Origin of the sequence: Ruegeria sp. EL01 (assembly GCF_900313035.1) — a bacterium.
Classification (GTDB): domain Bacteria; phylum Pseudomonadota; class Alphaproteobacteria; order Rhodobacterales; family Rhodobacteraceae; genus Ruegeria.
Genome location: NZ_OMPS01000026.1, coordinates 1 through 56,265, shown reverse-complemented (window position 1 = coordinate 56,265; position 56,265 = coordinate 1). Strand labels below are relative to the sequence as shown.

The 56,265-nt window shown below is 55.6% G+C and carries 57 protein-coding genes and 1 tRNA gene (1 of these 58 only partly in view); 35 read left to right on the top strand and 23 right to left on the bottom strand.

Features of this window, described 5'->3' with window-relative positions; genetic code table 11:
* The 3 genes from D9K61_RS11485 to D9K61_RS11475 form a co-directional block, all read left to right on the top strand.
* On the top strand, positions 1-163 hold the 3' end of the coding sequence (locus D9K61_RS11485; protein WP_120633389.1) for a pirin family protein. 800 nt of this gene lie to the left of the window's left edge; the window shows 163 of its 963 coding nt (coding positions 801-963); its start codon lies off the left edge, out of view; it ends in the stop codon at positions 161-163.
* Positions 164-314: 151 nt separating this feature from the next.
* Positions 315-1,169: an MBL fold metallo-hydrolase gene (locus D9K61_RS11480; RefSeq protein ID WP_254055747.1), complete on the top strand. Its 855-nt coding sequence runs from the start codon at positions 315-317 to the stop codon at positions 1,167-1,169.
* Positions 1,170-1,283: 114 nt separating this feature from the next.
* Positions 1,284-2,258, top strand: coding sequence for a 2-dehydropantoate 2-reductase (locus tag D9K61_RS11475; protein WP_120633454.1), 975 nt, complete (start codon positions 1,284-1,286; stop codon positions 2,256-2,258).
* A 31-nt stretch (positions 2,259-2,289) separates the two neighbouring features.
* Here D9K61_RS11475 and D9K61_RS11470 read toward each other — a convergent pair whose 3' ends face one another.
* From D9K61_RS11470 to hrpB, 3 genes are all read right to left on the bottom strand, one after another.
* Positions 2,290-3,747, bottom strand: a complete 1,458-nt coding sequence (locus D9K61_RS11470) for an inorganic phosphate transporter (protein ID WP_120633388.1) — start codon at positions 3,745-3,747, stop codon at positions 2,290-2,292.
* A 92-nt stretch (positions 3,748-3,839) separates the two neighbouring features.
* On the bottom strand, positions 3,840-4,298 hold the full coding sequence (locus tag D9K61_RS11465) for an NUDIX hydrolase (RefSeq protein ID WP_120633387.1): 459 nt from the start codon (positions 4,296-4,298) through the stop codon (positions 3,840-3,842).
* 152 nt (positions 4,299-4,450) lie between these two features.
* Complete coding sequence (hrpB, locus tag D9K61_RS11460) at positions 4,451-6,898, bottom strand: ATP-dependent helicase HrpB (RefSeq protein ID WP_120633453.1); 2,448 nt, start codon at positions 6,896-6,898, stop codon at positions 4,451-4,453.
* A 204-nt stretch (positions 6,899-7,102) separates the two neighbouring features.
* Here hrpB and meaB point away from each other — a divergent pair, with 204 nt between their 5' ends.
* Positions 7,103-8,086, top strand: a complete 984-nt coding sequence (gene meaB, locus D9K61_RS11455) for a methylmalonyl Co-A mutase-associated GTPase MeaB (protein WP_120633386.1) — start codon at positions 7,103-7,105, stop codon at positions 8,084-8,086.
* Between the two features lie 12 nt (positions 8,087-8,098).
* Here the strand turns inward: meaB and D9K61_RS11450 are convergent, their stop codons facing one another.
* Positions 8,099-8,632: an AAA family ATPase gene (locus tag D9K61_RS11450; RefSeq protein ID WP_120633452.1), complete on the bottom strand. Its 534-nt coding sequence runs from the start codon at positions 8,630-8,632 to the stop codon at positions 8,099-8,101.
* A gap of 653 nt (positions 8,633-9,285) precedes the next feature.
* Between D9K61_RS11450 and D9K61_RS11445 the strand changes: the two genes are divergently transcribed.
* Positions 9,286-10,431 (top strand): Hint domain-containing protein, encoded by a 1,146-nt coding sequence (locus D9K61_RS11445; protein WP_120633385.1) that lies wholly within the window; start codon positions 9,286-9,288, stop codon positions 10,429-10,431.
* A gap of 170 nt (positions 10,432-10,601) precedes the next feature.
* Positions 10,602-10,889 (top strand): 50S ribosomal protein L28, encoded by a 288-nt coding sequence (rpmB, locus tag D9K61_RS11440; protein ID WP_120633384.1) that lies wholly within the window; start codon positions 10,602-10,604, stop codon positions 10,887-10,889.
* Positions 10,890-11,070: 181 nt separating this feature from the next.
* On the opposite strand, the gene D9K61_RS11435 is transcribed toward rpmB (D9K61_RS11440), so the two are convergent.
* Positions 11,071-12,063 carry a class I SAM-dependent methyltransferase gene (locus D9K61_RS11435; RefSeq protein WP_120633383.1) on the bottom strand — a complete coding sequence of 331 codons (993 nt, stop codon included), beginning with the start codon at positions 12,061-12,063 and terminating at the stop codon, positions 11,071-11,073.
* A 292-nt stretch (positions 12,064-12,355) separates the two neighbouring features.
* Here D9K61_RS11435 and rpmB (D9K61_RS11430) point away from each other — a divergent pair, with 292 nt between their 5' ends.
* The 3 genes from rpmB (D9K61_RS11430) to D9K61_RS11420 all read left to right on the top strand — a co-directional run bounded on the left by rpmB (D9K61_RS11430) (position 12,356) and on the right by D9K61_RS11420 (position 13,914).
* Entirely contained in the window at positions 12,356-12,643 is a 288-nt protein-coding gene (rpmB, locus tag D9K61_RS11430; protein ID WP_120633384.1) for a 50S ribosomal protein L28, read from the top strand.
* A 364-nt stretch (positions 12,644-13,007) separates the two neighbouring features.
* Complete coding sequence (locus tag D9K61_RS11425) at positions 13,008-13,397, top strand: hypothetical protein (RefSeq protein ID WP_254055746.1); 390 nt, start codon at positions 13,008-13,010, stop codon at positions 13,395-13,397.
* 43 nt (positions 13,398-13,440) lie between these two features.
* Complete coding sequence (locus tag D9K61_RS11420) at positions 13,441-13,914, top strand: copper chaperone PCu(A)C (protein ID WP_120633381.1); 474 nt, start codon at positions 13,441-13,443, stop codon at positions 13,912-13,914.
* 101 nt (positions 13,915-14,015) lie between these two features.
* Here D9K61_RS11420 and D9K61_RS11415 read toward each other — a convergent pair whose 3' ends face one another.
* Together D9K61_RS11415 and D9K61_RS11410 are read right to left on the bottom strand one after the other, a co-directional pair.
* The gene (locus D9K61_RS11415) at positions 14,016-14,624 is read right to left on the bottom strand and encodes an HdeD family acid-resistance protein (protein ID WP_120633380.1); all 609 of its coding nucleotides are present in this window, start codon (positions 14,622-14,624) and stop codon (positions 14,016-14,018) included.
* A gap of 75 nt (positions 14,625-14,699) precedes the next feature.
* Positions 14,700-15,398, bottom strand: a complete 699-nt coding sequence (locus D9K61_RS11410) for an NAD-dependent deacylase (protein ID WP_120633379.1) — start codon at positions 15,396-15,398, stop codon at positions 14,700-14,702.
* 28 nt (positions 15,399-15,426) lie between these two features.
* Between D9K61_RS11410 and D9K61_RS11405 the strand changes: the two genes are divergently transcribed.
* Positions 15,427-15,870: a low molecular weight protein-tyrosine-phosphatase gene (locus D9K61_RS11405; protein WP_120633378.1), complete on the top strand. Its 444-nt coding sequence runs from the start codon at positions 15,427-15,429 to the stop codon at positions 15,868-15,870.
* Here the strand turns inward: D9K61_RS11405 and D9K61_RS11400 are convergent.
* From D9K61_RS11400 to D9K61_RS11390, 3 genes are all read right to left on the bottom strand, one after another.
* On the bottom strand, positions 15,867-16,817 hold the full coding sequence (locus D9K61_RS11400; RefSeq protein WP_120633377.1) for a LysR family transcriptional regulator: 951 nt from the start codon (positions 16,815-16,817) through the stop codon (positions 15,867-15,869). The genes D9K61_RS11405 and D9K61_RS11400 overlap by 4 nt on opposite strands.
* Before the next feature lie 68 nt (positions 16,818-16,885).
* Positions 16,886-17,197 (bottom strand): hypothetical protein, encoded by a 312-nt coding sequence (locus D9K61_RS11395; RefSeq protein WP_120633376.1) that lies wholly within the window; start codon positions 17,195-17,197, stop codon positions 16,886-16,888.
* A 161-nt stretch (positions 17,198-17,358) separates the two neighbouring features.
* Complete coding sequence (locus D9K61_RS11390) at positions 17,359-18,549, bottom strand: hypothetical protein (protein ID WP_120633375.1); 1,191 nt, start codon at positions 18,547-18,549, stop codon at positions 17,359-17,361.
* 90 nt (positions 18,550-18,639) lie between these two features.
* Between D9K61_RS11390 and lepA the strand changes: the two genes are divergently transcribed.
* The 4 genes from lepA (at position 18,640) to D9K61_RS11370 (ending at position 23,071) form a co-directional block, all read left to right on the top strand.
* Positions 18,640-20,439, top strand: coding sequence for a translation elongation factor 4 (gene lepA, locus D9K61_RS11385; RefSeq protein WP_120633374.1), 1,800 nt, complete (start codon positions 18,640-18,642; stop codon positions 20,437-20,439).
* A 3-nt stretch (positions 20,440-20,442) separates the two neighbouring features.
* Positions 20,443-21,804 carry an SIR2 family protein gene (locus D9K61_RS11380; protein WP_162946842.1) on the top strand — a complete coding sequence of 454 codons (1,362 nt, stop codon included), beginning with the start codon at positions 20,443-20,445 and terminating at the stop codon, positions 21,802-21,804.
* A gap of 381 nt (positions 21,805-22,185) precedes the next feature.
* Complete coding sequence (locus tag D9K61_RS11375; protein WP_120633372.1) at positions 22,186-22,506, top strand: hypothetical protein; 321 nt, start codon at positions 22,186-22,188, stop codon at positions 22,504-22,506.
* Positions 22,507-22,618: 112 nt separating this feature from the next.
* On the top strand, positions 22,619-23,071 hold the full coding sequence (locus tag D9K61_RS11370) for a hypothetical protein (protein WP_254055745.1): 453 nt from the start codon (positions 22,619-22,621) through the stop codon (positions 23,069-23,071).
* A gap of 601 nt (positions 23,072-23,672) precedes the next feature.
* Here D9K61_RS11370 and D9K61_RS11365 read toward each other — a convergent pair.
* Positions 23,673-23,810, bottom strand: a complete 138-nt coding sequence (locus D9K61_RS11365) for an entericidin A/B family lipoprotein (RefSeq protein WP_120633371.1) — start codon at positions 23,808-23,810, stop codon at positions 23,673-23,675.
* A 177-nt stretch (positions 23,811-23,987) separates the two neighbouring features.
* Entirely contained in the window at positions 23,988-24,329 is a 342-nt protein-coding gene (locus tag D9K61_RS11360; RefSeq protein ID WP_120633370.1) for a helix-turn-helix transcriptional regulator, read from the bottom strand.
* A 366-nt stretch (positions 24,330-24,695) separates the two neighbouring features.
* Here D9K61_RS11360 and D9K61_RS11355 point away from each other — a divergent pair, with 366 nt between their 5' ends.
* From D9K61_RS11355 to D9K61_RS11330, 6 genes are all read left to right on the top strand, one after another.
* A complete protein-coding gene (locus tag D9K61_RS11355; protein ID WP_120633369.1) occupies positions 24,696-25,328 on the top strand; it encodes an ATP-dependent Clp protease proteolytic subunit in 633 nt (210 codons plus the stop codon).
* A 132-nt stretch (positions 25,329-25,460) separates the two neighbouring features.
* Positions 25,461-26,729 (top strand): ATP-dependent Clp protease ATP-binding subunit ClpX, encoded by a 1,269-nt coding sequence (gene clpX, locus D9K61_RS11350; RefSeq protein ID WP_120633368.1) that lies wholly within the window; start codon positions 25,461-25,463, stop codon positions 26,727-26,729.
* A 68-nt stretch (positions 26,730-26,797) separates the two neighbouring features.
* Positions 26,798-27,157, top strand: coding sequence for a RidA family protein (locus D9K61_RS11345; RefSeq protein WP_120633367.1), 360 nt, complete (start codon positions 26,798-26,800; stop codon positions 27,155-27,157).
* Positions 27,158-27,235: 78 nt separating this feature from the next.
* On the top strand, positions 27,236-27,619 hold the full coding sequence (locus tag D9K61_RS11340; RefSeq protein WP_120633366.1) for an NADH:ubiquinone oxidoreductase subunit NDUFA12: 384 nt from the start codon (positions 27,236-27,238) through the stop codon (positions 27,617-27,619).
* A gap of 12 nt (positions 27,620-27,631) precedes the next feature.
* A complete protein-coding gene (mlaD, locus tag D9K61_RS11335) occupies positions 27,632-28,081 on the top strand; it encodes an outer membrane lipid asymmetry maintenance protein MlaD (protein ID WP_120633365.1) in 450 nt (149 codons plus the stop codon).
* Positions 28,078-28,446 (top strand): DUF2155 domain-containing protein, encoded by a 369-nt coding sequence (locus D9K61_RS11330; protein ID WP_120633364.1) that lies wholly within the window; start codon positions 28,078-28,080, stop codon positions 28,444-28,446. The genes mlaD and D9K61_RS11330 overlap by 4 nt, the downstream gene beginning before the upstream one ends.
* Here D9K61_RS11330 and aat read toward each other — a convergent pair.
* The 4 genes from aat to D9K61_RS11310 form a co-directional block, all read right to left on the bottom strand.
* The gene (aat, locus tag D9K61_RS11325) at positions 28,401-29,033 is read right to left on the bottom strand and encodes a leucyl/phenylalanyl-tRNA--protein transferase (protein ID WP_120633363.1); all 633 of its coding nucleotides are present in this window, start codon (positions 29,031-29,033) and stop codon (positions 28,401-28,403) included. The two genes, D9K61_RS11330 and aat, sit on opposite strands and share 46 nt — an antisense overlap.
* Before the next feature lie 45 nt (positions 29,034-29,078).
* Entirely contained in the window at positions 29,079-30,428 is a 1,350-nt protein-coding gene (gene accC, locus D9K61_RS11320; protein ID WP_120633362.1) for an acetyl-CoA carboxylase biotin carboxylase subunit, read from the bottom strand.
* Positions 30,429-30,437: 9 nt separating this feature from the next.
* Complete coding sequence (gene accB / locus D9K61_RS11315; protein ID WP_120633361.1) at positions 30,438-30,929, bottom strand: acetyl-CoA carboxylase biotin carboxyl carrier protein; 492 nt, start codon at positions 30,927-30,929, stop codon at positions 30,438-30,440.
* A 151-nt stretch (positions 30,930-31,080) separates the two neighbouring features.
* The gene (locus tag D9K61_RS11310) at positions 31,081-31,617 is read right to left on the bottom strand and encodes a LuxR C-terminal-related transcriptional regulator (protein ID WP_120633360.1); all 537 of its coding nucleotides are present in this window, start codon (positions 31,615-31,617) and stop codon (positions 31,081-31,083) included.
* 214 nt (positions 31,618-31,831) lie between these two features.
* Here D9K61_RS11310 and D9K61_RS11305 point away from each other — a divergent pair, with 214 nt between their 5' ends.
* From D9K61_RS11305 to D9K61_RS11285, 5 genes are all read left to right on the top strand, one after another.
* The gene (locus tag D9K61_RS11305; RefSeq protein ID WP_120633359.1) at positions 31,832-33,124 is read left to right on the top strand and encodes a helix-turn-helix transcriptional regulator; all 1,293 of its coding nucleotides are present in this window, start codon (positions 31,832-31,834) and stop codon (positions 33,122-33,124) included.
* A gap of 78 nt (positions 33,125-33,202) precedes the next feature.
* On the top strand, positions 33,203-33,583 hold the full coding sequence (locus D9K61_RS11300; protein WP_120633358.1) for a response regulator transcription factor: 381 nt from the start codon (positions 33,203-33,205) through the stop codon (positions 33,581-33,583).
* Positions 33,580-33,900: a hypothetical protein gene (locus D9K61_RS11295; RefSeq protein WP_120633357.1), complete on the top strand. Its 321-nt coding sequence runs from the start codon at positions 33,580-33,582 to the stop codon at positions 33,898-33,900. The genes D9K61_RS11300 and D9K61_RS11295 overlap by 4 nt, the downstream gene beginning before the upstream one ends.
* Positions 33,888-36,566, top strand: coding sequence for an ATP-binding protein (locus D9K61_RS11290; RefSeq protein ID WP_120633356.1), 2,679 nt, complete (start codon positions 33,888-33,890; stop codon positions 36,564-36,566). Before D9K61_RS11295 ends, D9K61_RS11290 begins: the two co-directional genes overlap by 13 nt.
* A gap of 78 nt (positions 36,567-36,644) precedes the next feature.
* Complete coding sequence (locus D9K61_RS11285) at positions 36,645-37,757, top strand: FliM/FliN family flagellar motor C-terminal domain-containing protein (protein ID WP_120633355.1); 1,113 nt, start codon at positions 36,645-36,647, stop codon at positions 37,755-37,757.
* 13 nt (positions 37,758-37,770) lie between these two features.
* On the opposite strand, the gene D9K61_RS11280 is transcribed toward D9K61_RS11285, so the two are convergent.
* Complete coding sequence (locus D9K61_RS11280; RefSeq protein WP_120633354.1) at positions 37,771-38,202, bottom strand: TIGR01244 family sulfur transferase; 432 nt, start codon at positions 38,200-38,202, stop codon at positions 37,771-37,773.
* 195 nt (positions 38,203-38,397) lie between these two features.
* Positions 38,398-39,261: an MBL fold metallo-hydrolase gene (locus tag D9K61_RS11275; RefSeq protein WP_120633353.1), complete on the bottom strand. Its 864-nt coding sequence runs from the start codon at positions 39,259-39,261 to the stop codon at positions 38,398-38,400.
* Positions 39,262-39,506: 245 nt separating this feature from the next.
* Between D9K61_RS11275 and D9K61_RS11270 the strand changes: the two genes are divergently transcribed.
* Complete coding sequence (locus D9K61_RS11270) at positions 39,507-39,722, top strand: hypothetical protein (RefSeq protein WP_120633450.1); 216 nt, start codon at positions 39,507-39,509, stop codon at positions 39,720-39,722.
* 9 nt (positions 39,723-39,731) lie between these two features.
* Here the strand turns inward: D9K61_RS11270 and D9K61_RS11265 are convergent, their stop codons facing one another.
* Positions 39,732-39,950, bottom strand: coding sequence for a hypothetical protein (locus tag D9K61_RS11265; RefSeq protein ID WP_120633352.1), 219 nt, complete (start codon positions 39,948-39,950; stop codon positions 39,732-39,734).
* A gap of 163 nt (positions 39,951-40,113) precedes the next feature.
* Here D9K61_RS11265 and D9K61_RS11260 point away from each other — a divergent pair, with 163 nt between their 5' ends.
* The gene (locus D9K61_RS11260) at positions 40,114-40,380 is read left to right on the top strand and encodes a DUF2312 domain-containing protein (RefSeq protein ID WP_120633351.1); all 267 of its coding nucleotides are present in this window, start codon (positions 40,114-40,116) and stop codon (positions 40,378-40,380) included.
* Between the two features lie 17 nt (positions 40,381-40,397).
* Here D9K61_RS11260 and D9K61_RS11255 read toward each other — a convergent pair whose 3' ends face one another.
* On the bottom strand, positions 40,398-41,273 hold the full coding sequence (locus D9K61_RS11255) for a hypothetical protein (protein WP_120633350.1): 876 nt from the start codon (positions 41,271-41,273) through the stop codon (positions 40,398-40,400).
* Between the two features lie 175 nt (positions 41,274-41,448).
* Here D9K61_RS11255 and D9K61_RS11250 point away from each other — a divergent pair.
* Positions 41,449-41,524 (top strand) — tRNA-Thr (locus tag D9K61_RS11250).
* A gap of 475 nt (positions 41,525-41,999) precedes the next feature.
* The gene (locus D9K61_RS11245) at positions 42,000-43,988 is read left to right on the top strand and encodes a hypothetical protein (RefSeq protein ID WP_120633349.1); all 1,989 of its coding nucleotides are present in this window, start codon (positions 42,000-42,002) and stop codon (positions 43,986-43,988) included.
* A gap of 12 nt (positions 43,989-44,000) precedes the next feature.
* Here D9K61_RS11245 and D9K61_RS11240 read toward each other — a convergent pair whose 3' ends face one another.
* Positions 44,001-44,762, bottom strand: a complete 762-nt coding sequence (locus D9K61_RS11240) for a hypothetical protein (RefSeq protein WP_120633348.1) — start codon at positions 44,760-44,762, stop codon at positions 44,001-44,003.
* Positions 44,763-44,775: 13 nt separating this feature from the next.
* On the bottom strand, positions 44,776-46,596 hold the full coding sequence (locus D9K61_RS11235) for a hypothetical protein (protein ID WP_120633347.1): 1,821 nt from the start codon (positions 46,594-46,596) through the stop codon (positions 44,776-44,778).
* A gap of 374 nt (positions 46,597-46,970) precedes the next feature.
* Between D9K61_RS11235 and rfbC the strand changes: the two genes are divergently transcribed.
* From rfbC to rfbA, 4 genes are read left to right on the top strand one after another with little or no spacing between them, the layout of a single operon-like run.
* Complete coding sequence (rfbC, locus tag D9K61_RS11230; protein WP_120633346.1) at positions 46,971-47,540, top strand: dTDP-4-dehydrorhamnose 3,5-epimerase; 570 nt, start codon at positions 46,971-46,973, stop codon at positions 47,538-47,540.
* The gene (gene rfbB, locus D9K61_RS11225; protein WP_120633345.1) at positions 47,537-48,577 is read left to right on the top strand and encodes a dTDP-glucose 4,6-dehydratase; all 1,041 of its coding nucleotides are present in this window, start codon (positions 47,537-47,539) and stop codon (positions 48,575-48,577) included. The genes rfbC and rfbB overlap by 4 nt, the downstream gene beginning before the upstream one ends.
* Positions 48,574-49,452 (top strand): dTDP-4-dehydrorhamnose reductase, encoded by an 879-nt coding sequence (gene rfbD / locus D9K61_RS11220; RefSeq protein ID WP_120633344.1) that lies wholly within the window; start codon positions 48,574-48,576, stop codon positions 49,450-49,452. The genes rfbB and rfbD overlap by 4 nt, the downstream gene beginning before the upstream one ends.
* Before the next feature lie 3 nt (positions 49,453-49,455).
* Complete coding sequence (gene rfbA, locus D9K61_RS11215; RefSeq protein WP_120633343.1) at positions 49,456-50,325, top strand: glucose-1-phosphate thymidylyltransferase RfbA; 870 nt, start codon at positions 49,456-49,458, stop codon at positions 50,323-50,325.
* A gap of 393 nt (positions 50,326-50,718) precedes the next feature.
* Here the strand turns inward: rfbA and D9K61_RS11205 are convergent, their stop codons facing one another.
* Positions 50,719-54,006 (bottom strand): glycosyltransferase, encoded by a 3,288-nt coding sequence (locus tag D9K61_RS11205; RefSeq protein WP_256386746.1) that lies wholly within the window; start codon positions 54,004-54,006, stop codon positions 50,719-50,721.
* Between the two features lie 734 nt (positions 54,007-54,740).
* Between D9K61_RS11205 and D9K61_RS11200 the strand changes: the two genes are divergently transcribed.
* Entirely contained in the window at positions 54,741-55,916 is a 1,176-nt protein-coding gene (locus tag D9K61_RS11200; protein ID WP_120633340.1) for a tyrosine-type recombinase/integrase, read from the top strand.
* 128 nt (positions 55,917-56,044) lie between these two features.
* The coding region (locus D9K61_RS11195; protein WP_174235095.1) for a transposase at positions 56,045-56,265 on the top strand (221 nt) is incomplete at its 3' end.

Below are 56,265 nucleotides of genomic sequence, written 5' to 3'. Positions count from 1 at the left end.
GAACTTCGTCTCATCCTCGAAGGAAAAGATCGAAACCGCCACTCGCGAATGGAAAACCGCCGATTGGGCTAACGGCGCGTTCCACCTACCGCCTGGCGACGATCAAGACTTCATCCCGATCTCGCCAGAGCTTGAACGCACTAAACCAAGACGGGCGCGCTAAACGCCGAACCGTCAATTCCAATGACGATCTCGGATAAAGGATCGAAGGTTTCGACTGTTAAGCGAACATCCGACCGGAAATCCGCGTTGCAAGATACGTCGGGGCTGATAGCTTTGGTTCGGTTGTTTTCTGGTCACAAGGACGAAACGCTGTGCTGTGTAAGATTGGTGATGTCGAGGTCTGGAGAATCCTGGAAATCAACGGCCCGTTTTTGTCGCCAGAGGAACTGTACCCCAATGCCGGACCCGACGTTGCGGCGACAATTGAAAAGCACGTTCCAGGCGGTGTGTGCCCCCAATCGGGACGGCTTATTTTGCCCGTCCAAGGTTTTCTGCTGAAGACTCCAGACCACAACATCCTTGCTGATAGCTGTGTGGGAAATGACAAAACCATCCCGAAATACGCGGATTGGCACAAAAGATCCGGTACACGGTTCGTGGCTGCGCTCACCGCGGCGGGTGTGACGTTTGAGGATATCGACTACGTGCTCTGTACGCATCTTCACGCCGACCATGTAGGTTGGAATACCAAACTTGAAGATGGTCGATGGGTTCCGACATTCCCAAACGCGCGCTACATCCTACCCGCCGCTGATGAAGAGATGCAGCGGCAGAGCAACGGTGATCTCTATTTGGAAAGCGTACTGCCCGTTGTCGAAGCGGGGCAGGCCGACATCGTCCAGCCAGGTTACAAGCTGGGCGACTATGTATCGTTGATACCCACGCCGGGTCACACACCTGGCCACGTTTCCGTTCAGATCAAAAGCAAAGGCCAGGAAGCCATAGTGACCGGCGATGCACTGCATTCAACGGCCCAATGCTGGCACCCCGAGCGGCACTTTATCTACGACGCCGACAAGGAACTGGCAAAATCGTCACGTAGACACCTGCTAGAAAGCGCGTCCGAGGCAAATTGCATCGTCTTGGGAAGCCATTTCATGCTGCCCTCTCTGGGGCGTGTTAAGGCAGACCAGGATGCATTCCGATGGGAAGACCTTGAGTCTTAGTCGCAATAGCCAACGTCGCGGGCTATTGGGGCCTGTTTGCGAGGCGTTAACGGTGTTGTTTGAAGACCCACGTTTATGGCAGCAACCCAGACCTCAACAGCAAGGAAAACTTCCATGAAGCTTGTCATCGCAGGGGCGGGCAGTATCGGGTGCTATTGCGGGGCCCTGCTGGCCGATGCCGGGCACGAGGTGACCCTATTGGGGCGTGCCCGTGTGCTGGGTCCGATCCGGCAGCAGGGGCTGACCGTCACCGACTATTCGGGACTACATCGCACGGTTCTTGCCAACTCTATCATCCTTTCGGAAGATCCTGCCTGTCTCAGGTCTGCAGATCTGGTCATTGTGACCGTGAAATCTGGGGCAACTGCTGAGATGGCCGAGTTGATCAAAGTGCACACGCCTGCACATGCGTCGGTCCTGTCCTGGCAAAATGGGATGGAGAACGCCCGGACTCTGCGCACGATCCTGACCGATCGCGACGTGCGCGCCGGTATGGTGCCGTTCAACGTGGTGCCAACAGACCCGGGGACTTACCACCGGGCCACATCAGGCGAGATTGTGATTCAAGCTGGTTCCGGTGATCTGGCCGGGCAACTCAGCAGCCCGGATCTGCCGATCACCGCCAGTGATCAGATCGAAGCTGTGCAATGGGGCAAACTGGTGATCAATCTGAACAATGCGCTTAACGCGCTGTCCGGCCTGACGCTGCTCAACCAGCTGATGGATCGCACCTGGCGTCGTTTGATGGCCGATCAAATGTCTGAGGCTCTGACCGTTTTGAAGGCGGCGGGCCATCCGGTTGCCTCAACCACCCCGCTGCCAGCCTGGATAACCCCTCATATCCTGCGCCTGCCGACACCGCTGTTCAGCCGCATTGCCGCGCGCATGCTGACCATCGATCCCAGCGCGCGAACGTCGATGGCTTATGATCTGATGGCGGGTCGCCCCACGGAAATAGACAGTCTTCAGGGGGAAATCAGGCGTCTGGGCCAGCAAGTGGGCCTGCCGACGCCGATATGCTCTCGGGTTGCGGAATTGATCCGCCAAGCGTCTGAAACGCCGATGTTCCCGGATCAGATCAGACCCTGATTGCAATACTCGTCGAGGCGATACGCGATCTCTACGCGAATGCCGTCAGGACCAGGTAGATGATCGCCGATATCGATGCAGCGGCCGGAACGGTCACGATCCAGGCGGCAATAATGGTCATGAAATGCGACCGCCGCACCAGTTTTCGCCGCTGATACTCTTCACGCGCCAAACGGAGCCCGGGCTGATTACGACGGTTCGATTGCCATTCTCGGTAGAACCCAACGCCAAAAACGGCACCCACCGCGATATGGGTAGAGCTGACCGGCAACCCAAGCCAACTGGCCAAAATCACAGTGATCGCTGCCGACAGGGCGACGCAAAACGCGCGTATCGGGTTCAGCTTGGTGATTTGGCGGCCAACCATCCGGATCAGCTTGGGTCCGAACAGGAACAGACCAAACGAAATCCCAAACGCCCCGATGATCATCACCCATGTGGGAATCGGAACCTGCGCAGTGACATCACCGAACTCGGCCGCGTGCACAATGGCTGCCAGAGGGCCCACGGCATTGGCCACGTCATTTGCGCCATGAGCAAAGCTCAGAAACGTGGCCGAGATTACCAGTGGCAGGCCAAACAGTGCTTTCAGCGAGCGGGTTCTGTTCTCCATGCCTTCGGATTTTCGCCGCACCCAGGGGACGGTGACTGTCCAGACCAGGAGCCCTGTGGCCATCCCGATCAGTAACGCGATTTCAAGCTTGATGGTCACAACGCGCTGCAAGCCCTTGACGGCCAGATAGGTCACAAAAGCCGCGGCCATCAGCGCCACCAGAATCGGAACCCAACGCCGGGCGGCGGCGATCTTGTCGTCCTGAGACTGAATTTTGGCCCTGATCAACGCCAGAAATGCGGCTGCAATAACACCGCCCAGAACCGGTGAGATCACCCAACTGGCGGCAATCGCGCTCATTGTGGCCCAATTGACAGCGCCCAATCCCATCGCCGCAATCCCGGCCCCCATCACGCCGCCAACGACAGAATGTGTGGTCGAAACTGGCGCCCCGATCCAGGTCGCCAGATTGACCCACATGGCTGAAGAAATCAGCGCTGCCATCATTGCCCAGATCAGCACATGGCTGTTTTGAACCGACATCGGGTCGATTATGCCGCTTGAGATGGTGGATACAACTTCACCCCCGGCCAGCAACGCACCCGCGCTTTCGGCCACAGCAGCGATCGCGATGGCGCCGCCCATGCTCAGCGCGTTGGCACCCACCGCAGGGCCCATGTTGTTGGCCACGTCATTGGCACCGATATTGATCGCCATGTAGGCACCAAACGCCGCTGCGGCGATGATAATGAAGCCGCCATTGGCCTGTCCAAAAAGCACCGCCGCGACCAGCCCTGCCACGGCCATGAACGCCAGTGCAATTCCGGGCGCCAGCAAAGGACGCGCCACATAGGAATTGGCGACCTCGACGCGCGAGATCCTGTGCAGGTCCGTGTCCAGCGTCTGCCAGCGTGGTTTTGCGTTCGAATTCGGCATCTGTTCAATCAAGGCATTTGGGTAAACGCAGGCAGCTATTAGTTTATCACAGATGGGGCAACCTGCCTGCCATCAAGAAAATCAACGGTGGGTTACATTTGCAGCAGCAGCGACTGCAGTTCCGGCTCGCGCACGCGCTTGGCGGCGACCGAGGGGGACACCCAGCAGCGTTTGCGCTGATCAACCTCAGGGTAGTCATCTGACAATTCACTGACCCTGATACGATAAACATTGGTCAAAACCGGCTGGGCCGACCCGTTGTTCAAGATCTTGTCGTAAGTATATTGCCCTACGGGCTCTTTTTCGACGGTTTCGGCACGCACACCGGCCTCTTCCCACGCCTCCTGCGCGGCGGTTTCAGCCCCGTCCAGCCCGTCAATCGGCCATCCTTTGGGTATGATCCAGCGCCCAGTATCGCGGCTGGTGATCAAAAGCACATCTTCACTTGCACCCTGTTTACGGGTGCACAACGCCGCAAACTGCACCCGTCGAGGGCGCAGGAACAGAGGTCGTCCGACCTCTTCCCAGATGTTTCGTAGCCATGATCTCATGTGTCGCGCGTCATGTTATTCGAACTATGTGAAGCCGGTGAGACATAGCAAGAGAAGGGTAAAATTTCAACGTTACCGCATGAACTTGCCTGTTTTTGGCTGGTTTTCGGTTAATTTGCCCGGGCCATGTGGCAGTTCGGACTCAGTCCGCCTTATCTGCGTTTGGCTCTCAGGGTTGGATCCGCCTGTGTGGGGTCTTCGGGCCAGGGATGTTTGGGGTATTGTGCCCGCATATCCTTGCGCACATCCGCATAGGACCCGGCCCAGAACCCGGGCAGGTCACGGGTGATCTGTATGGGCCTTTGCGCCGGGGACAGCAGGGTGATCTTTAGCGGGGTACCACCAACAACCGGATGTTGCGTGACCCCGAACAATTCCTGCAGCCGGACCGAGATTTCCGGTGCCGCGCCGCCGTAGTCAATCGGAACCTTCCGTCCCAGTGGCGTTTCAAACGATCCCGGCGCGCGCCGGTCGACCTCTTGCGTTTGCGGCCAGTCCAGCCGCGCCCGCAAAGCAGGCAGCAGATTGAACCGTTTCCACTCATCGGCATTGCGCACCCCACCCAGCATCGGCAACAGCCAGTCTACCAGGCTGGCCATCAGGCCTTGGGGCGAGAAATCCGGTAACTCCACGCCATCGGCGCGCACCAGTTCGATCCGGGTCGCCAGTCGCGCCGCCGGGCCGTCCAGACGCAGCCCCAAATCCCGCACGCCGTCCAGCATTGCACGGGCAACGGCGTCCTGCGGTACGTCCTTCCAGGTACCGTCCCCCAGCGTGATCGCCCCGAACCTCTCCTGCCGCCGTGCGACGACGCGCCTGTCCCGTTTCGACCACTCACAGCTGTCGACCCAGCCAATCTGGTCTGCAAACAAATCCCGGATATCGCGTTCCGCAATCTGCAGGGCCATCCGAACACGTGCTTCTCGTGGATTTCCATCGGTGTCGGTGACCACCAGATAAGGGGCCGCCGCCAGCGTGTCACCGGAGTCGAGGACCGCACCTTTGCCGCCGGACAAGACATATCGCGGCTCATCCCCTTTGCGCCGTTGCCCAATTCGGTCGGGATAGGCGAGTGCTGCCATGGCAGCGGTGCTTCTGTCTTCGGACTCTTTCGAGGCTTGTGCCTTCAGGCGCTTGATCTCTGCCTTGATCCGGTCGGTAACATTTGTGTTCACCTGCCAGACCCGGTTGCGTTGAAAGGCCCGCACATCCCGCATCGCTTCGAGCCGCAGCGCTATGTCGGCAGGTGCTCCTCTCAGCGGGTCCCGCTCGGCCATCAACGCCGCCAAAGGGGCTGCCTGCGCGCCTGCAACCACCAGCATGTGCCCCAGCCGGGGGTGCAATGGCAACGCGGCCAAGGCGCGTCCGTGATCCGTGATCCGTCCGTTTCCGTCCAATGCGCCCAACATGGTCAGCAAAGCTCGCGCTTCGGCCAGCGAGCCTTCGGGCGGCGGCGTCAGAAACGCCAGAGCCGTCGCGTCCGCGCCCCATAGTGCCAGTTCCAGCGCCAAGCCGGTCAGATCTGCGGCTTCAATCTCGGCGGGGGGAAAGGCAGCCAAAGCGCCGTCCTCGCCCTTAGACCACAACCGATAGCACTGACCTTCGGCAACACGTCCCGCGCGCCCCCCGCGCTGGGTGGCTTCGGCCCGAGTGACCCGTTCCGTCACCAGTCGCGACATACCCGAGCCCGGATCAAACCGCGCCCGTCGTGCCTGACCCATATCGACCACGACCCGGATATCCGGAATGGTCAGCGAGGTTTCTGCGATTGATGTCGCCAGCACCAGTTTGCGCCCTTGTTTCACCGGCGCAATTGCGGCGCGCTGGGCGGCAAAAGGCATCGCCCCGAATAACGGACGTATTGTGCAATCTCCCGGAAGGCGTCCGGACAGCGCTGCTTCGGCGCGTCGGATCTCACCCTCGCCGGGTAGAAACACCAACATCCCGCCGCCTTCTGCCTGTGTGTCGCGTTCCGCCTGAACAACCAGATCGACCAGCGCATCCAGCCGTCGGACGCGCGCAGCTAACGGTCGGTCGAGCCACCGCGTTTCCACCGGATAGCTGCGTCCGGCCGAGGTCACCAGCGGCGCCTCCATCAACTGACCCACCGGTTCCGCATCTAGTGTCGCTGACATCGCCATCAGGATCAGGTCATCCCGCAGCGCGCCCGTCACCTCCAGACACAGCGCTAACCCCAGATCCGCGTTCAGCGAGCGCTCATGAAATTCGTCAAAAATCACTGCGCTGATGCCGGGCAGGTCAGGGGCGGATTGCAGCATACGGGTCAGAATGCCTTCGGTCACCACTTCGATCCGGGTCGCCCGAGAGGTTTTTGTATCACCGCGCACACGGTATCCGACCGTCTGGCCCACACGCTCACCCAATGTTTCCGCCATACGCTCGGCAGCCGCCCGAGCTGCCAGTCGACGGGGCTCCAGCATAACGATCTTACCCGCGCACAATCCCGCCTGGAGCATAGCCAGAGGAACCCGCGTGGTTTTGCCCGCCCCAGGGGGGGCTTGTAGCACAGCACGACCGTGCTTGCGCAAGGCATCCAGCAGTTCGGGAAGGGCGTCATCAATGGGCAGTCGCGTTGTCATCCGATCCTTATCCGCCATCCCAAAGGTGCCGTCCAGTTCTCGCGAGGGCGCGTAGGCTCCACGCCCTTGCCTGCTTTGATTTGCTCCGGCTCGGGCTGTGCGAAATGACGCACGCGCGGCATCGCGAAAATTCGTAGCTCCTGCGGGCTGGACAAACCGCCCCGGAAAACGGCAACTACTCGTGCCGCAATGATCGGGGTCAGAATGCAGACGGACAGCCTTGGTGACAGGATTTTGAATGGGGAACGTCGGGCGCTGGCCCGGGCGATTACTCTGGTTGAAAGCAACCGCGCGGATCACCGGGCGCAGGCCGCTGAATTGCTGGCACAACTGGCAGGCGCTGGGCGTCAGTCGCTGCGGATCGGGCTTTCAGGAACGCCCGGTGTGGGCAAGTCCACCTTCATCGAAAGCTTCGGTATGATGCTGACGGGGCAGGGGCTGCGCGTTGCCGTTCTGGCAGTGGACCCAAGTTCGGCCCGGTCGGGTGGTTCGATTCTGGGTGACAAAACCCGAATGGAACGTCTGAGCCGCGACCCAAACGCCTTTATCCGCCCATCCCCCAGTCAAACCCATCTGGGCGGTGTCGCCCGCCGCACGCGTGAAGCTATTGCCCTGTGCGAAGCCGCCGGGTTTGATGTCGTGCTGATCGAAACTGTCGGAGTAGGGCAATCCGAAACCGTTGTGTCCGAGATGTCTGATCTCTTTTTGCTGCTGCTCGCCCCGGCCGGTGGCGATGAATTGCAGGGCGTCAAGCGCGGCATCATGGAAATGGCCGACGTCATTCTGATCAACAAGGCGGACGGGGATCTCAAAGCCACGGCCACCCGTACCTGCGCAGACTATTCCGGCGCGTTGCGGCTGCTGCGCAAACGCCCGCAGGACCCCGAGGAATTTCCCAAAGCCATGACCGTCTCAGCGGTCGAGGAACAAGGGCTTGCGCAGGCATGGGACGAGATGCAGACCCTGACGCAATGGCGACGCGACAACGGGCATTGGGGCGCCAACCGTGCCGCGCAGGCGCGGTTCTGGTTCGATCAGGAGGTCCGGCATGCATTGCTGGCACGTCTTGACACCCCGCACGCACGCGCGTTGATGGATCAGCTTGGCACCGAGGTCGGTACCGGTCAGACCAGCCCGACCGCCGCCGCGGAACGCATGCTGGCCGAGCTGACCGGGGGCACCCGTTGAGTACTATTTGCGCTACTGGCCCTCGAGCCTCTCGAGCACAAAATCGGCGCGTTTTTTGATCGACATTTTTGGAAGCAGCGTGATCGAGTACCCCAACTCCTGAAGGGCGATTGCCAGCCGCTCATATTCGGCGACGGCGTCATCGAACCCATGGCGACGATCTTCATCCTGTGCGAAAATCTCCGGCCATGGCGGGGCCAGAAAGACATTCGTGGCGTAGTGTTTCTCAGGGCCAAGGGTATCATGAATGTCTGCGCCTGTTGCCACCTGCAATGCCACAGCTGCATCGATCAACCCTCGATCAAAGAACACAAAACCGTCCTTTTGTGTGGCCTGCTGAAGATCTTCATCCGCCATCATTATTGCGCGGCGCGCAAAGGCTTCCAGGTCGACCCAGGGAAGGGCAGTGCCTCTGCCAACCTTCTCTTCTGCGACGATCCGGCGACCGGGCTCGGCCACTGTCGATTGCCCTCTGCGCCCGAGTTCGTCAATCAAAGCCGACTTGCCGCCGCCAGAGCAGCCAGAAATCAAGATACGTTGGTTCATACTCATTGCCACACCACCCGCTGGTTGCCCTATCGCCTTTCAAAACCGCTGTCAGCACTTTGCCGGGCTGCGCGAAATGCAGGTGGTCAGTTTCAGAAGCCATGTCGTTGCGTTCCCCGGCACGCATGACAAAATGCAATGGACGCGCGCCTTGAATGGCCGCTTATGAAACGTGGGAATACCAAATCCCATTGAAGTGAGGCGCGACAATACCCTGTTTCAATCTACAAGAGTCAACTCAGCCATGCATTTGGAGGGCGGGGCCTTGGAATACCACGCCAGAACCACATGGACGCAACAGTGGCCTGTGATTGAGTGTAGGTTTGCGCAGGCTTCGCGGCCAAAGGGTGATTTACAGAGCCAAACCGACCCGTGCTGATCGAACCAGATTTCGCATCGTGATCTTAATGCGCAATCGATGGACTCATCGGAGCTCTCGATGAGTTTAACAAATGTCACACCAATCGACGATCCGCTGCGTCTTGCTGTTCCAATGCAAACATCAAAAAAGAACGCGGAGGTAGCAAATTCGCCTTTAGTCTCGTAAGCTGGTTTTGATTGCAACTCTGCGTTGTCTCTCGACAAAGCGGTAAAAGTGTTTTGGGAATTGTGCAAGCGCGCTTGCTAGATCGGACGAACGGGACTCGACGACCATGCCCAATATTGTAGGGACAAATGGCGCCGACAATATAGATGTCACCAATGACAACGGCACCCTGAACGGAACGGCGCAGGGAACGCCGATTGATGACATTCGGGCGCGTGGTGGGGCGGATACCATCACGGTGACCAACAGCACCATCACCGGACGGGTCCGCGGCAACGCTGGCAATGATGACATCACCATCACCGGCAGCACCGTCAATGGGCAGGTCAACGCGGGCAATGACAATGACACAGTCACTGTTCAGGGATCAAACATTGGCAATATCCGTCTAGGTCGCGGCAATGACACCCTTAATTTCCAAAGCACCGATGTGGTGGGCGATGTGCGGGGCGGAGTTGGCACGGATGCGTTGAACCTGCCCGTCGGGACTGTGATTACAGACAGCACATTTGGCCTGATCACGGTTTCCGCCGGGGTGAGCTATTCGCTGTCCAGCGGCACGTTCGAACTGCCGTCCGGCAAGATTGTGACTTATACGACGTTCGAAACCGGAACGGGGTTTCCCTGCTTTAGCCGGGATACTCTGATCAACGGTCCGCACGGCAAGACCCGGATACAAGACCTGAAAATCGGTGACGCTATCCCGACTGCAGGTAACGGACGCTGTCCAATTCGCTGGATTGGTCATCGGCGGTTTGACGCAAAGTCTCTGCGAGACAATCCCAAACTTCTGCCTGTGCGTATTGTGGCGGGCGCGTTGGGCCACGGCTTGCCGCAGCGCGACCTGCTTGTGTCGCGTCAACACCGTATGCTTGTCCAATCACAGATCGCTCAGCGCATGTTTGGCGCAGCCGAGGTATTGGTGCCTGCGATCAAACTGACCTCGCTGCCGGGCATCTTTGTCGATGAAACCGTGCAAAGTGTTGAATACTTCCACCTGCTCTTTGACCAACATCAGGTCATCTGGGCCGAAAATGCACCCACCGAAAGCTTGTTCACCGGCCCGGAGGCGCTCAAATCGCTCAGCGATGCGGCGCGGCAGGAAATTTTTTGCATCTTTCCTGAACTTTCCGGCATGGCCCATTCCGTTGATCCTGCCCGCATGATTCCATGCGGAAAGCAGCAAAAACAATTGGTCGCACGGCACCTAAAAAACAACAAACCGCTGTTGCAGACCGCAGGCCCGGTGTAAACCAACAGCCAGTAGCGTAAGGGTGCAAAGATTTCACTTTGTCCGTCTTGACCCTTCCTGCGATTCCCACTAAACGCATCCAACCAGTTTTCGGGCGCGACTTCGGGTTGCGCCCCTTGTGATTTGGCCGAGGGTCTTGTGCCCGGCCTCCAGAAACAAAGGAAGAAACCATGTCGCGCCGTTGCGAACTGACCGGAAAAGGCCCGATGACTGGCAACAATGTCAGCCATGCCAAAAACAGAACTCGTCGTCGTTTTCTGCCCAACTTGAACGACGTCACCCTGCAGTCGGAAACCTTGGGCCGTGGCGTCAAGTTGCGCATCTCGGCGGCCGCCCTGCGTTCGGTGGATCACCGTGGTGGTCTGGACGCGTTCCTGGCCAAAGCCAAGGACGACGAACTGTCCGACAACGCTCTGAAAGTGAAAAAGGAAATCGCCAAGGCACAAGCCTCGGCCTGATTCAACACTTCAGGTTTGGAATTCAAACCCTGCGCCCTTTTTGGACGTAGGGTTTTTTGTGCGCTGTTGTATTACCGGTTGCGCTTGCCCCTCGGCTTAGGCCGATGAGGCATCACTAGGGTGATGCTGCGTGGCTTGCCAGACATGTCACCATCTCCGGGATGGAATCCGGCCAGTCGTATCAGTTCTTTTTGAAGATGATGCAGCCGGAGGACGGGATTTCGTCCATGACATCTAGCGGCAATGAGGCGTCGAAACGAGCTACGAAATCACGTGCGGGTTCCGGCATGGTCCATTTTTGACCCAGCCCAAGCCAGACCAGCCGCTCAATGTTGAACACGAATCTGTTCTCAATAGCGTCAGTGCAGAAAAACCCATAGTTGACATCGTTGCGTTTTGCGGTCTCCTCGAAAAAGTTTCTCGAGAACATCCATTTGTCGTCCAGTTTCGAATAATCTAGTTCGGTGCGGTCCAGCGTCGTCATGGCATCGATCGTGAAGATGTAGGACCGGAAGAATTCTTGAATGTCGTCGGGTATGCCGTGCGAATAGTGGGAGCCGCGCGACAATTCATCCAGAAACATACGCAAGATCAGGTGGCCGACCTTGAAAGGTTCGGTAAATAGGCACAGACCGCCAGGCTTTAGTGATGGCAGAATGCGATCCAGAAACACGTCGGGCTCATTCAGGTGATGGACCATAGACGAGCCGAAAATCAGATCGAAGCTTTCGGGCTTCAAGTTGACCTTTTCCGCATTGGAGATAAATGGAACGATGTTTTTACTTACGTTGCGCTGCTCGGCGCGCTCGGCAAGGATTGCAACCATATCCGGGCTGATATCGGTGGCGTAAACTGACGCATCGGTCAACACATCTAGCATTGCAAATGTGGCATTGCCCGACCCACAGCCGATATCGAGTATGGTTTCAACGGAACTCAGTTCAAAGCTGGGAAAGATCTCCTTACAGCGGGCCAGAAGGCGCCTGTTCTGCTCTTCCAAACCAAAGTACCGTTCATCATACGTCTTGGCGTGTTCGCGAAATTGCTCGGTCGTACCATCCCCAATGGATCCGATAACGTCGGGTGTTACGTGAATACCTTCGGGATAGCCGTCGGCGTATTCCTTCAATAGAGACAAGTTCGGAATAAGCTGCAGATCAGGGTGGTCTTTCATTAACTTTCTCCTCGAATTCTCTAAATGCCGAATTCATAAAAATTCAACTTTTGACGATTTCTTTAGAGTTGAAAGCGGAACAATGAAAGTATCTTTGTGGGATGGGCAACTGCGTGAAGCCGAAATGCCGGGCAGGGGTGGAACGGTCAGGGCAAATGGCGGATTGCCGCCACTACTGTGTTGCGGCTCAACTGGATCAGGCTCGCAGGCAAAAACGCTTTGACTGGCCGGGTTTCTTTTCGGACGTGTTGCACGCGGTCAAGCAGTGCCTGACGATGTAAAGGAAGAAACCATGTCGCGCCGTTGCGAACTGACCGGAAAAGGCCCGATGACTGGCAACAATGTCAGCCACGCCAAAAACAGAACTCGTCGTCGTTTTCTGCCCAACTTGAACGACGTTACCCTGCAGTCTGAAACCCTGGGCCGTGGCGTCAAGCTGCGCATCTCGGCGGCTGCCCTGCGTTCGGTGGATCACCGAGGTGGTCTGGACGCGTTCCTGGCCAAAGCCAAGGATGACGAGCTGTCCGACAACGCTCTGAAAGTGAAAAAGGAAATCGCCAAGGCACAAGCCTCGGCCTGATCCTGTCTCAGTTGCAAGAATTCAGCCCTGTACCCACGTGGTACAGGGCTTTTTGTTTTGCATTATGAGATAGTTGTACCCTATTGTTTGTATTTTTAGATTAATTGCGCGTGTTGGTGACTTGGTTCACATACAACGGCGCGCGCGTGACCTAGATTGGACCTAGTTAAAGTCGGGGGCCAAGTTATGTCTTTAAGAAGTTTCTATTTTTTTCTGGTGCTGGCGGCTGTGTTTGGCAAAGTTGTTTCGGCGTGTTCCCGGATGCAACGGCGAGTGAATCGAACCCATACCAACCTGACCGAACGGCCTGTGAAGCGGTCTGGACTGGACTGGTAAGCCGGGTTCAGGCGCGACCCTTTGGCGCTTGAAGCGCCCTGAAGCGCTGGCCTATACCCGGGTCAGGATGAACGCCGTCATAAACAGAATTTTGCCCCTTATCCTCTCCCTGCTTGTGATTTTGACCGGGCAGGGCGTTGCTGCGTCGCGTGGTATAGACAATGCTGTGGGTCAGATGGTGCTGTGCACCGGTTCAGGCCCAGTTGTTGTCTATATGGATGCAAACGGGCAGCCGAGCGCGCCTCCGCATTATTGCCCGGACTACGCCCTTGCGCTGTTGGGCGCTGTTTTAGCGCCCCCTGTGATCCTGCCCGAAATTCCGCGGCAAACGCTGCCATGGCCACAGCGTCAAACCGGCAATTTGATTGCCTTGCCCAAACCCCGACAGCCCGCCCGCGCGCCACCTGTTTCTGTCTGAACATCTTTCAAACTTATTCAGACTTTTAGACAGGAGAGGCACAATGTCCTTCGAAACAACACTGCTCGCATCGCTGGCCGCCGTCGCGCTGGCGCTTCCCGCCCTCGCTGAGGGCACCATCAAGGTCGATGACGCCTATGCCCGATCCTCAGGTAAGGCCGCCAAGGCGGGTGCGGCTTTCATGATGATCCAGAATCAGGGCGATACTGACGATCGCCTGATCAGCGTATCCTCGGACGTCGCGGCACGGGTCGAGTTGCACACCCACAAGATCGATGAAAACGGCGTGGCCAAGATGGTTCGTGTCGAAGAAGGTTTTGTGATCCCGGCAGGCGAAACCCATATGCTGCAACGTGGTGGAGATCATGTAATGTTCATGGGCCTTTCTGCACCGTTCGAACAGGATGCGACGGTTCCGGTCACGCTGATTTTCGAGCAGGCTGGTGAGGTCGAGCTTGAGATTCCGGTCGATCTTGCGCGTCAGGACAAGGGTGGCCACGGATCGCATTCAAACTAGGCCACACCTGTCTTCAGGCCGCTTTGCGGCCGTCATCCATGCGTCAGGCCGGGCAAAGCCCGGCCTTTGACCATTGTGGTCAAAGGGTATAGGGACCACCGCTATTTGTGGATGGTCTTCATGCCCACCCGGTCGCCCGCCTGACGAAATCGCGCAGCCAGCCAGAACATCACAAGCGCAAATGTCAGCGCCGAGAACGCGATCGCCCATCCCAGCGCGACCAGACCGCTGCCGGGCCAGAACATCAGCATCAAACCGATGACACAGGCAATACCGCCTGAGATGCGCATGGTCGCGCGCTGCGGATCCTGATCGTACATTTGTTGCCCTGCCATCAACGAGCCGATTCCGATGATCAAAACCCAGGCCCCGATCAGGAAAAAGGCCAGACGGGCAGCACCTTCGGGCCACAACAGCAGAACGAGCCCGATCAGTACAGCGGCGATGCCGGCCCCCCCGACCAGACCGCGACGCCCGAATCCCATCAAGGTCAGGCCACCGTCCAGGATCAGCAAGGCCCCTACCAACCGCAGTAGTAACGCAATGCTGCTTGTCGGCCAGAACAGAGCCGCCAGGCCAACAGAGCCGGCCAAAACACCACGCAGAAGGAAGGTCCACCAGAGGTTGGCCAACTGATTGCCCAGTTGATCGCGGCCCGCCATGCTGTCGTCATCCACGATTTCGCCGGTTTGGGGGTCTTGGTCTGTCATGTGTCACGCTCCACCGAGTTTGAGATCAGAATAAACAGGAATATCAGTGCTGTCTTTAGTTTTGGCGGCTACAGTTCAATCCGTCTGCCGCAGCAGCCGGTCGACCCATTGAGGAACCGTTTCCGTCGCCTTGCCAACCAGCCGGTCATCAAACACCGATGCGCCCATGGTCGGTTCCAAGTTGATTTCGAGGGTTTGAGATCCTGCGGTCTGTGCCTCATGCACGAAAGCTGCTGCCGGATACACCTGACCTGATGTTCCGATGGCTGCGAAGATCGACGCGCTGGACAGGTGGGAATAGATCTCATCCATATGATAAGGCATCTCGCCAAACCAGACCACATCCGGCCGGGCTGTTGGTTCGGCGCAGGTGGGGCAGGGTTCACCCACAGCCATTTCCGGCGGCGCGGCCCAGCGATGCCCGCAAGTGGCACACAGCGCCCGGTCCAAACTTCCATGCATGTGGATCACATCCTCAGCGCCGCCCGCCTCATGCAGGTTGTCGACGTTCTGGGTGACAATGACCACGTCACCAGGCCATTCCGATTGTAATCGGGCCAGTGCCTGATGCGCCGCATTGGGGTGCACCTTGGCCGCCTGAACACGGCGCGCATTATAGAAGCCCTGCACCAGCGCGGGATCGCGGGCGAACCCCTCAGGTGTTGCGACATCCTCAATCCGATGTTGCGCCCACAACCCGCCTTCATCGCGAAAGGTGATCAGCCCGCTTTCGGCCGAGATTCCGGCTCCGGTCAATATCACGATCTTTTCCATATCTCCTCCGCGCGCTAAACCTTACCGCATGACCCACCGTATCCTCTTTGTCTGTCTCGGCAATATTTGCCGATCCCCCGCCGCCGAAGGTGTCTTTCGCAACCGCGCGCCCCATCACACAACCGACAGCGCCGGGACCATGGGTTGGCACGCTGGAAATGCGCCCTATGGACCGATGCAAAAAGCCGCTAGCGTCCGGGGCATCGATCTCAGCGACCTGCGTGCCCGCCTATTCACGGCGCAGGATTTCGACGAATTCGACCTGATCATTGGCATGGATGCCAACAACATCGCGGATATCGAAGACCTGCGGCCATCAGGCAACACCACGCCAGTCCACCTGCTGACTGAGTTCGCCCCCCAGACCGGTGCTGATCATGTGCCCGATCCCTATTACACACGGGATTTCGATGGCGCGCTGGACCTGATCGAGGCGGCGGTCACAGGGCTTGATGCGCATCTGTCGCGCTAATCAATCACCTTCAGTTGGTCATTCAACCAGGGCACCTGCGCCAGCGCCGGATCAATGATCTGGTTCTGCATCAGCCGCCGAGTCATGCCCGCGACCTCCTTCGGAACCTGGTCCGACCAGTCGGTTCGGGTGAACAGGGAAATGGTCCGGGAAAACGCACCGAACGGGGCAGGGTGTACCTCCAGCCCGTCATGGAAACGGGCCGCTCGCATATAGCCAAGCGGGGTGGTGATCGCCCAGCCCAGACCACGTGCAACCATCGCCATCAGCGCCATATGTGATCCGATCTCGAACCGTTCCTCGAACTCCATCTGCTGGCGCGCCAGATGGCCTTCGATCTGTCGGCTGATCAATTGCTCGCGCGCATAGCGCAGAAACGGTAGGTCGCGCAGCGCGGCTTCGACGCCGCCTGCGCCCTTGGGTGTCGCCAGAATGAATGGATCCTGAACCAACGGATATTCAACCACGCCTTCCAGGACTTCGCCGCTATGGGCCGAGATCGCCATATGCAGCCGTTGCGCCTCAAGCGCTTCGAACAGATCAAGGCTGGACAATGTGATCAGCTTGAATTTTGATCGGGTCAGACTGTCGGCCAGCAACGTGGCCAGACGCGGAGTCAGATCATTATCGAAGTCATCGATCAACCCGATAGACAGCGTCGTCAGATGACCCAGATCCATAACCGACAGCTCGCTCTGCGCCATCTGCAGTTCGGCCAGCACCGATTCCGTGCGGGCCAAAAAACTGCGCCCGGCCTGCGTTAACCGCATAGGACGCCGTCCATGATCCACCAGATCGGTGCCCAAAGCCTTTTCCAGATTGCGCAGTTGCTGGCTGACCGAGGGCTGGCTGAGCCCCGTGATCTCGGCCGCCTGCGCCACCGATCCCGTTCGCGCCAGAGCCTCGAACACTTCGAGCCCGCGCAGAGTCAGCCCCTTCATCACCATGAACAATCCCTTTCGCTGCGCCTTTTCTGAGGGGCAGCGGGGATCAGGTCAAGCGTTCAGATGGATGCCTACCGACAGAGCGCCTGAGCCAGTTGGCCAAAAGCCTGATACCGATCCCACAACGCGTCATCGCGCGCAGATTTCGACATCTTCAGCACTTGCGCCTGATGCGGATCGGAAAACCATTTGGCGACCTTGCTCTGATCGCCACTTGTCAGGGTGTCATTGGCGACGCCCTGAATGCACCTGCACCGCTGCCGCGTCGCCGCCTGCCGGTCGGATGCCAGACACGCCCGCTTGATCTGAGACGCCTCAGCTGCCACCGGCGCCACCACCGAAATCGACGTGGCACAAAGTGCGATTAAGAGGAACTGTTTCATGTAAAGCCTCGTTTTTGCCTGCCCGGAGAGATCTGCGCCCCTCTCAGTCTGCCGCGGAGTATGAATCAAAGTGGTTAAGGGATCAATCATGCGTTGCGAAAAAGTGAATACACGAGTCGGAAACACTCTACCCCGTCGGCCGGGCTTCAGCCCGGCGTTGGTCAGGGTATGAATTTGAGCCATCCCTCGACGGCCTCGATAAGGGCCTGAACTTTGTCCGGATGAGCGGCTAGATACGTGCCACCTACGACCAGGATGCTCCACTTGATTGCGGTATCTAACGCCAGATCTGCTTTGTGACCACTCCATCTGAGCAGTGCCGTCAAACCACTTTTTAGCGCCCCAAGCGCGATCTCCAAGCTGCCTCGATCCGGTGTCGGCTTGGCGACTTCATCTTCAATGTCGCCGATTGCTTTCCAGACTAGGTCCATCGACGAAACCAAGTCTTTTGGGTCTTCAATGGCCTCCGGCGGATAGTTTCCGCCGACTCCGTGTCTTGTAGTTCGATTGCCGGCGTGGATACCTCGAAAATTTTCAAGAGCCATCTCGACTTTTATCTTCGCGATTTCCTCTGCAACCGCGTCTGGCCCAGCACTCCAGATCGCGTCATCGATTAGAGCTACGCGTTCCTGTAGCTTCCAGTCCAATGGTTTGCCTTCAAGAAATCCGTTGTACCAATCGGACCAAAATGTCCAAACCTCGCCTGCCGAAGATAGCCCGTGTTCGAAGTAGATTGTCACGTAGTGAGGCTTAGAGGTGAACTCGCTTTCGTTTTCTGGAGAAAAAAGCTCTTGCCGTAACGCATCCTCCGGAGAGTGGAAACGTATGTCGTTTTGAAGATCAAAAACATCCTCCGCTACGCTATCCTTGAAATCAATACTAGACAAATCTTCGACTGCAGAACTCCGCCAATCGGAGCGAGACCCAGCGTTGGGAAAGAGTAACCTCAGCGCTTCGCGAGCGGACGTGTTTCCCGCGAAATAGTTGGCGACTATCTGAGAGGTTTCAGAAACCCAAACATGCCTCTCCTCAGTTAAGTCAGTTTGCTCGAATTTTGTGATCAAAGTTTCTGACATGGAAATGAGTTCGCCCCATCTGAAACTCTGACGGTCAGGGCCGCTATGTTGCGCGGCCACAGCACAACAAATGCCTAAGCGGAAGCAGTGGAGCACAATCTGTTCTCGGCCTCGCACCCAAACAGCTTCCTCTGGCCTCTCCCATTCTTGTGGAGTCGTGAGTTCTAGAAGATGTCTAAGATAAATACGTGCAATCGCTGAACGTAACATTTCGTCCTGAGAAGAGCTCAGGATTTCATCGAGCCGCCTTCTAAGAAGCTCTGGATAGTCAGCCATAGTTCCGAAACCTGATTGTTGCAGAAAAGGCGCTCTCTCGGAAGTAGGAGCCATTGACCACCGTTATAAAACAAATCATATCCCCAACCCATGACAGACCTCGCTCATATCCGTAATTTCTCCATCGTCGCGCATATCGACCATGGCAAATCAACCCTTGCTGACCGGCTCATCCAAGAGACCGGGACAGTCAAGGATCGCGACATGAAGGAACAGCTGCTCGACAGCATGGATATCGAGCGGGAACGCGGCATTACGATCAAGGCCAACACGGTTCGCATCGACTATACCGCCGATAATGGCGAGCAATATGTGCTGAACCTGATCGACACCCCCGGCCATGTCGACTTTGCTTATGAGGTCTCGCGCTCGATGCGTGCGGTCGAGGGCTCGCTGCTGGTTGTGGACTCCACCCAAGGGGTCGAGGCGCAGACGCTGGCCAATGTTTACCAAGCCATCGACGCCGATCATGACATCGTTCCGGTGCTCAACAAGATCGACCTGCCTGCGTCCGATTGTGACCGCGTCGCCGAACAGATCGAAGACGTGATTGGCATCGACGCATCCGAGGCCATTCAGGTCAGCGCCAAGACCGGGCAGGGCATCCACGAGACGTTGGAATCCATCGTCACCCATCTGCCCGCGCCCAAGGGCACGCTCGACGCGCCGCTCAAGGCGATGCTGGTGGATTCGTGGTACGATGCCTATCTCGGCGTCATCGTTCTGGTTCGTATCATGGACGGCACGCTGAAAAAGGGGATGCGGGTCAAGTTCATGTCGAACAACACCCTGCACCATGTCGATCGCGTCGGCGTCTTCCGCCCCGAGATGGAGATGGTCGACAGCCTCGGCCCCGGTGAGATCGGCTTTCTCACCGCCTCGATCAAACAGGTCCGCGACACCCGAGTCGGCGACACCATCACCAATGACCGCAACGGCACCGAAGAGGCTCTGACAGGCTTCAAACCCGCGCAGCCGGTGGTGTTCTGTGGCCTCTTCCCCGTCGACAGTTCCGAATTCGAAGACCTGCGGGATGCGATCGACAAACTGGCGCTCAACGACGCCAGCTTCAGCTTTGAGATGGAAACCTCGGCAGCACTTGGCTTTGGCTTCCGCTGCGGCTTTCTGGGCCTGCTGCACCTTGAGGTCATCCGCGACCGCATCGAGCGCGAATATGATATCGAGCTGATCACCACCGCCCCGTCGGTGATCTACCACGTCTTCATGAAAGACGGCGAGATGATCGAGCTGCACAACCCCGCCGACATGCCCGATCCGTCGAAGGTCGACCATATCGAGGAGCCGCGCATCAAGGCGACCATTCTGGTGCCTGACGAATTCCTCGGCGACGTGCTGAAACTCTGTCAGGACCGCCGCGGTATCCAGATGGACCTGACCTATGCGGGCAGCCGCGCCATGGTCGTCTATGACCTGCCCCTGAACGAGGTTGTCTTTGACTTCTACGACCGCCTGAAATCGGTGACAAAGGGCTATGCCAGCTTCGACTACCAGATGACCGGCTATACCGAGGACGCGCTGGTCAAGATGTCGGTGCTTGTGAATGACGAACCGGTCGACGCGCTGTCGACCATGGTTCACCGCGACCGGGCCGAGATGCGGGGCCGTGCGATGTGCGAAAAGCTCAAGGACCTGATCCCGCGCCACATGTTCAAAATCCCGATCCAGGCCGCCATCGGAGGCAAGGTCATCGCCCGCGAGACCCTCTCAGCCCTGCGCAAGGACGTGACCGCCAAATGCTACGGAGGAGACGCCACGCGGAAACGCAAACTGCTGGACAAGCAGAAGGCGGGTAAAAAGAAGATGCGCCAGTTCGGCAAAGTTGATATTCCTCAGGAGGCGTTCATCTCAGCGTTGAAAATGGATGGGTAAACTTTGGATAACAACGATTACAAAGACGAAGTAATTGAACGAATTGCAGCAGTAAGAAAATCATTCCCTTTACAGCCAATTGTATTTGTCGGTTCTGGATTGAGCCGCAGGTGGCTTTCGATGCCTACATGGAAGGATCTCCTAGGTTGGGCAATTGACGAGTGCTCTGACATCAAGAAACCGCTAAACTTCTTCATGCAGCAAGAGAATGGTGATTTATCTCTGGTTGCATCAAGGATTTCCAAAGACTATCAGTCTTGGGCTTGGGGGGATGGCAGAGAACACTTTCCAGATATTCTTTTTGAGTCTGAAGTTCCGAAAGATATATACTTAAAGTATCATATTTGCAGATACTTAAAGTCATTTGGGGTGAAGGTTATTGATGATCACTCTGCCGAAGCGGAGGCCTTTTCCTCTATACGCCCGCAGTCTGTGATTACTACTAATTATGACAAACTAATCGAAGCTGTCTTGCCGGACTATCAACCAGTTCTTGGGCGCGGGTTAATTACTGCACCGTTTGCGAATATCGGTGAGATTTACAAGATTCACGGAACAGTAGATAAGCCGAGTTCAGTTGTAATAACGCATGATGACTACTCAGGTTTTTCGCAGCGGCGCAAATACTTAACTGCAAAACTACTCACTTTTTTTGCCGAACATCCGATTCTGTTCGTCGGTTACAGCATTGAAGATGAGAACATTCGGAATGTCTTGCATGATCTTGATCAAGCAATGGAGATTCCGGGTGATTTAGTCTCGAACGTTTTTGTGCTTTCCCGACCTACCGCTCCAAACCCTGCCACGGAGAAAATTGTACAAGTTTCACCGAGCAAAGGAGTCAGAGTACAAGCGATCGAAGCGGAAGATTTCCAATGGGTGTTTGAGGCGCTCGGGCACAACGCGCCCTTAGCCAATGTTAACCCACAAGTTTTGCGCGCAATTCTTGCGAGATCATATCACCTCGTAAGAAAGGATATCCCCCGCCAAATGCTAGAGGTTGATTTTGATCTAATTTCTACAAAGACGAGTTCCGAAGAAGAATTTGCGAAGCTATTTGGTATTGCTGATTTGCAACCTGCGACGGAGTTCTCGGCTAAGTACCCATTCAATCTGACAGAAGTTGGAAAGAAGCTTGGTTTTCCGGGGTGGCATCGCGCTAATACACTGATCGCGAAGATTCGAGACGAAACGGGAGTTGATATCAAGGCTTCTGACAACCAATACCACTGCACTGTCCGGATTAGTAAGAAATCAAAGGCTCAAATGTACTCACAAGATGCGGTTGATCTGCTTGCCTGTGTGCGCGATGAACAGCCGTACAATGTGGAATTAGTGGGAGCGCCTGAAGACGATCAAGCGTAGGTACTTATCACCGCTTCGCACGATGCCGAGCACCACCCGCCCGGCGGCACCGCCGTGCCGCGCCGACCCGCCGCCATGGGGCGGCGCGTTTGCGCCTCCCCTCGGGCCGGCGCTGCCCTCAGTTCGTATTATAGAACGGCTTTGAACAACCGTAGGGCGGGCTTCAGCCCGCCATTCACCTGACCCAATCCCAACGCGCGCGGATCGGATGGGTTTGGTGGCGGGCTGAAGCCCGCCCTACGGGGATGGAATGGTGGGTTGGAAACCCACCCTACGTAAGATGGGTGTTCTCACCCATCACCCCACTGTGACCCACCTCACAGCCTCAACCGCCCCCTCCTGCTACATTTGACCCAACGGAACCCTCGGCAGGAGGCGCAGATGTCCACATCCATGATCCCTATCATCGCCCTCGGGTCGGCGGGTCTCTATTCCGTGGCCATGATCGCGATGAAGTTCTGGTGGAAACTCCCCGGTGTGGGGCTGGGCCTGCTGATCGTTGCGACCCTGCTGGCCGGGGCGACGCTGGAGCTCGCCGCGCTGCGCGACGAACGGCTGGGCATCATCTATACCGGCATTCTGGGGGCCGAGGTTGTTCTGATCGCCATCGCTTCATTCTTTCTGTTCGGCGAAAACTTCTCGTATCGTGAGGGGTTTGGCATCGCTCTGGTCATCCTCGGCACCGCTTTGGCCTGGGCCTGAGGCGAACATGAAGCCAACATTAAGCCTCCTTTAGAAAACTTGTATGACGCCCGAACCTTCCCAATCTGTTTAAGGAAGGCCAACGATGGCCGCACAGTTCGGAGGAGAGACCATGACCAGATATATGACTGCCGGAGCAGCCGCTTTGGCCACGAGCCTCACCCTTGGAACCGCCGCTCTGGCCGATACATCGCCAGACCTGCGCGGGGCCTGGACCGGCACCTATACCAAGGTGTCCCCGTCCCGCACCGCAACCGGTGATGCCCCGCGTTTCCACGATGGCGAATGGTTGCTGGATATTCAGAAGCAGCAGGAAAACCTGTTCTGGGGTCCCAGCATGTGGCGGCCTAACGCTGATGCGGACTGGCGGGTCTATGATGCCACCGGCACCATCAGTCTGGATGGGTCTGGCACCATCGGATTGGTCGAAAGTTCGGCCGACCCAGAGATCGGTGTGAATGCACTGGTGGATGCCAAGTATCAGGACGGCAAGATTTATGCGGATTTCCGTAGCCTGCGCCGCGGGACAGCGTACAGCGTTGTTCTGGAGCGTCAGGTGAACTGAAGCGTCTCTGGTCCGACGGGTTGAGGGGGTATGTACCGCCGTTGTTATTAGAATGCGGCATTGTTTAATTGGTATCCCGCTCGGGTCAGGGCGCTTCTCATAAACGGAACCAACGTCTCCGTAGCGAGGAGGTGGGTCGGGCGGTCAGTTCACCGTCCGCGACAGACTCCGATCCACCGCGCTAGAATGCGTTTCTCGGGTTGGGTCATCTGGATCTCACGCACTTTCAGGGCAGCTTCGCGCGGTGAGGTTAAGCGCTATCTGGCCCTGGGTCACCAAATCGTCCAGGCAGGTGCAGGCTTGGGGAATCTTGTAGCACATGGGTGCCATTCGTTTTGTACACCTCGAAAGATTGGCGGACCGAGTGGTGTGCAAATCCTGCAAGTCCAGCCTAGCCGACCGCAGGTTGCCTTGTTCGTCAAGTGGGGAGAATTGGAGATTTCGGAGTGTGGTTTTAGGCTTGGGGTAAGTTTTGTCATCCCCAAAGCGGACGTAAAACAAGGCCCCATTGCAACAGCAAAAGAGCCCCGTTTTCGCGTCATGTTATGGGTGTTTAGTCAGCTTAGGTGTAGCAGATAAGCCAACCGCACCTAGCTGCGTGTCAGAGGTTTTCCTGAACGTCAGTTGCTGCGCCTTGTATGGCGTCGCCAGCGTTTTCAATATCTTTGCCAGCGCCTTTTGCGGTTTCGCAAGCCGTCAGTGCAAACAGGCTCAGGCCAATCAGAATTACGCGGATCATACGTGTCTCCTCAGTACATAATCCTCTTTTCGGTAGCACCTTTTGCGCACCTGAACCAGTGCCTTAGCTGCATTTTGCTACCAGCTGGTTTCAAAGCGCAACTTGCTTGTTCACCTCATGGGTGCCGACCTTGCAAGAATGGAGGTGGGTCGGCTTTGCACGATGGGCAAGCCAGCCTTAGGTATTGTTATCGCTGCAGAAAAGTTCGTACACAACTTCAAGCATGCGGCGCGAACGATCGTCTGCCAGTCGATAATAGATCGCCTTGCCTTCACGCCGCGGTGCGACCAACCCCTCTAGTCGCAGGCGGGAGAGCTGTTGTGACACTGCAGCTTGTCGGGCTGACAGAAGATCTTCCAGTTCGGTTACAGACTTTTCGCCCGAGGTCAGGTGACACAGGATCATCAAACGGCCTTCGTGGCTTATGGCTTTAAGGAAGTTCGATGCACGCGTTGCATTGTCGACCATAAGATCCATGTCTTCCTTAGACATGTCGTGTGACAGCTGGGGGAGTGCCATATTCGTCTTCCTTGCGAACCCGTCAGTTGGGTGTTGATTCAATAGCGGGGCTACCGGTGAGGAGAATCCGCGTTCGTAGTTGCCTTATACGCTTGTTTGCGAGTGCATGAATCAGAATATCGTGATGAGCAAAAGGGGAACTAACGGCGAATTTCCCCGGTGTTGCCAGGGTAAAATGCAACCTGCACTCGGTAAGGGTAGGTCGGTGCCGGTCCATCGTCGGACCCGTTATGCTGTATGGCGCAGAGTACCGATTGCCACCTGTTCTCGAACAGCCCCCTTGCAGCCCCCGGGTGGCAATACTAAGACTCGGGTAACTCTCGTTGGGGTAAAGTCCCGATCCATAGCAAAGCAGGCAGGTTCCGAATGTTCGATCCAGTAGATACCTACATGAATACGCTCGTTCCCATGGTCGTCGAGCAGACCAGCCGGGGTGAACGCGCATATGACATTTTCTCACGTCTGCTGAAAGAGCGGATCATTTTCATCAACGGCCCGATCCACGACGGGATGAGCCATCTGATCGTGGCCCAGTTGCTGCATCTTGAGGCGGAAAACCCGAACAAAGAAATCTCGATGTATATCAATTCGCCGGGTGGCGTGGTGACCAGCGGTTTGTCGATTTACGATACAATGCAGTACATCAAGCCGAAATGTTCGACATTGGTGATCGGTCAGGCGGCCTCGATGGGGTCGGTTCTGCTGGCCGGTGGCGAGAATGGCATGCGCTTTTCGCTGCCCAACAGCCGCATCATGGTGCACCAGCCAAGTGGTGGGTATCAGGGGCAGGCCAGCGATATCATGATCCATGCGGCCGAGACGCAGAAACTCAAGGATCGCCTGTATGATATCTACGTTCGTCATACCGGGCAGACCAAAAAGTCGGTTGAAAAAGCGCTGGACCGTGACAATTTCATGAGCCCGGAAGAAGCCAAAGAGTGGGGTCACATCGACGAGATCGTCGAAAATCGCGCAAAAATGGATACGGAAGAGGCCTGATGCCAAAACCCCGCGTCACCGGCGCGGGGGTCATTTTGAGATTGTAGCCGTCACAGTGCTGGCCTAAGCTGCATGAACAGGCGCAAACGCGTTCCGCAAAGGGGCGCAGGGATGGAGCCCGAAAGGTAGATCATGGCGACGAATTCAGGCGGTGACGGCAAAAACACGCTCTACTGCAGCTTTTGCGGCAAAAGCCAGCATGAGGTGCGTAAGCTGATCGCAGGCCCGACCGTTTTTATCTGTGATGAATGTGTCGAGCTGTGCATGGACATCATCCGCGAAGAGACCAAAGCCAGCGGGCTGAAATCTTCGGACGGTGTGCCGACACCAAAAGACATCTGCGAAGTTCTGGACGACTATGTGATCGGTCAGGCCACCGCCAAGCGGGTTCTGTCGGTTGCGGTCCACAATCACTACAAGCGCCTAAATCACGCTCAGAAGTCGGGCGGTGATATTGAACTGGCCAAATCTAACATCCTGCTGATCGGTCCGACGGGTTGCGGGAAGACGTTGCTGGCGCAGACGCTGGCGCGGATACTGGATGTGCCGTTTACCATGGCCGACGCAACGACGCTGACCGAGGCGGGTTATGTGGGTGAGGATGTCGAAAACATCATCCTCAAGCTGTTGCAGTCCAGTGAATACAACGTCGAACGCGCGCAGCGCGGCATCGTCTATATCGACGAGGTCGACAAGATCACGCGCAAGTCTGAAAATCCCTCGATCACCCGTGATGTGTCGGGTGAGGGTGTGCAGCAGGCGCTGCTGAAATTGATGGAAGGCACTGTTGCCAGCGTTCCTCCGCAAGGAGGTCGCAAGCATCCGCAGCAGGAATTCCTGCAGGTGGACACGACAAACATCCTGTTCATCTGTGGCGGTGCGTTTGCAGGATTGGACAAGATCATCGCACAACGCGGCAAAGGCTCGGCCATGGGCTTTGGTGCTGACGTGCGAGACAATGACGATCGCGGCGTGGGCGAGATTTTCAAGGAACTCGAACCCGAAGATCTGTTGCGATTTGGCCTGATCCCCGAATTTGTTGGCCGTCTACCGGTTCTGGCAACGCTTGAAGATCTGGACGAGGACGCCCTGGTCACCATCCTGACCAAGCCGAAGAACGCGTTGGTCAAGCAATACCAGCGCCTGTTCGAGTTGGAAGATGCTGAACTCGGCTTTACTGATGATGCGCTTAAGGCGATTGCCAAGAAAGCCATCGAGCGCAAAACCGGAGCGCGCGGGCTGCGGTCGATCCTGGAAGATATCTTGCTGGATACCATGTTCGAACTGCCGGGTATGAAGAATGTGACCGAGGTTGTTGTGAATGAAGAGGCTGTAAACTCGGAAGCGCAACCGCTGATCATCTACGCAGATGCGGCGCCTGAATCGGCGTCGGCTGGTTAAACACTGCACAATCGCAGAATCATACGGCGCGGTACCTTCCGCGCCGTTTTTTGTTGGAGTGAATTCAAATGATCAAACGTATTTCGTCAGGCGGAGAATTCGAGGCCAAAGTTGGATACAGCCGGGCCGTGGTCGCCGGAAACTGGATCCATGTTGCCGGCACGGTCGGGCAGGGTGATGGGGTTGTTGCGCAATGCCAATCAGCGCTGTCTATCATCGAAAAAGCCCTGACCGAAGCGGGGGCAGGGTTTTCGGATGTGGTGCGGGTCACCTATATGTTGCCAGACCGCGCTGAATTCGAACCATGCTGGCCTATGTTGGCGAAAACCTTTGGCGCGAACCCGCCAGCAGCAACCATGATCGAATGTGGTTTGATCGACCCGAAGTACCGGATCGAAATCGAAGTTACCGCCTTCTTGCCGGAGTGATGCAGAACATCCGGCGGCACTGGACCTTGGCGGACCTTTGGTCCATATCTGCTGGAATAGAAATGCCGGAGGCAGCCAATGGGAATCCTGAACACTCTTTTGCGGGCCGTGACGTGGTGGAACGGGGCAACCCTGAACACGCAAATCTACACTGCGCGTAAGGGCGTTAAAGTTGGCGAAGACAACGAAGGCAATGTGTTTTACCGCAATGCGGATGACAGCAAGCGCTGGGTGATTTTTAACGGCGAGGCCGAGGCCAGTCGGGTCGATCCTGAATGGCACGGATGGCTGCACCGGACCTGGGATGAGCCGCCAACGGACAGGCCGTTGCCGCATAAATCCTGGGAAAAACCGCATCAAGAGAACCTGACGGGAACGGCCCTGGCCTATACCCCTGCTGGATCGCTGCGCCGGGCTGAACCGGTTGAGCGTAAGGATTACGAGGCCTGGAGCCCGGAGTAAACGAGGCGAGCAATGTCCCACAATTGGACCGAAGTTATTGTCGGCGGCGCTGTTTTGGCGTGCGCTGTTGCGTTTGGCGTCTATGCGAGCCAATCCACGGGCCTGTCGCAAAACAGCGCAGGGTACCAATTGGGCGCATCGTTCCGCTCACTTGAAGGGGTTGGCGTCGGCACTGACGTGCGTCTGGCTGGCGTCAAGATTGGCGCGGTCACAGACGTGACCCTGAACCCGGACACTTACCGGGCAGATACAACGTTTTCGGTTGCAGACGGTATTCTTGTCCCGGATGACAGCGCCATCGTGATCTCGTCCGAAGGGCTGTTGGGTGGGAACTTCGTCGAGGTTATGCCCGGCGGGTCGCCTTTCTTTTTCGAACCCGGAGATGAGATTGAAGATACTCAAGGCGCGGTCAGCCTGATCTCGCTACTGGTCAAGTTTGTGGCTGGGGACGGCCGCGAATGATGCGTGCGGTCCTCCTGTCTTTGCTGTTGGTGGGAACAAGCGCGACAGCACAGCAAAAGGTTCAGTCCGGTCCTGGGGCGTTGTTGCGCGGATTGGACAAGGTGAACGGGCAGACCGTCGATGTTGAAATGCAGAACGGCCAAACCCAATCGGTTTTCGGGTTGGATGTTGCCTTGGGCGATTGCCGCTATCCGGTGGACAATCCAACCGGGGATGCCTTCGCCTATCTGACCATCTGGGACACAGGCAAAGCGGATCAATTGTTTGATGGCTGGATGATCGCGACCTCACCAGCGCTGAATGCTTTGGATCACTCGCGCTATGACGTCTGGGTGATCCGCTGTATCACACCGTCAGCGGACTGAGACAGCGGCGCGGTGAAATCGGCGCCGGCGTTGATCGCCTCTTCCAGAAATGAACGGTACCGACTGCGCTGTATCTCGATAGCGCCCAGGGACGCCAGATGCGCAGTCAGAAATTGCGTATCGAACAGTTGGAATCTGGTTTGCTGTAGACGATCCACCAGATAGGCCAGCGCAACTTTCGACGCATCCGTGCGGCGAGAGAACATGCTTTCCCCGAAAAATGCAGCACCCAGAACGACGCCGTAGACACCACCCACCAAAGAGGTCCCTTCCCAGACTTCAAGAGAATGGGCATGGCCCGAACGGTGCAGGTGTTGATACAGGCCCCGCAGCTCGTCATTGATCCAGGTATCGGCGCGGTCGGCGCAGCCATCCACAACACCGGCGAAATCCTGGTCGATTGTCACATCGAAACCGCAGTTTCGGATCCGGCGGGCAAGGCTGCGTGAGATGTGAAACCCATCCAACGGAAAAATGCCACGAACTTTGGGGTCGACCCAAAATAACTCGGGGTCGTGACGATGCTCTGCCATCGGGAAGATGCCGATAGAGTAGCCGTGCAGTAAAAGTTCGGGGGACAGGCTCATTCGGGGTGTCCGAAGGCCGGCGGATGACCCACCGGCCCAGCGTTGTTAGTCGGCCATGTTCTCCGCAAGCCAGTGCTCCAGCCAGTGGATGTTATAGTCGCCGCTTTGGACGTCAGCGTTCTGAAGAAGCTCATGAAACAGCGGTACCGTTGTGTCGATGCCGTCCACGATCAGTTCACCCAATGCCCGGTCGAGGCGTGCCAGTGCTTCGGGCCGGTCGCGACCTTGCACAATCAGCTTGGCGATCAACGAGTCGTAGTAGGGCGGAATCGAGTACCCGTCATACAGCGCTGAATCCATCCGTACACCCAGCCCACCGGGTGCGTGATAGGCCGTGATCTTACCGGGGCAGGGCGAGAAATTCGGCAACTTTTCGGCGTTGATCCGAACCTCGATCGCGTGACCGTTGATCACAAGATCGTCCTGACCGAATGACATCGGTTCCCCCGCAGCGACGAGGATTTGTTCGCGTACCAGATCGACGCCGAAGATGCCTTCGGTCACCGGGTGTTCCACCTGAAGGCGGGTGTTCATCTCGATGAAATAGAACTCGCCGTTTTCATACAGGAACTCGATGGTGCCCGCGCCGATATAGTTGATCTTGGCAACTGCATCCGCACAGACCTTGCCGATTTTGGCGCGTTCTTCTGCGGTGATCGTGGGGCCGGGGGCCTCTTCAAACACCTTCTGGTGGCGGCGTTGCAGCGAGCAGTCGCGTTCGCCCAGATGCACGGCCTTGCCTTTACCGTCGCCAAAGACCTGAATTTCGATATGGCGTGGTGTGGTCAGGTATTTCTCGATGTAGACTTCGTCATTGCCAAAGTTAGACTTGCCCTCGGCCCGCGCGGTCATGAAGGCGCTTTCCATCTGATCGGCACTCATCGCGACTTTCATGCCGCGTCCACCGCCGCCGGCGGTGGCCTTGATGATGACGGGATAGCCGAATTCTTCGCCGATACGCTTGGCCGCCGCCAGATCGGGAACACCACCATCCGAGCCCGGAACGCAAGGCACACCCAGCGCCTTCATCGTGTCCTTGGCGGTGATCTTGTCACCCATGACGCGGATATGTTCGGCGGTGGGGCCGATGAAGGTGATGTCGTGATCTTCAACGATCTGCACAAACTCGGCATTCTCGGACAGAAAGCCATAGCCGGGGTGGATCGCTTGCGCGCCTGTTATTTCGCAGGCCGAGATAATCGCAGGCACTGACAGATAGCTTTGCGGACTGGGCGGGGGGCCAATACAGACCGATTCGTCGGCCATGCGCACATGCATCGCGTCGCTGTCGGCGGTGGAGTGGACGGCGACCGTCTTTATCCCCATTTCGCGGGCAGCGCGGATCACACGCAGGGCGATCTCGCCTCGGTTGGCAATCAGGATCTTGTCGAACATGGGGCCGCCTTACTCGATGATGACCAAAGGAGTGCCAAATTCCACAGCGTCGCCGTCACCCACCAGAATACGCTTGATGGTGCCCGACTTGGGCGCATGGATGTGGTTCATTGTTTTCATTGCTTCGACGATCAGCAAGGTATCGCCCTCGGACACAGACGCGCCGACAGTGATGAATGCAGGAGCAGTCGGTTCGGGCTGCATATACACGGTTCCAACCATCGGCGAGGTCACAGCGCCGGGGTGGCTGGCCGGGTCTTCGACGGCGGCTGGCGCTTCGGCCGGTGCCGCAGCTGGGGCGACGGCAAGTGGAGCAGGGGCTGGAACGGCGACCTGAACCGGCGCGGGTGCGGCCTGAATCTTGCGGCTGACGCGTACATTCAGACTGTCTTCCTCGCCATACTCACGCTTGACTTGTAGTTCGGTCAGGTCATTGTCACGCAGCAATTCAGCCAGTGATTTGATGAACGCAACATCCGCTTCGTGTTTGGTATCTGTCATGAGTGTCCTCGACGGTTCCCCTTTGGCCCGTCTGTTTTGTGCGGGCTTTGATCTGATTACGCAGCGTTATAAGCTATGCGATGTGTCATGAAAAGCGCAGTCTGGCAATGTTAATCCAAGGCTTGAGCAGGCCCAAAAACAGACGGCTCGATCACAGAGGCATTCCCGACAGTTTTGCCACCAGTTCCGGCAACTTGCGGGCGCCGAATTTCTCAAGAAGTCGAGCGCGATAAGCCTCGATCGTGCGGTAGCTCAATCCCAATTCTATGCCGATTTCCTTGGCAGACAGACCGCGGCACGACATGATCGCTACCTCGCGTTCCCGAACGGTGAGCTCAACCAATGGCCGCTCTTCGGAGATGTCAGAAAAGCTCCAGATACCGTGGCGGAACGGGTCCTCGGGGGTCAAAGACCGGCCGCGTGCACGGCACCAGAACAGATCGCCATTACGCCGCCGCATGACACGTTCATCAGTATAGTAACCAGTGTCCCTCATCACCTGCAGGCTGCGTTCGCCAATCCTCTCCCAATCAGCGACAGAGGGGTAAAGTTGCAACAGAGGCATGTTGCGATATTCGGATTCTTCGCCGCCGAAGGTCCTTGAAAACTGCAAATTGCAGCGCCGGATGATCCGGTTTTCCAACTCTACCAGTCCGATTGGCGCGTATTCAAAGGCGGGATCACTCATCTGCGTATGGTGCAGGGAAACCGAGTGGAAATGAAGAGGTGATCCAAGGTCTTGCGCATATGGGACTTCAGATTGGTGTGCGAAGAACCAAGCGCGGTTTGTCAAAGTTGTAAAGTGGTTCTGAAAAATGATGTGTAAGTTATAGAAATTGATAAGATGTTCTGAAAATTGATGACCTCTCAATTGTGGTCGATAGCCATTGAGGACGTAACAAATGCGCAATACGTTGACCGGAAGCCGGATACGGGAAAGGCGGCAGATTGCAGGGTTGCGACAGGCTGAGCTTGCACGTCGGGTCGGAATCTCGGCCTCCTATCTGAACCTGATCGAACACAACCGGCGCCGGATCGGGGGCAAACTGCTGGTCGATATTGCCGGGGCGTTGTCCGTCGAACCCTCGTTGCTGACGCAGGGAATCGAGGCCACTTTGATTTCGGCATTGCGCGAAGCTGCGGTGGATTCGGTCGGTCATCAGGCCGAGCTGGACGTGCTTGAGGAGTTTGCCGGACGTTTCCCGGGATGGGCCGGTGTTCTGGCGCAGATGCACCGGCGTGTCGTGTCGCTTGAGCGTACCGTAGAGACCCTATCCGACAGGCTGACCCATGACCCCCATCTTGCGGCGTCGATGCACGAGGTTCTTTCCACAGCTGCCGCGATCCGATCAACCGCAGCCATTCTGGCCGACACTCAGGAAATCGACGCCGAGTGGCAGGACCGCTTTCACCGGAACCTGCATCAGGATGCGGAAAGACTGGCGGATAGTTCCAAGGCGCTGGTGAATTATCTGGACGACAGCGACTCAGCAGCGGATCCGCGCGGGGTCCCGTTGGAGGAGGTCGAAGCCTTTTTTGAAGCGCGGGGGCACAGCTTTCCCCAGCTTGAAACTGATGGTGATGCCGGGGCTATCGATTTGGATGGTCTGAACACTGCGGCCGCACGCAGGGTTGCCCACGATTTGCTGGATCTCTGCGCTGCTGATGCACGTGCCATGCCTTTGAGCAAGCTGAAAGCCACTTTGAAAGAGAAAGAGCCTGAGCCGATTGAGTTGGCGCAGGTGTTTTCGGTCGACATGGCCACCGTTCTCAGACGGCTTGCCTTTTTGCCCGAAGGCGTTCTGCAGCGTCCGGCGGGGCTTGTGATATGCGATGCGTCTGGGGGTATCTTGTTCTTAAAGCAAATTCCCGGCCTCGCCATACCTCGCCATGGCGAGGCCTGCCCGCTATGGCCGCTGTATTCAGCCTTGAACCAGCCCTTGGTGCCGATAAGAAGGCGTATCTTGCAACTGGGGCGCAGCGCAGCCGAGTTTGAGTGTCACGCTTATGCCTGGCCGCATTCGCTGTCTGGATATGACTTAGCTCCGGCCTATCGATCGGTGATGCTGGTGCGTCCGGCGGGGGACGGCGCGCTTGGCACGGTCGCGACACATGTCGGTCCAAACTGCCGTGTTTGTCCCAGCGATGACTGCGAGTCGCGGCGTGAGCCATCGATTTTGAGTGAAGGTTTTTGACAGTTTCCTGACAGAACGCTTAATCTGGCCGCGGCGGGTTGCCATACGTGCGATCTGCCATGGGGAGGGATTGAAAATATGAGCCGGAAGGTTCTGTTGATTGAGGATGAGCCGAACATAGCTGAGGCGATCCGGTTTTTGCTGACCCGTGAAGGGTGGCAGGTTCAAACGCATGGCGATGGCGTGGATGCGCTTCAGGTGATTCGGGCCGCAAATCCCGATCTGGTCATATTGGATGTCATGCTGCCGGGCAAAAGTGGCATGGATATTCTGCGGGACTTGCGAGAGCAGGACGGCATGCAAAGCCTGCCTGTGCTGATGTTGACCGCGCGCGGTCAGTCCCGCGACCGTGAAATGGCCGAAAACGCCGGGGTCAGCCGGTTTATGACCAAGCCTTTCTCCAATGCCGAGGTGCTGACCGCTGTACGCGACCTGCATGCTCAGGCAACGCGGTTATGACGGCCGAAGGAGAGTCCGAACGCAAGCCGTCGGGTCAAAGGCCCTCAGTTTTTCTGGAACGACAAAGCTATCGCCGCCGCAGGCTCACCGATGCTGCTCGGTTGCTGCCGTTTTTGGGGGCCGCGCTGTTCGCACTGCCATTGCTTTGGCCGGGGCTGTCTGCTGAAGGTCAAGCGGTGCCCCTGTCCTCGGCCATGTTTTACATCTTCGCCTGTTGGGGAGGATTGATCCTTGTTGGCCTGATCTTCGGTATGGCAGCGCGTCGCCTGCGGACGCGTGACGAGTCCGAAACGGAAGCGGACCAATGGCGACGCTGAACATCCTGATCCTGGTTTGCCTTGGGTATGTCGTACTATTGTTCGGCGTCGCGTTTGCCGCTGATCGCATGGCGGCGGCTGGGCGGGGCAAGTGGCTTCGGTCTCCGTTGGTCTACACCTTGTCCCTCTCAATCTATTGTACGGCTTGGACATTTTACGGAGCCGTTGGAAACGCAGCGCGATCCGGGCTGGAATTTGTCACAATTTACCTTGGGCCGACCTTGGTCATGGTCAGCTGGTGGTGGGGATTGCGAAAGCTTGTGCGCGTCGGCCGCAGTCAGAGGGTCACCTCGATTGCTGACCTGCTGTCCTCGCGTTACGGAAAATCAAACACCTTGGCGGTGTGTGTGACTATTCTCGCTGTCCTCGGGGGCACGCCCTATATTGCGCTGCAACTGCAATCGATAACCCTGTCCTTCTCGATCTTTGCCGAAGCAGACCCGTCGGGCCTTTATCGAGAAGGATCAAGTGTATTTTGGGTCGCTACTGGGCTGGCCGTGTTTGCCATTCTTTTCGGCACGCGCAATCTGGATGCCAACGAGCGTCACCACGGCGTTGTCACCGCTATCGCATTGGAATCGGTCGTCAAACTGTTCGCATTACTTGCGGTTGGTGTCTTCGTTGTCTGGGGTGTGGCGGGTGGCATGAGCCCAATGATGGACCGCATCGACGCCTCGGAAATCGGCCGGTGGAATGTGGATGCCGGGCGCTGGACCACATTAATCTTCCTGTCAGCTGCAGCTTTTGTCTGCCTGCCGCGCATGTTTCAGGTGATGATCGTCGAAAACGACGACGAAGGCCACTTGCGGATGGCCGCATGGGCTTTCCCTTTGTATTTGCTGTTAATGAGCCTGTTTGTGGTTCCGATCGCCGTTGTTGGATTGGATCTGCTGCCCGAAGGCTCAAACCCGGATTTGTTTGTTCTGACGGTCCCTCTGTCACAAGGCAATGATTGGTTGGCGATGCTTTCGTTCATAGGTGGGTTTTCCTCGGCCACATCCATGGTGATTGTGACCGCGATGGCCTTGTCGACTATGGTGTCGAACCACGTGGTCATGCCGATCTGGCTGAATACGCAGGAAGGCCTGGGTTCGATTTCGGGTGATGTACGCAACATCGTCCTGATGGCGCGCCGGGTTTCGATCGCTGTGATTATGGCGCTGGGCTATTTCTACTACAGCTTGTCTGGCGGCGGGACCGCGCTGTCGTCAATCGGGCTGGTTGCGTTTGCCGGGATTTCCCAAATCTTGCCCGCTTTGGTCGGCGGACTCTTCTGGCGCGGTGCGACACGCACGGGGGCCTTGGTCGGGTTGACTGTCGGATTTGTCTTGTGGACTTACACGTTGCTGTTGCCGGGAATGGGCGGCGTTTGGATGCCCGAGACGGTTATGCAGAACGGATTGTTCGGGCTTGGCTGGCTGCGCCCACAAGCCTTGTTCGGGATCGAGGGCATGGATCCGATGGTACACACTGTCATGTGGTCATTGTCCCTGAACACGGTCGCGTTTTGCATCACATCATTGTTCAGTTTTCCCAGCCCCCTGGAACGCTTGCAGGGCGCGCAGTTCGTCAATGTCTTTGATCATTCTGCCACTCCGCGCGGCTGGACCGGGTCTGTCGCCCAAAGCGAAGACTTGATGATCATGACGCAGCGCATTTTGGGAGCGGGCCCCGCGCAGGAATTTTTTCAGACCGAAGCCGAACAACAGGGCGGCCGGTCGCGTTTGCCCGAGCCGACACCGGGTTTCCTCAACCGTCTTGAGCGAGAGCTGAGCGGTTCGGTCGGGGCAGCCACAGCGCATGCAATGATCGGTCAAATCGTGGGTGGCTCGTCTGTTTCAGTCGAGGATCTGCTGGCGGTGGCCGACGAATCTGCTCAGTTGCTTGAATACTCCAGCCAATTGGAAGTGAAATCAGCTGAACTGAGCCGAACCGCGCGCAAGTTGCGAGAAGCGAATACCAAGCTGACTCAGATATCGGAGCAAAAAGACAGCTTCCTAAGTCAAGTCAGCCATGAGCTGCGAACGCCCATGACCTCGATCCGTGCGTTTTCCGAGATCATGCGCGACACCAAAGGTCTACGAGGGACAGAACAGACACGTTACGCTGCGATCATTCACGATGAAGCCTTAAGACTGACGCGCCTATTGGATGATCTACTGGACCTGAGTGTGTTGGAAAGCGGGCAGGTTAGTTTGAATGTCGGCGATGACAGCCTCCGCTCGGTTCTGGATCGGGCGGTATCAAGTGCTTTGGCCGGAACCGACGAGAAATTGGCCGTGCGGCGCAGCCGAGCGTCCGAACGCATTCCGCTCCATACTGATCTGGACCGTTTGGGTCAGGTGTTTATCAATCTGATTTCGAACGCGCAGAAATACTGTGAATCCCCTGACCCCATCTTGACGATTTCAGCCCATGATGTGGGGGGACGGGTGGTGATCGATTTCACGGACAATGGAAGTGGCATCCCGCCCGAGGCGCAGTCGATGGTATTCGAGAAATTCGCGCGCGTAGGTGTCGACAAAGCGGGGGGGGCCGGGCTGGGCTTGGCGATCTGCCGCGAGATCATGCAGCGCCTTGGGGGCGAGATCAGCTATTTGCCTGGACAGGGCGGCGGCGCCTTTCGCGTAAGCCTTCCACTGGCTTACCAACAAGCGGCGCAGTGACGGCGGCATAAAGAACTTCGTAACGGTCGTCGGGTTAAACCAAGTGTCAGTTGCTTGAACAATTGGTGAAACAAAGCCATGGCACATTCTGTCAGCGCTGCTTTGGCGCGCAAACTGTCGGTCGGGCAGGACGATCTAAGCGATCGCCCACGCTCGGTTCTGCGCGCATTGCGATTGGGGGTCGCGCGGGCGGCCGGGGACCGGCTGAACCTACCGCTTGCGGTTATCGGGGTCAGGCAATCTAACCGACCACAAAATGAAGCAATCGAAACGCTTGGCGAAGATTGGTTGTTGCTGTTGTTCAGCGGCCCAGAAGGGGTTGCGGCGGCATGTCTGGACCCCAGCTGTGTTTCCGCCATCGTTCAAACCCAAACAATGGGAGAGGTGATGGCGGACCCGCCAAGCGCCCGTGCGTTTACCGATACGGATGCCGCCATGGCGGCGCCCTTGATCGAAGAAGCACTGATGCGGGCTGCCACTCTGGTCGAGGCTGCGGCCGATCAGGACAGCCTCACGGGGTACGACTACAGATCACGTTCGGCAGACCTGCGGAACCTGTCCCTTGCATTGGTTGAGGATACCTATCGCGCGTTCGAATTGACGGTCGACCTTGCGGGAGGGGTGCGGCAGGGGCAAATCACCGTTTTGCTGCCCGATCACCCGTTTCTGCCAGAAGAGGCTGACGCGTCGCATGTAGAATCGGGACCAAATTTGGAACATTCCGCGGGCGTCGTTCGGGCAGAATTAAACGCAGTCTTGTGCCGTATGGCGCTACCTCTGGCGAATCTGTCTGGGTTGAAAGTTGGGGATGTTGTGCCTTTGACCGGATCCCGCCTGGACCGGACCGAAATCCTGAGCATAGATCGCAAGCGGGCGGCAGTCGGGCGTCTTGGTCAGTGTGGCGGGTTGCGAGCCATTCGCGTGAACGAGCACGCTCCGCTGCCTGCTTTGGCAGACACTGAGGCGGCAGAGTTTGTTGCAAGCAAAACAAGGGCGCCACAGCAGGACATTCAAGACGCTTCGGACTTGGTTCCGGACACGCTGGACGTGACATCGTACAAGGTTGAAACTCCTGACCCGGAACCGCTGGAGAGCGAGCTGGATTTTGCAAATTCGGATCAGATTGCCGCCGAGATTTCACAACTGGCGGGTCTGGCCGGCGCAGAGGATGGGCCAGAGCGCAGCGGCTGATTTGGTGGTCAGCTCAATCCGTGGTGTTTCGGATTTGATCCAAAGTCGGACGCAAGCCTTCCAACTGGTAACCCGCTTTCGTGGTGGCGTTTAGAATCTCATCTGTGCTCATGGAATCACATTGCCCCAAGGCCCAGACGACCGAGCAGCGCGTGCCCGAGGCACAATAGGCCAGGACCGGGCCGCTGCACCTTTCGGCCAGATCACGCTGTAGCGTCACGTTTTCCGGAGTCATCGTTTGATGGGTCAGTTCCAGAACCTCGTATTCCAGCCCGGCGGCCCGTACAGCGTCGCCAATTGCATCGGATTGCATATTCGCAGGAACTTCCATGTTCGGGCGATTGCAGATGACTTTAACGAACCCAGCCTCGGCGATAGCGGGTACATCCTCGACCGTGATCTGGGGCGAGACGGAATAGCGGGGGGTTATTGGTCGAATCTCCATGCTATTTCCATAGGCCGCGTCTGCAGGTCTGTCCAGTTTGACCCTTAGTGTTGCGCTAAGTGCTGTTGCCAATCTTTAGGCAACCGGCTGAGATAAAAGCCGAGGTCGAGCCCGAGTTTCGGAACACAGCCAACATTTCCGGCCTGCTTAGAATCCGGTATGCCTGATGTTCAACCTGTCTGCACGCCAGCAGAATTACAGTTTGTTGATAGGCACTTTCAGAAACACATCGCCTTGTTCGTCAGCGGGTGGCATTTGTCCCGCGCGCATATTGACTTGCAGCGAAGGCAAGATCAGGCGCGGCATGGCCAGAGTCGCGTCTCGGGCATCGCGCATTTCCACGAATTCTTCGATGCTGCGCCCTTGTCCGATATGGACGTTCAGCGCTTTTTGTTCACCCACTGTGGTTTCCCATGCGTATTCATCGCGCCCCGGCGCCTTATAATCGTGCCCAACAAAGATCCGAGTGTCATCCGGCAAGCCAAGTATCTTTTGGATCGATTCGAACAGCGTTGTGGATGATCCACCCGGGAAATCGCACCGGGCAGTTCCGAAATCGGGCATGAACAAAGTGTCGCCAACAAATGCCGCATCGCCGATCACGTAGGTCAGGCAAGCCGGGGTGTGCCCGGGTGTGTGCAAAACATCCCCGCGCATCTGCCCGATGTGAAAGCTGTCGCCTTCGGAAAACAAGGCGTCGAACTGGCTGCCGTCACGTTGGAATTCGGTGCCCTCATTGAAGACCTTGCCAAATGTGTCTTGCACGGCAACGATCTGGGCACCGATGCCGATTTTGCCGCCCAATTCCTGCTGCAGGTATGGGGCAGCAGACAGGTGATCCGCGTGGACGTGGCTTTCAAGAATCCATTCAACCTTCAAGTCCTCGGATCTGACATAATCGGCGACCTTGTCCGCAGCATTTGTTGTTGTTCGACCCGACGCGTGATCAAAATCCAGAACACTGTCGATGATTGCGCAGGCACTGCCTTCGGGCTCTTGCACAACGTAGGAAACCGTAAAGGTCTGGCCGTCAAAAAAAGCTCTCACTTTAGGTGTCATGGTGTCCTCCGCTCAGGCAGCTCCGGTCACCTATGAAACTTGGAATATGAAGCAAAAGTCAATCCGACCTTTGATGTCCATCAAAGCAGCTTCGACTAAATCGGATTAAACTTTAGCCAAACCGTGCCTGATCGCGGAAATTGCCAGGATGTCCGGCAAGATTCCGCACAACTTCAAGGTAACTTATTCGAGTCTTATTCTCGTTACCTATATCTGTCAGAATGACACCACTTGGGAGGATGGTTATGACAACAGCTAATCTGTATTCCGAAGCTGAGCAACTTGAGCAGAAGCTTCACAACGCGTGTCTGGATACGCGTCTGGCTTTGCAGCCCAGCGTAAGCAAGGTTGTTGATCGGATGCGCCGGCAAGGGGTGCATGTCCCGTCACGCCTGCGTCGTCTGGATGCCGCGCTTTGTGAAGACGCTATGGAAGCGCGCTTTGACAATATGCCGGTTTGAACCGGTTGGTCATCCAAAGGAGATCCCGAGGATGACCAGCATCAAGCCAATCACGGAAAGAAACAACGAACCCAGATTCCAGGGCAGCACGCCTTGAACCACTGCGCGCAACTCATCATCTGACAAGCCGGACTTGCGCGCTTTCATCACGCGAAAGATGCACCAGATCAGCCCGACGAGCCCGGCCAGTGACAGGGCGGCGCCGCCCCAGGTGATGAATTCGAACATGGTGCCCCACTTTTGTCCGTAAACTGCGCCCGCGCTTAGCGGATCAGACCGGATCGCACAAGCCCGGTCCAGGATTGGGTGCTTGCGACCCGAGCAGCGGCAATGTATCCGGCATATTGCCCGATGTCACAGCATCAGATTTCAGCCTCTGGGAGAGACGTAAATGGAAGATATGACCGAAGATCAGGCCGCCGCCAATTACCGGGTGACAGCTGGTGAACTGCGCCAGTTTGTAGAACGGCTCGAACGGTTGGAGGCAGAAAAGAAAGATATTGCCGAACAGCAAAAAGAGGTCATGGCCGAAGCCAAGGCTCGTGGTTACGATACCAAAGTCATGCGCAAGGTGATCGCCCTGCGCAAACGCGACAAGGACGACATTGCCGAAGAAGAGGCGGTGTTGGAAATGTACAAAGAAGCGTTGGGTATGTAACCCGGCAAACCGTTTTGTTACGGTTGCAGAACCCGAACATTCGGCATCGTGCGGATCTTGGCCAGATCTTGTTCGTACAGTTCCGAAAACGCGTTGACGATTTCCGTGTTCCAACCCGGCAGATCCAGTTCTTCTTCGATCTGCTCGGGTTGGGCGTGATCCTCAAAAATCTGTACCAAACCCTCCCGCAGCGATTGGCTGTCCTTTGCGGTCCCTTGCTGGATCAGTTCCAGAAGCTGGGTTTTTCCAGTTCCAGTGAGAAGCGACAAAAGCAACGCATATTCATCCTTCAGAGCGACGTCTTCACCTAGTCCCGCCATAGCCCGAACAATGTCTCCCCAAATCAGCGGCGTGTCTTCGTTTTCCCACAACGTAAGCTGAACCCCAGGGGCCAGATCACCAAGATCTTCGATCATGCTCAACCAGCTCAGGCAACTCAGGTCGGTACTGCCCAGGATCGCGTGCCTTTGGTCTTCATGCAGTGACATCAGAATTTTGGGTATGAAACTGCCTGGATTAACCAAACCGACAAATAGTTCGACTTGGGCCCCTTCAAGCAGCTTTTCGGTATAGGCTGTTCGCTTGCCAGCAAAGGGGTAGATCTGGCCGTGCTGAAGCGCTGTTCTCCTGGGCCCGAAGAACTTGTCGCTAGAGATCATCAGGCGCTCGGCATTCAGATCGTCGGGAAAGATCTCGCGCAGATTCTCTTGCGCGTCATCGACCGGCACGCCTTTGATCACCGAATCGGACATCACTTTTACGAACTGCCGGCTGTGACGCGGTCCGAGAGGAAGGGACCGGGTTTGGGCAAGGACCGCCTTATTCGCCAAAAGGGACCCCAGCAGTTGACCGTCATCGGTAAAAGCGGCGCCAGCGTGGATAACAACCTGCATTCTCTTAAACACCCTACGGCTTTGCCGGGTCCGTCACGGCCCGTGCTTTCAACAGTAAACCCTGTATTTTCAATAGAATGATTATCTGCACTTTCTCAGGAAATCGGGCAATCCCCAAGTTAGAGTTAAAATCAGGCTTGCAGTCCTTTGCGAGAGACAGTAATCGACAGCTCGTGCCCCTATAGCTCAGCTGGTAGAGCAACTGATTTGTAATCAGTAGGTCCGCGGTTCGAGTCCGTGTGGGGGCACCATCCAAAACGCGTATTTTTCAATACCACAAAATATATATACCTAATAAATTCAGGTTCTTACCTGTTTCTTGGTTGGGTTTGATATGGGTTGGGCTGTATCGTGAACCTTGTAGCGAACGCGGTTTTACAAGGACTCGATATGCCGCATATTAAGTTCACAGATTCGAACGTCAAAACGCGGTCGGGGACAAAACGACATGGTTCACAGGCCCCGGCGGAAAGGGTCTGCTTCTGTGCGTCACCAAAGGCGGGTTCAAAACATGGTGGGTCAATGTGAGATTGTGAGGCCCAGAAGAGCCGCGCCGTCAAACTCGGCCAGTGGGGAAGCCATGATTTGGCAGGCTTAGAACATCTCATCAATGGGTCAACAACTTGGCAATGCCCCCAGAAGTTGTTAAGGGATTTTGACGATCTCTGAAACGAGCATCATCGCAGGCAAACGCAATCAGCGTGAGACAGGGCATTCAAAAGTAAGATGCACAAGACTATCAACGTGTCTCCTAGTGACCAGGCGTTTGAAAAGATTGGAACATACGATTTCCTATCTGTAGATATTTTTGACACGGTACTGTTTCGGCACTGCAGATCTCCTGTCGACGCATTCAGTTTCATGTCAACTCAGGATCCGGTAATACGGGTAACTGAGTTTTTTAAAGACTACCGGGTAGCAGCCGAAAATTTGGCGCGTGAAGACGCTACGAATAAGAATCGGGAAGATGTTTATCTCGATGAAATTTACAATTGTTTCAGGCAGTTGACGAATTGCAGCCATCAAGAATCTGAGCAGATTAAGCGGCTTGAACTTGAAACTGAAATGGACCTGCTTCACGCAACGAGCTTCGGCAGCAAGTTGGTTGCCCACGTACAGGAAACGAACAAACGATTTGTCATTACGTCGGACATGTATCTACCGCAGGACTTTCTTGAACGGGTTTTGCAGGCAAAAGGCATAACCGGCTGGGAACGTGTCTTCGTCTCAAATGAGCAAGGTAAAACCAAGCACACAGGAAGTCTGTTCGACGACGTTGCCGCGCATTTCAGTGTACCGAATGACAAAGTTCTGCACGTTGGTGACAATCGGCATGCCGACGGCAAAATGGCCGTTCATGTTGGCATGCAGTCTCACGTGATTCTGGCCAGCAAAGACGTTCCCTCAAGATCTCCCAAACCAAAGCGCCATACTAAACTGCTTGCAGGAGAGCGCCCGATATCGCAAATCTTTGCGGCGAACTTCCTGGAAACACATTATTACGACTCAGACAAGCTGGACTTCCGGACTTTGTCCGAAGATCAGTATTTTGAGGCATTCGGCGCGCTTATGGTCGCACCTTTGATCACGTCGCTGCTGATTTGGGCGAAACAGGAACTGGACAAGAGAAACATTTCGCGCATTGCATTTCTTGCACGCGACGGCATGTTTCCGAAAGCGGCTTTTGAACTATTGTGGCCGGATGGATATGAAACTCAATACGTGGCGGCTTCGCGGCGGCTGCTAACATTGCCATTTACCGTTCTGGACTCTGAAACGATGGGCGGGATGTTCCACGCCACTTTGGAGGGGTCTGACACAATAAATGACTTCATCGAGAAGATATCGGGGGGGCCGAAGCTTCAGGCGTTGTTCGACAGCCATGGCTTTGTTGGCACCGAAAAACTGTCGCGAAAAGAAAGAAAAGCAGCGCTAGGCCTACTGAAAGAAAACCCTGATACTTTCTATCGATCTTTCGAGCACGAACGATCCGTGCTGACCAAATACTATCGTACTGCCTTTCCCGCTGGCACCAAGACCGCGACATTTGACGTCGGCTGGCGCGGCAGTCTTCAGCGCTCAATATGCGAGATCGTTGACAAAGACGCGCATATCTTTGGGCTGTACTTCGGAACAAGCAAGCACGCGACATCAATACTTCAACGCAACGGTCTCGAATATGAAAGCTACGCAACATCCAATGGGTTGCCAGTTTTTAAGCAACCTTGGTTCGATGAATTTCGTGATATTGTCGAGTTTGTTTGCTCGGCAGACCATGGGAGTCTGTTGCGAATTCGCGAAGACGAAACCGGCAAGATGTCTTGGGATTTGTCAGATGTAAGCGACTCGGAGGCCAAAAACCTTCAGCGCGCCGCGCGTATTCAAGATGCCGCATTGCGTGCGATCTCATCCGTTCTGCAAGCGATACCAGCGGATTCATTGGCCAAGTATACAGATCCAAAGGATGAACTGGACATGCGGCAATTCTTGAGTAAGCCGCATCGTCAGGACGCCATCCGCTTCAAGAATGTTAGGGTGTTTGCCGGTGTCGGCGACTCTGCTGGTGAAAGCCTGACACGAATTGGTGAGTTTAATACGCATTATCGCAATGCAAAGAATAGTCGCTGGCGCGCCGCTTATGGCGCCCATCTCAATCCTGTAACATTCGCTTGGCTAAAATTCGTTTTGCGCAAAAGAAAGAAGATCAAGCTATAACCGCAGGACCACTCAGCGGGCGGTTTTAACCTCGCGGTCACGACGTTTCTTTGTGTTGGCCGGAATGTCGTAGACAAAGTGCTTTTCCAGCTCTGTCGCTTTGCCTCCAATAAACGAACAGCTTCCTGGAACGCCGACGTCTGGATACTTGTCGCCAAGATACTTTATTCCGCGCCAATACCTGTCGGTGACAAATCCTTTTGAGTAGTGCTGAAATTCAAGCGGAACAACTAAGACCGGAATGCCGAAATTCTCCTGGGCATTGATACAGAGGTCTTCCGCGTAGAGATCGAATGTCAGATTCTCGTCAAATCGCAAGCCGGGCCTGTCCCGCAGAAGCTGCGTATGCAGCAGAACGGCTACGCAATCCAGAGTTTCGACCCAGGTAAGAGCAGTTACAGGAAGGCCAACAGAAAGAACTTTTAAGCCATTTTTTTCACTGCATCTATGTTGGCCAAACGCGTTCGGTTCGTGTCCATCCATCTTTACACCGAAGGTGCCGTACACGGCTTCTTTTGCCAGGTTTTCGGTACTGAACAATTCACCCTGTACTTCGAAGTCCTCGTGAACAAAGAAGAGCCACGCGTCTTCTTCCAGGCGCTTCTCAATTATTTCGTTGTAGATTTGCGGCAACCCGGCAGCCCGTTCGCGATTGTCTATCAGATGAATGCTCTGCCCTGACAAATTCGAGTTCTTCTGAAAGAAGTCGGTCGCCATTTTTTCATTCACATACGGAACGAAGATCTGCAACGGATCTTTATTCGAGTTGTTCATTTGCCGACCTCAGTCAGTTTTTCCGCCGCAAATAGCGTCGGATTGAGTTCCAGTAAGAGATTTTCGTGGGGTGGCGAAACATCGTACGACGCCAATCCATCTGATCGATATCATCGCGCAATGACAAACGTTTTAGAGCGTCTGGAAGAAGCAAGTCATAGTTCCGCAACTGCTGAAGATGTATGTTCTGAAGATCAGCGAGTGTCTGGTTTGAGTTTCCATCAGCGTTCCAGAAATGGCCGATATTTCTCCAAATGCCGCGGTCCGGACAGAGGAAATGCGGGACACCTTCGAAAGCGCTATACTCACGATTTGTCGGAGCTGATATCAGGCGGGAAAAACAAAGCTGATTATAGTGCACCAACTCCTGAGCATCCAGGGCATCCACCCTAGAATGCACCAAACGAAGGAAATCCAGCGCACCGCGTTGAACGGTCTGCATGGCAAGATTTCTAATTTGCATAGCTGAGATGACATTTCCATCCGCAGGAGTGAGCTCGCCCGTCACTGGCCTAAGTTTAGAGACTCCAGAAGTTGGACGTGAGAACAGCAGCTCAACCAACTCGGTGCACTGCATGATTGTCGCTTCGTAGTCGGCTGTCATAGGCCCGCCGAACAAGTAACCTGAAGCTCGTTCGCTGGCGCTCGTACCGGTTTTGGTCCCCAAGAAATATCCGTGCGCGCGCCCATTGATCAGCTTCTCGAACACGTTGAAAACTGTCAGGTCCCAATCGACATCCACGATGGCGATACTCTGATCCTGATCAAGTCGGCTATTTATCTCATCGCTGAGTTGGGCGTGATCTGTGGCTGGTGCTTCCAAAAGCTCTTCGCGACTGAAGCCGGTCAGCTCTAGAACCGAAACCTGAGGAACCGGAAGTTGAAGGATGTCAATCGCCTGTTCGACGACATACCCGGCGCGTTGAGATAACAGTATCTGATCAACACCGTCTTGGTTCGCACGCTGTGAGATGTAGTTGCAAAAACCAAGTAACAAGGGTCCGCCCATGTTGAAGCCGTAAGCGTAGAGATCGGCTTCCTCTGGATCGACATGTGGAAGGCGAGCCGCGATATGGCCCCGGATCAAGTTGGTGGTTAAGGTGGCCTCTCCGATACCAGCATTGCTGAATGGGATATCGCCCTGCCGCAGACAGTCCGGGAGCGGCTTCACATGCACCGCAAGGATACCGCAAGCAAGTGCATTTTCGACATCCGCGACCAGGTCAGCACCAAAATGGAGGATACGGTGCGGCGCGGTGCGTTCCTCTTTGATCATGAAGGAAAAAATACGCCCATTGAATTTTCCAAGCCCATCACGGCGGTGATCACAAGAGGCATACTGCTCATCCAGTTCAATCCCGTTCGTCTCAAGCAGTCGGGCGGCCTGGGTCTTGCTCAAATATGAATCGCTCAGACCGATCACTCGCTTGCCCTTTTGCCGAGCAATCTCAAGAATCAATCCAATGACGGAATCCGCATAGCTGAACTTTTCTTCCGCCAGTAACTCGTCTTCGGGTTTCACTCCGTGGCCTGGGAAGAGAACCGAAAGCACGTCGTAAATCTCTTCTAGGCTAACCTCAGGAGCTTCGTCGGACCCAAACCGACGCCGAGCAAGCCGTTCAGCTTTCCGCCGGGCTGAACAAAAACCAGTGACGTCAAATTTTTTCTCCAAATATCCGTAAACATCCGCCGCGCTCAGCGCGTAACGTGCAAGCAGCGTTCCAAACACATCAAACGAGATGATGTCGTGGCCATCAATCAGGCTAGATATTGTGGAAAGGGTATGCCCGGTGCGCCGAACAATTTCGGCTTTGTTGTATTCTGGTGAAGGCATGTATCCCCCAGCGTGAGATGTAATTCAAATTCAGTTCACCTTTACCAAGACAAACAGACAACGACCAGCGGTGACAACGAAATCAGGGCCTCAGGTTCAGCTGAGCGTCTGCACCTTGATGTTCACCAATGGATAAGAGCGTTCTTCCTGGAAAAACGTGCTACCTCAAACTGACAAAACTGCAATCTCAGAAATTCTGGCGCGCTCATAAGGTCACAATTCGTTGTGATTCGAACGTATTGCGGCTGGATCGGGATAGTTCACTTCGAACTTGGGTAAATGTGGTGATGAAAGCCCATTTTGGATGTTGAGGAACGCAGGCGATTGCGCTAGCCCATTCTTATCCCTGCTTGCACAGATAGGTATAGCTTATTATGGAATTTACATCCCTTGCCACACCAGAGGTAAAGCTGATTACACCAAGGCGCTTTGGCGACCACCGAGGATTTTTCGAAGAAACATATAACTATGATCAGTTTTCGGCCGCCGGAATCGAAACTATCTTTGTTCAGGACAATCATTCCCTATCAAGCGAGATCGGAACAGTCCGAGGTCTGCACTTTCAAGCACCTCCCAAGGCACAGGCGAAACTGGTGCGTTGTGGCCGCGGAAGACTGTTTGATGTCGCGGTGGATATTCGCAAGGGGTCTCCGACGTTTGGTCAGTGGGTTGGCGAAGAGCTGAGCTTTGAAAATGGGCGCATGCTTCTGGTTCCCGCAGGGTTTGCCCATGGCTTCATGACGTTGGAGCCTGATACCGAAATTGTATACAAATGCTCGGATACTTACGCGCCCGAAACCGAAGGCGCGCTACGCTGGGATGATCCAGACGTCGGTATCGATTGGCCGCTGAAAGAGATAGAGAAAAAACTGTCGGACAAGGATCTCGTTGCGCCGCTTTTGTCAGAACTCGAAACTCCTTTCACGCTTGAGGATGCAGTATGAAACTTCTGGTTACCGGAGGTGCGGGCTTTATCGGTTCCGCTGTTGTTCGTCGCGCCATCGCCCAAGGCCATTCAGTGGTGAACGTGGATTCGCTCACTTACGCAGCCTGCCTAGACAATGTCGCCTCGGTCTCAGACGCGCCGGGTTATGCCTTTGAACAAGCTGACATTCGGGACGCGGAAGCGATGGCACTCGTACTGAGAACCCACAAGCCCGACGCCATCATGCATCTTGCGGCTGAAAGCCATGTTGACCGGTCGATCGATGGCCCCGCTGCCTTTGTCGAAACCAATGTGACAGGCACCTATGTTCTGCTTGAAGCAGCACGCGCTTATTGGACCGAAGCAGGCAAACCCACCGACTTCCGCTTTCACCACATCTCGACAGATGAAGTTTTTGGGTCATTGGGTGAGACCGGATTCTTCACCGAAGAAAGCCCGTATAAGCCAAATTCACCTTATTCTGCGTCGAAAGCCAGTTCAGACCATCTTGTCCGCGCCTGGCAAGAAACCTATGGGCTGCCGGTTGTATTGACCAATTGCTCAAACAATTACGGCCCATATCAATTCCCCGAGAAGCTGATACCGGTGGTAATCCTTAAAGCACTGTCAGGGCAGCCTATTCCGATTTATGGAAAGGGCGACAACATTCGCGACTGGCTGCATGTCGAAGATCATGCCGAGGCGTTGCTATTGGTTTTGGAAAAGGCGACTCTGGGGTCAAGCTACAACATCGGTGGCGAAAACGAGATGACGAACCTCGACCTGGTGAAAATGCTCTGTGGCATTCTGGATCGACTTCGACCAGCCGAAACCCCCTATGCAGAACAAATCACCTTTGTTACCGACCGCCCAGGGCACGACCAGCGCTATGCAATTGATCCAACGCGGATAGTTGAAGATCTGGGTTGGCGCCCGAAGCATACTCCGGAGACTGGCTTGGAACAGACGGTTCAGTGGTATCTGGATAATGAGGCGTGGTTGAAGGCGCTACTGGCGCGTGATGGTGTCGGAGAACGCCTGGGTGTAGACAAATGAAGATACTTGTCTTTGGCCGCAGCGGGCAGGTTGCCAGTGAATTGCAAAGACAAGCGGCAGCTCGCGGCATTGCAATAGAAGCGCTGGGCCGCTCAGAAGCCGACCTAACGAATGCTACAATGTGCTCTGAGCGCGTACGTGAATCCGACTCGGACGTCGTTATCAATGCCGCTGCTTACACCGCCGTCGACAAGGCCGAAGACGAAAGCGACCTTGCCCGGTTGATAAACGCCGATGCTCCCGGGGCGATGGCGCGCGCGGCGGCGGCTCGTGGTGTGCCATTTCTTCATGTATCGACGGATTATGTCTTTGACGGATCCGGCGACATGCAAAGAACAACAGAAGATCCGACGGGTCCGCTGAGTGTTTACGGAACCACCAAGCTGGCTGGCGAGCACCAGGTGGCTGAGGCAGGCGGTTGGCATGCGATCCTGCGGACCAGTTGGGTCTTCTCGGCGCATGGAAACAACTTTGTAAAGACCATGCTGCGACTTGCAGAAAGCCGCGACCAGCTGAGCATCGTGGCAGATCAGGTTGGCGGTCCAACACCGGCCGCGGATATCGCCTCTACACTTCTGACCATGGCTCAGAACGGACCCCGGGTTGAAGGCGGCCTGTTTCACTATTCCGGAGCACCGGATGCAAGCTGGGCCGATTTCGCGCGTGAGATTTTTTTGCAAGCAGGCCTTGCGACTTCGGTCGAAGACATTCCCACCAGCGCTTATCCGACGCCCGCAGCGCGACCGGGGAATTCACGCATGGATTGCTCGCGGCTTGAGAAAATTCATGGGATTCCGCGCCCTGACTGGAAAGCGGGTTTGGCCGATGTGCTAGCTCAGTTAGGTCAGATCAAAGCGCCATCTTCGAAAGGTTAAAACATGCAACGTAAAGGAATTATTCTTGCCGGTGGCTCGGGAACGCGTCTCTACCCGATTACAATGGCAGTTTCGAAGCAGTTGCTGCCGGTTTATGATAAGCCGATGATCTTTTACCCCCTAAGCGTTCTGATGCTGGCGCAGATCCGCGAGGTCGCGATCATTACAACGCCACAGGACCAAGAGCAGTTCATTCGCCTTTTTGGTGACGGAAGCCAATATGGATTGAGCCTGACATGGATCGTGCAAGACTCTCCTGATGGGTTGGCCCAGGCCTACACGCTGGCAGAGGATTTCCTTGCCGGTGCCCCGTCGGCAATGATCTTGGGCGATAATGTTTTCTTCGGACACGGCCTGCCGGACCTATTGGCCGACGCAGATGCTAACAAGCAGGGCGGGACGGTTTTCGCCTATCGCGTTGCCGATCCTGAACGCTATGGGGTTGTCGCCTTTGAAGGCAAAAAGGTTCAGGAGATCATTGAGAAACCGAAAGATCCACCGTCAAACTATGCGGTTACCGGTCTCTATTTCCTGGATGGCGATGCACCGGCACGGGCCAAGAAAATCAAACCGTCAGAGAGAGGTGAGCTTGAGATCACCTCACTTTTGCAGATGTACTTGGATGAAGACCTGCTCGATGTTCAAACCATGGGCCGGGGTTTTGCGTGGCTGGATACCGGAACACATGGCACCCTGCTTGAGGCGGGAAGTTTTGTTCGCACCTTGACCGAACGCCAGGGGATGCAGACGGGCAGCCTGGACGAAATCGCATGGAGTAACGGGTGGATTGATGATGCGGCCCTTGAGCGGCGCGCGCAAATGTTCGCAAAATCAACCTATGGCACTTATCTGGCCTCGCTCCTGAATGACTGAGTTTAGCTTAGTTTTTGGTATCACGGCTTAAGACCTTACCCGCATTCGTTTTGTACACATGCCAGTTTTTGACGGTTGCGCTTTTGGCCCAACCGTCCTGCTTTATGTTGGCGTGTTGCGGAACCCCGCCATACTCTGACGGGAAGCGAACGGATTGTGCATTCTGCTGCCTCTCCGAATGTTGCAACCAGGTCTTCAATCTCATTCACCGGGCGCTGCACCAACGGATGATTTTGCTAACCTACGATCCTGCCCCCCAAACCCGGAGCAGCCCCGCCTTGGAAGAATTTTTTGGTTCGCCAGGCGCGAGGAATTGTCGGAAGAAGTACGACTTGAAACCTGGTCCGATAGCTCATCGCCATACAAACTGAACCGAGTTCGTATGGCGATGAGCTATCGGGCCTTTTTGATTTCGCTGAACAGTTCGGCCAGCTCTGCGGCCTGTTCATCGACGCTACGGATTTTATCGCTGTTTGGATTGATCCACCCGGCCAGATCGGACTTTCGATCCAAAATGTCTTCGATGGCCTTGGCAAGGGCCTTCGCACCGCCATCCAATGGGATTAGCGTCCCGTTTATGCCCGGCGTGATCGCTTCCGCCTGGCCGCCAAGATCTGTCGCGATGACCCATTTGTTGCGAACTAGTGCTTCGCGGACAGTCAACCCAAAGGATTCAGGCCATTGTGACGGAAACAGCAAGACATCAACTCTATCAAAGAATTCGTCTCGGTTTGCCGCGCTGAACGGTGGAACGACCAAAATCTCACCCTTAATGCCAACGGAGGCTGAATCAATTCGGGAACCGAAGACTTTCCTCGCATGATCGACCAGCGTTAAACTCCAGTCGTTGCGGTCAAGTGCGTTGAAGGCCTCCTGCAACAATGGAAACCCCTTAACGACTTCCATGCCCGCGACGAAACCGAACCGAACCGTCTGTCCGGCTGCGTTCGGTGCTGTCTTGACCGGGATTTCAATGCCGTTTTCACAGTGCATGACCGAACGTTCGGGCAGGCCGTTGTCGATATGAAAGTTTGCCCAATACTTAGAGGGCGCAATCAGTTTTTGTGCGCCTTCGAGCGCGGGTTCCAATCGCCGGTTACGTTTCTTGATATCGATTGTCGATCCGACACATCTCTGGCAAACCTCGTGGTCCAAAACAGTTTGACCGCAGTAATTACCTTCTTTTGTCACCAGAAACTGCCGCGCGCACAGCCACCACGCATCATGCAGAGTAATGCAGTAGGGTATGTCGAGCTTATCGCAAACAGCGGCCAGTTCGCTTCCAAGCCCTTGAATTGAATGGAAGTGTACTACATCTGGGCGCGTGGCGCGAAGCACATCGGCAAAGTGATCCAACACCTCTTTCGGAGCGTTTTTCGCCCAATCTGCATCTGACTGGCAGCTAAACCGAAAAACTGGATCGCCGTTAGCTTGCCGTCTAACCAAAATGCTATCTGCTGCACGGCCAGGTCCGGTTGTAAAAATGCTGATATCAACGTCATGCCGCGCTTTTAGTGACTCCACCAGGTCCTCAACTAGCAAGGTCGCTCCGCCAAACGATTGTGGCGCGTAGAACACGTTCACCATCATTACATGCGTATTGTTGCGATGAGGTTCGGCGATATACTCTCTGGTTATTGGCAACAACTGGCGGTCTCTGATGGCGTCCGGGCTATAGTGGGTCACAACGCTCTTGCGCGCAGCTTCGCCAACCTGAGCCCGCAGTTCAGCATCCTCGATGAGCGTTTTGAGCCCGTCGTACCATTCTTGTCTTGAGGCCGCGAGAAAACCTGTTTGGCCATGCTCGATAGCCGTACTAAACGCCGCGACAGACGAACAGACCGAGGGCAGCCCGACAGCTGCTGCTTCCAGGAATTTGATGTTACTTTTGGCGTGGTTGAATTCTACATCAACGAGCGGTGCGATAGAGATATCGTCATCCGCCAACATGCGCAGGTATTCGCTGTAATCCAGCCGCCCGGTGAATTTAATTCGCGACTCAAGCGCATCAAACCCGGATGGCAGCGTCAGTTCCCCGACGATATGAAGCCGGACGTTGTGGTATTCCTGCATGATCTGCAGAATTGCATCGCTTGCAACGTCGAAGTCAGCATTGTGCGTGTTGGTGCCAGAGCCATAGACGATTGTGACCGAGTCCCCGCGCTTTGTGCTGCTAATACTCTGCGCAATCTCGAGCGTTTCGGCGTCCAGTGCGTTCTCCAGAATGAACGATGGCGCACCGTTAGTATCGGCCATTTTCGCGCACAGCCTGCTGGTGCTACCGATGTTGAAATCCGCGAGCATAAGCGCCTGCCGATAAAGCTGCGCTCCATTCATCAAATTCTTTAGGTCGGCGTCGCTGAACTCACGGAGGTTCGGGTTGAGCTTGTAGTTTTCGACGTCAAAAATCAGGTCATCAATGTCGTAACCACGTGGAATGTTTAACCGCGCAGCTTCGTGAAATTGTTCAACAACTTCGGGGACGCCTGGGACACGATAAAAAATCACAAGAGTGTGGGTTTGTAACGCGATCAACACGCCTTTGTTGTCCTGCCATTCCATTATGTTCACATCATAGCCCAAGGATTCAAGCGCGTTAGCTTTCTGTGTCACCCGGTACTTTGTGCATTGAGGGATAGAAAGTTCGGCGACGATCAGAATCTTTGGCGACATCCGAGTAAGATGAGTGTGTTCTGGGTGCTTGCCGAATACGGTGCTTTGTAGCAGGGATGTGATGGAATTCGCTTGATCGCCCTCGTTTCTCGAGAACAGTTCCTTGTCCAGCTCACTTAGGGCGGCGGGTTTGCGAAGTGGCTTCTTTCCTCGAATCTTGCGGCTCAGATCCCTTGGAAAATGTTTCATTAATTTCAGGCCGCGTTTCAGTAGCCACCCTCGGTCATTTACCAGTCTCAGCACATAGTCCAGCTCAAACTCATTTTCTTCTCTTAGGTGCTGCAGTCTTTCTTCGGCGAGAGCTTCGATTTTCTGGTCGAATTCTGAAATCTGTGAGTCCAGAGATGAGATAAGATCTTTTTTTTCAACGACAATCTTCCTTTCCGCGAGAAGCTGGGTTTCGAGTTCCTGGCACATCTGTTTGTCGCTCATCTGACCACCAAAGGCAGAAAACAGAGTTAGTACGGTGTCAATGCCATCTGAAGCCGTTGCCAAATTAACAAGGTCGCGTAGGCCTTCGGAAATTTCCTGGCCCCAGAACAATACACCAAGACCATGGCAGTGCTGGAAATTGAAAGATGGTCTTTTGTCTTTCACTTCTGCCCAATATTGGTGAATTCCAAAATTTCTCTCGCGAACCTCGGTGTCGTGAAACAGTACCACGGCCGATGAAGAGAGTTTTGGAATCCAACTCTCAAAATCCTCCTTAACGTCTTCATAGAAATGCCGACCATCGACGTGGAGTAAATCTACGCTTCCGTCCTCAATGTCATTCCGCGCGTCAGAAAATGTTTTGCGGAGAACGTGACTGAAGTGGCCATATTTTTGGTTTTCGGTTACAACACTTTGATAGACACTTTCATCATACAGGCCGCTGTTCTCATCGCCTTTCCAAGCATCTACAGCAAAACAATCTGTCTTTAGGCCACCGTCCTGAACCGCCTCACACATTGCGAAATACGAGTAACCAAAGTGGGTTCCTAGCTCCACAATTCGACGAGGCCGCATGGCCCTAACCAGCCAAGTTGCGAAAGGGCCGTGCTCAAGCCATGAGGTTAAGGGCCGGTATGAGGGACAAGAGATTTTGTGGCCGAGAAAACTAGAGCTATTGTGATTCATCGTCGCTGATCTACCGCCTCAGATTAATAGTATTCAAAGATCAATTAATCTTTGACAATCAGACTACGCCGCTATTCGTGTCCCCAGAGCCTAATGCCGTCCAGAAAACAGGTTTTGACTGGTGTGTTATGCTTTGAATTTTACCTGATCACAAATGATAGTGAGCCTTGGGTCATGAGCAAGCTCATTTTTTCTGCTTGGCCAACTGGCCCTTTGCCAGTTCAGCTCAGTGTCAAAGAGGCCGATGTTAACTGCTGGAAATACCACCCATCGGCTCCGAAACCCATCGTCCCGACGATACCAAGGCCAGTCATGCACGAACAACCAAACTGGACCACTCAGGTGAGGTGGATCACTTTCTAATATCAGTTAGTGTAATGACCGCGACGGGATTTACAGATGTCGAGTAGATGCTGGTGCAGGCGGTGGGACTCGAACCCACACGGGCATACGCCCTTCAGATTTTAAGTTACTGAGTCCGAGATATTTTATGGCCCAATAGCACCTATTGAGGGTCCGCGAGCCCAAGAAAACAAGACATCATCGTCTCATAGCACGTCCTGAGACCTCTCAGGACCTAACCGGTACATGGCCTGAAACATGGCCCACGGAGGCGATCAAGGATGACCACGAAACTCACGCAGGCGACAGTGTCACGGCTCTCGGAAGAACATCCAACCGGCACTCAGATCTACGACAGCGAGGCGAAGGGCCTCCGGCTAGTGGTAGGCAAACGAGGAATCTCCTACAAGCACGTCGGGCGCATCAACGACGGCACCGACCGCTACGTATCCATCATAATTGGCAGGACGGACGAGGTATCGCTTCGCGGCGCCAGGGAGCGTTCGGCTGAAATCAGGCTAGCGTTGCGGCGCGGCGATGACCCGAGGACCAAGAAGGTAGCCGTGCCGACCATCGCCGAGGCTCTTGAGCGATATCTGGCAGGACGGCCTGAACTGAGCGAACGGACGACATCGTGGTACCGTCGGAAGGTCCAAGGTCCACTCGACAGCCTCCGCAGGCTGCCAGCAGATCGGATCGACCGCGAAGCCGTAAGGTCACTTCACGAGAGGCTGACCAAGAAATCTGGGCCTTACTGCGCTAACGGCGCGATGCGGGTGCTCAAGCTGCTCCTTAACGACGTTGCTCGCACCCATGATCTTCCGCCGAACCCGGTCACACGCGGCGTGCGAATGAACAAGGAACAGGCACGTGACTGGGCGGTCGGCCCTGATGAGATGCCTCGGCTCTGGCGTAGGCTGGATGCGATGGAGGACCGGGTTCGCCGCGCCTGTTGGCTGCTGATGCTGACCACGGGCCTTCGCTCCACGAACGCCCGTACGGCGAGGTTGGAGCATCTCGACGATGATGGGGTGCTTTTAGTACCCCGTGCCAAATCGGGTCGAAGTTTTCATCTTCCTCTGCCCCGCCTAATGATCCAGGAGCTCGGTGAGGTTCGGGAATTGACAACACCGCTCGAGAGCCCATTCATCTTTCCATCTGCGAATTCGAGGTCGGGTCACATCGAGCAGATGGTTCGCCTTAAGTCGTTTCCTTATGCGCCGCATCAGATGCGCCACACCTATCGCACACACGCGCTTGAAGCCGGCGTGGATTTTCAATCGGTAACAATGCTAATGGATCATGCTAACACGCACGTATCGTTCAACTACGTGACGCGGTCTCATCTGGTAGGCCATCTGCGTGAATGTCAGGAACGGATCTCTGTCCGCTTACAGTCCTTAAGAGGTTTTGTTAAAGCCCCGTCACTTCAGGGCAGCTTTAAACACCAAGAATAAACAAGCCCGCCGATACCACCCGCTGCTTACTCTACGTAGCGACTGAGGCAATTTTGGTACCACAGGGCTTTGTTGCACAAATGGGGCGAGGGATTCCCTGTTTGAATCCAGTGGGGTAGCAACGGTGCATGAGCAGTTGGTCCCCTACGAAGTACAAGACCAGGAACTGGCCTTCGTACAACACAGCGTTGAAGCAGCGCGGTTCGCTATCGATCTGGCTTGATCCTGAGATGGAATGGTACGCTTCGTCGACCGGCAAGCGCGGTCGTCAGCGCGAGTTTAGCGACGCGGCAATCCAGGTTTGCCTCACGATGAAGGTGCTATTCGGCATGCCCCTTCGCCAGACGAC

Excerpts from the sequence above, each read along its gene's own strand:
- D9K61_RS11450 (WP_120633452.1), bottom strand. The coding sequence starts at position 8,632 with ATGAACCAACGTATCTTGATTTCTGGCTGCTCTGGCGGCGGCAAGTCG.
- D9K61_RS11300 (WP_120633358.1), top strand. The coding sequence starts at position 33,203 with ATGAGCCGGAAGGTTCTGTTGATTGAGGATGAGCCGAACATAGCTGAG.
- D9K61_RS11415 (WP_120633380.1), bottom strand. The coding sequence starts at position 14,624 with ATGACAGACCAAGACCCCCAAACCGGCGAAATCGTGGATGACGACAGC.
- aat (WP_120633363.1), bottom strand. The coding sequence starts at position 29,033 with ATGAGCCTGTCCCCCGAACTTTTACTGCACGGCTACTCTATCGGCATC.
- D9K61_RS11400 (WP_120633377.1), bottom strand. The coding sequence starts at position 16,817 with ATGGTGATGAAGGGGCTGACTCTGCGCGGGCTCGAAGTGTTCGAGGCT.
- D9K61_RS11390 (WP_120633375.1), bottom strand. The coding sequence starts at position 18,549 with ATGGCTGACTATCCAGAGCTTCTTAGAAGGCGGCTCGATGAAATCCTG.
- D9K61_RS11240 (WP_120633348.1), bottom strand. The coding sequence starts at position 44,762 with ATGAACAACTCGAATAAAGATCCGTTGCAGATCTTCGTTCCGTATGTG.
- D9K61_RS11340 (WP_120633366.1), top strand. The coding sequence starts at position 27,236 with ATGGGAATCCTGAACACTCTTTTGCGGGCCGTGACGTGGTGGAACGGG.
- rpmB (WP_120633384.1), top strand. The coding sequence starts at position 10,602 with ATGTCGCGCCGTTGCGAACTGACCGGAAAAGGCCCGATGACTGGCAAC.
- D9K61_RS11265 (WP_120633352.1), bottom strand. The coding sequence starts at position 39,950 with ATGTTCGAATTCATCACCTGGGGCGGCGCCGCCCTGTCACTGGCCGGG.
- rfbD (WP_120633344.1), top strand. The coding sequence starts at position 48,574 with ATGAAGATACTTGTCTTTGGCCGCAGCGGGCAGGTTGCCAGTGAATTG.
- D9K61_RS11355 (WP_120633369.1), top strand. The coding sequence starts at position 24,696 with ATGTTCGATCCAGTAGATACCTACATGAATACGCTCGTTCCCATGGTC.
- D9K61_RS11435 (WP_120633383.1), bottom strand. The coding sequence starts at position 12,063 with ATGAAAGACCACCCTGATCTGCAGCTTATTCCGAACTTGTCTCTATTG.
- clpX (WP_120633368.1), top strand. The coding sequence starts at position 25,461 with ATGGCGACGAATTCAGGCGGTGACGGCAAAAACACGCTCTACTGCAGC.
- D9K61_RS11445 (WP_120633385.1), top strand. The coding sequence starts at position 9,286 with ATGCCCAATATTGTAGGGACAAATGGCGCCGACAATATAGATGTCACC.
- D9K61_RS11360 (WP_120633370.1), bottom strand. The coding sequence starts at position 24,329 with ATGGCACTCCCCCAGCTGTCACACGACATGTCTAAGGAAGACATGGAT.
- D9K61_RS11475 (WP_120633454.1), top strand. The coding sequence starts at position 1,284 with ATGAAGCTTGTCATCGCAGGGGCGGGCAGTATCGGGTGCTATTGCGGG.
- D9K61_RS11275 (WP_120633353.1), bottom strand. The coding sequence starts at position 39,261 with ATGACACCTAAAGTGAGAGCTTTTTTTGACGGCCAGACCTTTACGGTT.
- D9K61_RS11365 (WP_120633371.1), bottom strand. The coding sequence starts at position 23,810 with ATGATCCGCGTAATTCTGATTGGCCTGAGCCTGTTTGCACTGACGGCT.
- rpmB (WP_120633384.1), top strand. The coding sequence starts at position 12,356 with ATGTCGCGCCGTTGCGAACTGACCGGAAAAGGCCCGATGACTGGCAAC.
- D9K61_RS11290 (WP_120633356.1), top strand. The coding sequence starts at position 33,888 with ATGGCGACGCTGAACATCCTGATCCTGGTTTGCCTTGGGTATGTCGTA.
- accC (WP_120633362.1), bottom strand. The coding sequence starts at position 30,428 with ATGTTCGACAAGATCCTGATTGCCAACCGAGGCGAGATCGCCCTGCGT.
- D9K61_RS11235 (WP_120633347.1), bottom strand. The coding sequence starts at position 46,596 with ATGCCTTCACCAGAATACAACAAAGCCGAAATTGTTCGGCGCACCGGG.
- D9K61_RS11420 (WP_120633381.1), top strand. The coding sequence starts at position 13,441 with ATGTCCTTCGAAACAACACTGCTCGCATCGCTGGCCGCCGTCGCGCTG.
- D9K61_RS11410 (WP_120633379.1), bottom strand. The coding sequence starts at position 15,398 with ATGGAAAAGATCGTGATATTGACCGGAGCCGGAATCTCGGCCGAAAGC.
- lepA (WP_120633374.1), top strand. The coding sequence starts at position 18,640 with ATGACAGACCTCGCTCATATCCGTAATTTCTCCATCGTCGCGCATATC.
- D9K61_RS11285 (WP_120633355.1), top strand. The coding sequence starts at position 36,645 with ATGGCACATTCTGTCAGCGCTGCTTTGGCGCGCAAACTGTCGGTCGGG.
- D9K61_RS11295 (WP_120633357.1), top strand. The coding sequence starts at position 33,580 with ATGACGGCCGAAGGAGAGTCCGAACGCAAGCCGTCGGGTCAAAGGCCC.
- D9K61_RS11310 (WP_120633360.1), bottom strand. The coding sequence starts at position 31,617 with ATGAGTGATCCCGCCTTTGAATACGCGCCAATCGGACTGGTAGAGTTG.
- D9K61_RS11255 (WP_120633350.1), bottom strand. The coding sequence starts at position 41,273 with ATGCAGGTTGTTATCCACGCTGGCGCCGCTTTTACCGATGACGGTCAA.
- rfbC (WP_120633346.1), top strand. The coding sequence starts at position 46,971 with ATGGAATTTACATCCCTTGCCACACCAGAGGTAAAGCTGATTACACCA.
- D9K61_RS11345 (WP_120633367.1), top strand. The coding sequence starts at position 26,798 with ATGATCAAACGTATTTCGTCAGGCGGAGAATTCGAGGCCAAAGTTGGA.
- meaB (WP_120633386.1), top strand. The coding sequence starts at position 7,103 with ATGCAGACGGACAGCCTTGGTGACAGGATTTTGAATGGGGAACGTCGG.
- D9K61_RS11375 (WP_120633372.1), top strand. The coding sequence starts at position 22,186 with ATGTCCACATCCATGATCCCTATCATCGCCCTCGGGTCGGCGGGTCTC.
- D9K61_RS11260 (WP_120633351.1), top strand. The coding sequence starts at position 40,114 with ATGGAAGATATGACCGAAGATCAGGCCGCCGCCAATTACCGGGTGACA.
- D9K61_RS11370 (WP_254055745.1), top strand. The coding sequence starts at position 22,619 with ATGACCAGATATATGACTGCCGGAGCAGCCGCTTTGGCCACGAGCCTC.
- rfbA (WP_120633343.1), top strand. The coding sequence starts at position 49,456 with ATGCAACGTAAAGGAATTATTCTTGCCGGTGGCTCGGGAACGCGTCTC.
- hrpB (WP_120633453.1), bottom strand. The coding sequence starts at position 6,898 with ATGACAACGCGACTGCCCATTGATGACGCCCTTCCCGAACTGCTGGAT.
- D9K61_RS11470 (WP_120633388.1), bottom strand. The coding sequence starts at position 3,747 with ATGCCGAATTCGAACGCAAAACCACGCTGGCAGACGCTGGACACGGAC.
- D9K61_RS11395 (WP_120633376.1), bottom strand. The coding sequence starts at position 17,197 with ATGAAACAGTTCCTCTTAATCGCACTTTGTGCCACGTCGATTTCGGTG.
- D9K61_RS11465 (WP_120633387.1), bottom strand. The coding sequence starts at position 4,298 with ATGAGATCATGGCTACGAAACATCTGGGAAGAGGTCGGACGACCTCTG.
- rfbB (WP_120633345.1), top strand. The coding sequence starts at position 47,537 with ATGAAACTTCTGGTTACCGGAGGTGCGGGCTTTATCGGTTCCGCTGTT.
- D9K61_RS11305 (WP_120633359.1), top strand. The coding sequence starts at position 31,832 with ATGCGCAATACGTTGACCGGAAGCCGGATACGGGAAAGGCGGCAGATT.
- accB (WP_120633361.1), bottom strand. The coding sequence starts at position 30,929 with ATGACAGATACCAAACACGAAGCGGATGTTGCGTTCATCAAATCACTG.
- D9K61_RS11330 (WP_120633364.1), top strand. The coding sequence starts at position 28,078 with ATGATGCGTGCGGTCCTCCTGTCTTTGCTGTTGGTGGGAACAAGCGCG.
- D9K61_RS11405 (WP_120633378.1), top strand. The coding sequence starts at position 15,427 with ATGACCCACCGTATCCTCTTTGTCTGTCTCGGCAATATTTGCCGATCC.
- D9K61_RS11205 (WP_256386746.1), bottom strand. The coding sequence starts at position 54,006 with ATGCGGCCTCGTCGAATTGTGGAGCTAGGAACCCACTTTGGTTACTCG.
- mlaD (WP_120633365.1), top strand. The coding sequence starts at position 27,632 with ATGTCCCACAATTGGACCGAAGTTATTGTCGGCGGCGCTGTTTTGGCG.
- D9K61_RS11280 (WP_120633354.1), bottom strand. The coding sequence starts at position 38,202 with ATGGAGATTCGACCAATAACCCCCCGCTATTCCGTCTCGCCCCAGATC.
- D9K61_RS11245 (WP_120633349.1), top strand. The coding sequence starts at position 42,000 with ATGCACAAGACTATCAACGTGTCTCCTAGTGACCAGGCGTTTGAAAAG.
- D9K61_RS11270 (WP_120633450.1), top strand. The coding sequence starts at position 39,507 with ATGACAACAGCTAATCTGTATTCCGAAGCTGAGCAACTTGAGCAGAAG.
- D9K61_RS11200 (WP_120633340.1), top strand. The coding sequence starts at position 54,741 with ATGACCACGAAACTCACGCAGGCGACAGTGTCACGGCTCTCGGAAGAA.